At 69.5% G+C, this 57671-nt stretch carries 39 protein-coding genes and 2 pseudogenes (1 of these 41 running past the window's edge); 28 read left to right on the forward strand and 13 right to left on the reverse strand.

The annotated features are described in order from the left end of the window. The first annotated feature begins 735 nt into the window (after positions 1-735). Positions 736-945 (forward strand): hypothetical protein, encoded by a 210-nt coding sequence (locus J2X68_RS33820; protein ID WP_310436427.1) that lies wholly within the window; start codon positions 736-738, stop codon positions 943-945. Positions 946-993: 48 nt separating this feature from the next. Here the strand turns inward: J2X68_RS33820 and J2X68_RS33825 are convergent, their stop codons facing one another. The 6 genes and pseudogenes from J2X68_RS33825 to J2X68_RS33850 all read right to left on the reverse strand — a co-directional run bounded on the left by J2X68_RS33825 (position 994) and on the right by J2X68_RS33850 (position 8640). Further along, positions 994-2001, reverse strand: a complete 1008-nt coding sequence (locus J2X68_RS33825; RefSeq protein ID WP_310436428.1) for a helix-turn-helix transcriptional regulator — start codon at positions 1999-2001, stop codon at positions 994-996. 179 nt (positions 2002-2180) lie between these two features. Beyond that, a complete protein-coding gene (locus J2X68_RS33830; RefSeq protein ID WP_310436429.1) occupies positions 2181-2789 on the reverse strand; it encodes a hypothetical protein in 609 nt (202 codons plus the stop codon). A 1340-nt stretch (positions 2790-4129) separates the two neighbouring features. Next, positions 4130-4475: pseudogene (locus J2X68_RS33835) on the reverse strand (NAD-dependent DNA ligase LigA); the annotation flags it as partial. 912 nt (positions 4476-5387) lie between these two features. After that, positions 5388-6848 (reverse strand): hypothetical protein, encoded by a 1461-nt coding sequence (locus tag J2X68_RS33840; protein ID WP_310436430.1) that lies wholly within the window; start codon positions 6846-6848, stop codon positions 5388-5390. 302 nt (positions 6849-7150) lie between these two features. Beyond that, entirely contained in the window at positions 7151-7546 is a 396-nt protein-coding gene (locus J2X68_RS33845) for a helix-turn-helix transcriptional regulator (protein ID WP_310436431.1), read from the reverse strand. Further along, on the reverse strand, positions 7546-8640 hold the full coding sequence (locus J2X68_RS33850; RefSeq protein WP_310436432.1) for a tyrosine-type recombinase/integrase: 1095 nt from the start codon (positions 8638-8640) through the stop codon (positions 7546-7548). The genes J2X68_RS33845 and J2X68_RS33850 overlap by 1 nt, the downstream gene beginning before the upstream one ends. A gap of 184 nt (positions 8641-8824) precedes the next feature. On the opposite strand from J2X68_RS33850, the gene J2X68_RS33855 reads away from it, so the two are divergent. The 13 genes and pseudogenes from J2X68_RS33855 (at position 8825) to J2X68_RS33915 (ending at position 23238) form a co-directional block, all read left to right on the forward strand. Then, complete coding sequence (locus J2X68_RS33855; RefSeq protein ID WP_310436433.1) at positions 8825-8998, forward strand: hypothetical protein; 174 nt, start codon at positions 8825-8827, stop codon at positions 8996-8998. Positions 8999-9160: 162 nt separating this feature from the next. Beyond that, the gene (locus J2X68_RS33860) at positions 9161-9979 is read left to right on the forward strand and encodes a zinc-dependent metalloprotease (RefSeq protein WP_310436434.1); all 819 of its coding nucleotides are present in this window, start codon (positions 9161-9163) and stop codon (positions 9977-9979) included. A 322-nt stretch (positions 9980-10301) separates the two neighbouring features. Further along, positions 10302-10478, forward strand: a complete 177-nt coding sequence (locus tag J2X68_RS33865; RefSeq protein WP_310436435.1) for an FxLD family lanthipeptide — start codon at positions 10302-10304, stop codon at positions 10476-10478. Positions 10479-10588: 110 nt separating this feature from the next. Further along, positions 10589-13669 (forward strand): lantibiotic dehydratase, encoded by a 3081-nt coding sequence (locus J2X68_RS33870; protein ID WP_310436436.1) that lies wholly within the window; start codon positions 10589-10591, stop codon positions 13667-13669. Then, complete coding sequence (locus tag J2X68_RS33875; protein ID WP_310436437.1) at positions 13666-14931, forward strand: lanthionine synthetase C family protein; 1266 nt, start codon at positions 13666-13668, stop codon at positions 14929-14931. The genes J2X68_RS33870 and J2X68_RS33875 overlap by 4 nt, the downstream gene beginning before the upstream one ends. Positions 14932-14947: 16 nt before the next feature. Then, entirely contained in the window at positions 14948-17026 is a 2079-nt protein-coding gene (gene fxlM, locus J2X68_RS33880; protein ID WP_310436438.1) for a methyltransferase, FxLD system, read from the forward strand. Positions 17027-17106: 80 nt separating this feature from the next. Beyond that, on the forward strand, positions 17107-18246 hold the full coding sequence (locus J2X68_RS33885) for a hypothetical protein (protein WP_310436439.1): 1140 nt from the start codon (positions 17107-17109) through the stop codon (positions 18244-18246). A 143-nt stretch (positions 18247-18389) separates the two neighbouring features. Next, positions 18390-18824: an NUDIX domain-containing protein gene (locus J2X68_RS33890; RefSeq protein ID WP_310436440.1), complete on the forward strand. Its 435-nt coding sequence runs from the start codon at positions 18390-18392 to the stop codon at positions 18822-18824. Continuing rightward, entirely contained in the window at positions 18821-20812 is a 1992-nt protein-coding gene (locus tag J2X68_RS33895; protein WP_310436441.1) for an ABC transporter ATP-binding protein, read from the forward strand. The genes J2X68_RS33890 and J2X68_RS33895 overlap by 4 nt, the downstream gene beginning before the upstream one ends. A gap of 42 nt (positions 20813-20854) precedes the next feature. Next, on the forward strand, positions 20855-21226 hold the full coding sequence (locus tag J2X68_RS33900) for a hypothetical protein (RefSeq protein WP_310436442.1): 372 nt from the start codon (positions 20855-20857) through the stop codon (positions 21224-21226). Positions 21227-21285: 59 nt separating this feature from the next. Further along, entirely contained in the window at positions 21286-21459 is a 174-nt protein-coding gene (locus tag J2X68_RS33905; RefSeq protein ID WP_310436443.1) for a hypothetical protein, read from the forward strand. 39 nt (positions 21460-21498) lie between these two features. Beyond that, positions 21499-22378 (forward strand): annotated as a pseudogene (locus J2X68_RS33910) (IS5 family transposase). A 71-nt stretch (positions 22379-22449) separates the two neighbouring features. Beyond that, positions 22450-23238 carry a hypothetical protein gene (locus J2X68_RS33915; RefSeq protein ID WP_310436444.1) on the forward strand — a complete coding sequence of 263 codons (789 nt, stop codon included), beginning with the start codon at positions 22450-22452 and terminating at the stop codon, positions 23236-23238. A 180-nt stretch (positions 23239-23418) separates the two neighbouring features. On the opposite strand, the gene J2X68_RS33920 is transcribed toward J2X68_RS33915, so the two are convergent. The 4 genes from J2X68_RS33920 to J2X68_RS33935 form a co-directional block, all read right to left on the reverse strand. Then, positions 23419-24261 carry a transposase family protein gene (locus J2X68_RS33920; protein WP_310436445.1) on the reverse strand — a complete coding sequence of 281 codons (843 nt, stop codon included), beginning with the start codon at positions 24259-24261 and terminating at the stop codon, positions 23419-23421. Between the two features lie 378 nt (positions 24262-24639). Continuing rightward, entirely contained in the window at positions 24640-25155 is a 516-nt protein-coding gene (locus J2X68_RS33925) for a hypothetical protein (protein ID WP_310436446.1), read from the reverse strand. Further along, positions 25146-35678, reverse strand: a complete 10533-nt coding sequence (locus J2X68_RS33930; RefSeq protein WP_399041505.1) for a LamG-like jellyroll fold domain-containing protein — start codon at positions 35676-35678, stop codon at positions 25146-25148. The genes J2X68_RS33925 and J2X68_RS33930 overlap by 10 nt, the downstream gene beginning before the upstream one ends. A 330-nt stretch (positions 35679-36008) precedes the next feature. Further along, positions 36009-36230 (reverse strand): hypothetical protein, encoded by a 222-nt coding sequence (locus J2X68_RS33935; RefSeq protein WP_310436448.1) that lies wholly within the window; start codon positions 36228-36230, stop codon positions 36009-36011. Positions 36231-36823: 593 nt separating this feature from the next. Between J2X68_RS33935 and J2X68_RS33940 the strand changes: the two genes are divergently transcribed. Then, positions 36824-37993 carry a hypothetical protein gene (locus J2X68_RS33940; protein WP_310436449.1) on the forward strand — a complete coding sequence of 390 codons (1170 nt, stop codon included), beginning with the start codon at positions 36824-36826 and terminating at the stop codon, positions 37991-37993. Positions 37994-38507: 514 nt separating this feature from the next. After that, the gene (locus J2X68_RS33945; RefSeq protein WP_030933194.1) at positions 38508-38678 is read left to right on the forward strand and encodes a DUF5670 family protein; all 171 of its coding nucleotides are present in this window, start codon (positions 38508-38510) and stop codon (positions 38676-38678) included. A 279-nt stretch (positions 38679-38957) separates the two neighbouring features. Here J2X68_RS33945 and J2X68_RS33950 read toward each other — a convergent pair whose 3' ends face one another. Genes J2X68_RS33950 through J2X68_RS33960 form a run of 3 tightly spaced genes read right to left on the reverse strand, consistent with a single transcriptional unit; the run spans position 38958 to position 41851 of the window. Beyond that, positions 38958-39494, reverse strand: coding sequence for a hypothetical protein (locus tag J2X68_RS33950; RefSeq protein ID WP_310436450.1), 537 nt, complete (start codon positions 39492-39494; stop codon positions 38958-38960). A 45-nt stretch (positions 39495-39539) separates the two neighbouring features. Then, a complete protein-coding gene (locus J2X68_RS33955) occupies positions 39540-40388 on the reverse strand; it encodes a hypothetical protein (RefSeq protein WP_310436451.1) in 849 nt (282 codons plus the stop codon). After that, positions 40385-41851 carry a hypothetical protein gene (locus J2X68_RS33960; RefSeq protein ID WP_310436452.1) on the reverse strand — a complete coding sequence of 489 codons (1467 nt, stop codon included), beginning with the start codon at positions 41849-41851 and terminating at the stop codon, positions 40385-40387. Before J2X68_RS33960 ends, J2X68_RS33955 begins: the two co-directional genes overlap by 4 nt. A 718-nt stretch (positions 41852-42569) precedes the next feature. Between J2X68_RS33960 and J2X68_RS33965 the strand changes: the two genes are divergently transcribed. From J2X68_RS33965 to J2X68_RS34020, 12 genes are all read left to right on the forward strand, one after another. Further along, the gene (locus J2X68_RS33965; RefSeq protein WP_310436453.1) at positions 42570-43499 is read left to right on the forward strand and encodes a conjugal transfer protein; all 930 of its coding nucleotides are present in this window, start codon (positions 42570-42572) and stop codon (positions 43497-43499) included. Next, on the forward strand, positions 43496-43837 hold the full coding sequence (locus tag J2X68_RS33970; RefSeq protein ID WP_310436454.1) for a hypothetical protein: 342 nt from the start codon (positions 43496-43498) through the stop codon (positions 43835-43837). Before J2X68_RS33965 ends, J2X68_RS33970 begins: the two co-directional genes overlap by 4 nt. Continuing rightward, positions 43834-44409: a hypothetical protein gene (locus tag J2X68_RS33975; protein ID WP_310436455.1), complete on the forward strand. Its 576-nt coding sequence runs from the start codon at positions 43834-43836 to the stop codon at positions 44407-44409. The genes J2X68_RS33970 and J2X68_RS33975 overlap by 4 nt, the downstream gene beginning before the upstream one ends. After that, a complete protein-coding gene (locus J2X68_RS33980) occupies positions 44406-47108 on the forward strand; it encodes an ATP-binding protein (RefSeq protein ID WP_310436456.1) in 2703 nt (900 codons plus the stop codon). Before J2X68_RS33975 ends, J2X68_RS33980 begins: the two co-directional genes overlap by 4 nt. A 56-nt stretch (positions 47109-47164) precedes the next feature. Then, positions 47165-47458, forward strand: a complete 294-nt coding sequence (locus tag J2X68_RS33985; RefSeq protein WP_310436457.1) for a hypothetical protein — start codon at positions 47165-47167, stop codon at positions 47456-47458. Between the two features lies 1 nt (position 47459). After that, positions 47460-50225 (forward strand): hypothetical protein, encoded by a 2766-nt coding sequence (locus J2X68_RS33990; RefSeq protein ID WP_310436458.1) that lies wholly within the window; start codon positions 47460-47462, stop codon positions 50223-50225. Positions 50226-50263: 38 nt separating this feature from the next. Then, the gene (locus J2X68_RS33995; RefSeq protein ID WP_310436459.1) at positions 50264-51373 is read left to right on the forward strand and encodes a bifunctional lytic transglycosylase/C40 family peptidase; all 1110 of its coding nucleotides are present in this window, start codon (positions 50264-50266) and stop codon (positions 51371-51373) included. After that, positions 51370-52020: a hypothetical protein gene (locus J2X68_RS34000; protein ID WP_310436460.1), complete on the forward strand. Its 651-nt coding sequence runs from the start codon at positions 51370-51372 to the stop codon at positions 52018-52020. Before J2X68_RS33995 ends, J2X68_RS34000 begins: the two co-directional genes overlap by 4 nt. Further along, complete coding sequence (locus J2X68_RS34005; protein WP_310436461.1) at positions 51996-54614, forward strand: ATP/GTP-binding protein; 2619 nt, start codon at positions 51996-51998, stop codon at positions 54612-54614. Before J2X68_RS34000 ends, J2X68_RS34005 begins: the two co-directional genes overlap by 25 nt. Then, complete coding sequence (locus tag J2X68_RS34010) at positions 54611-55522, forward strand: replication-relaxation family protein (protein ID WP_310436462.1); 912 nt, start codon at positions 54611-54613, stop codon at positions 55520-55522. The genes J2X68_RS34005 and J2X68_RS34010 overlap by 4 nt, the downstream gene beginning before the upstream one ends. Positions 55523-56375: 853 nt before the next feature. After that, positions 56376-56951, forward strand: coding sequence for a hypothetical protein (locus tag J2X68_RS34015; RefSeq protein WP_310436463.1), 576 nt, complete (start codon positions 56376-56378; stop codon positions 56949-56951). Then, a protein-coding gene (locus J2X68_RS34020; protein ID WP_310436464.1) for an ATP/GTP-binding protein crosses the window boundary here: on the forward strand, positions 56897-57671 show its 5' portion. 122 nt of this gene lie beyond the right edge of the window; the window shows 775 of its 897 coding nt (coding positions 1-775); it begins with the start codon at positions 56897-56899; the stop codon falls past the right edge of the window. Before J2X68_RS34015 ends, J2X68_RS34020 begins: the two co-directional genes overlap by 55 nt.

Genomic DNA, 57671 nt, shown 5'->3' on the forward strand with positions numbered 1-57671 from the left:
CCCCGGCAAGCCGGAGCATAGAGCGCGAATTGCGCAAGCGCAATTCGAATTCCCGCGTAAACGCGGGAATGAATTCCGTAAACGGAATTATGAAAGGGTGCCTGTCCGCGCAAGCGCGGACAGGGGGATTCCCGCAAGCGGGAATCCTGGGCGTCCGCTGCGCTCCCGCCCTACCGGCTTCGCCGGGCGGCGAGGAGTGAGGGTGCATCACGTCGTGTGCTGTGTAGGATCTGGGGTTCCAGCACGCTATCCCTGATGTCGAGGTGACGGAGCGTCCGCTCGACAGTGCCGGCCCAGGAGGGGTGAGGGGTTCGCCTGTATAACCTCGCAGAAACCTTGGACGGTCCGCAGGAAACGCCCTCTCCTGATTTGACAGCCCGTCACAATTCCTCGGACCAGGAACCGGTCGAACCACCGACAACAGGTGGCGCAGTATGTATCTTTGGCGCGTAGGGCCCACGTCTCTCTGAGGCATGCATCGAGACTGCATCATCTACTGGGTTGTGTATAGCCTGGAAGTTTGGCCCACCGCCCACGGGTGCCCGAAGGGTGGTTGATATTCCCCTCAGATGCCCTAGCTACTCAAACTCAAATTAATCGAAATGAGCGCGCGCTCAAGCGGGAGCGGCTAGCAATTCTTCCTATTCGCCCTTCGGTGGCCGATCCGAATGCACGCCAATTCCAATCGAGCAGCCGCTGAGCGCTTTCGGCAACGGCGGCACGACCACCTACACCGTGTGGAAGCAGACGAAGTGGGAGCTGACCAAGGGCGAGGACACGTTCGAGGTGCTCGACGACATCTTCGAGCGTGCTCTGGCCGGCGAGATGGGCGCGGTGGCGGAGTTGACCGTCCTGGGTGGCACCGCGACGATCCTCGACAGCTACATCGTCCGGGGGGCGCGGTTCGAAGGAGGGCGCCGGCCGCGGGGCAACGATGTGCAGTAAAGCGCCGAAGGTCCCGGACGGATATCCGGGACCTTCGGCGCTGGCGTCTCAGATCGCTTGCATGATCACCATGATCGTCATGACGATCGCGAGGACGACGTTCGACAGCATCACCAGGCCTCGTGTGGAGGCGGTGAACGAGACGGGCGGCAGTGTGCTGTTTGTGACGGGGCGCTGCGGGGGGGCCGTCGTGGCCACGATCGGCTCGCTGGGATTGCGGTGTCGCACGCTGGCGATCTTGATGCGTGTGACCGTGTAGTGCCAGATCAGGGTGCGCTCGGGGTCGACTCCGCATGCCCGCAGGAAGATGTGGAGCCACTCTGTGGTGGGTAGTTCGTTTCCGTTGAGTACGTGGGCGAAGGTCGTGCCGGAGATCGGGTAGATCGGTTTGCTCCGGCGTTCGAGGTCTCCTATGGTCAGGCCCTTGTTCGCGACCATCTCGCGCATTACGTCCAGTACGTCGCCGGGGGTGGTGCACAGGGCCAGCGCGGTGTGGATGTGGTCGACGGTGAGGCTGCTGACGCGCTGGGCGTCGCCCTGGAACTCGGCGTCCAGCTTCGTGTGGATGTCCACGAACTGCTGGACCAGAGTCATCAGGCCATCCGGCTGTGCCCGGATGATCATTCCGTCGGGCTGGAGAGACGTGGTCTTCTGCTGCTCCTGTTTGCGTCCTCGCCGGCTTCCCTGGTGCTTGTCGGCCTCTTTCTCGGTGTTGTCGGCCTGCTGTACGGGGGCCGGGTCGGTGGGCTGCACGACGGTGTCGCGCACGGCCTGTTCCGTCACGGCGCGGGCGTAGGCCTTCTGGTACAGACGTCGCCAGGTCGGCAGGTCGGCCTGTTTGACACCGCATGCGCGGATGTAGGAGTCGACGACCTCCCACTTCGGCACGGTGTTGCCGGACGCGGCGGCCGACAGAGTGGCCGTGGAGTAGTGGGATTTGGCCGACAGGGACTGATATGTCAGTTTGGCTGAGCGGCGGAGCGCCCGCAGTTCGCGGGCGAGTTCCGCCACCTCCAGCGGCGCCGTGGCCGAGATCTCCTTCTCAGGTCGCGCCATGGCTACCTCCGTGCCGAGTGCTTGTGGTGTTGCCGGATGCCCTGGCCGACAGAGCGGCGGTGGGGTGGTGGGGTCTTGGCCCGGTGCGGGTGTGGAGGGACGGCGGAGCGCCGGAGCTTGCCCGCATGTCGCGGGCGAGCTCCGGCAGTCCCTTCCTGTCCGTCACCGGGATCTTCCGGTCAGGACGCATCACGAGGCTTGTCGGCCTGCTGGCCGCCGGCCCGTTTCTGGAGGCGTCGGACGAACCGCTGCCCCCCGCGGTGCAGGTGGCGGTGGCGCGGGTTTTGGGGCGCCGTCTCGGGCTGCCGGCGTGCCGGGGTGTACGGCTGCCGGGCGCCGGGCTGGTGTTCCTCTCCCTCGGCGCAGCGGGCGTACCCGTGCCCGGCAGTGCCCCGGTGTCGGCGATGGCCGTGCGCGGCGTCGCGGGTACGAAGTTCGTGGGCGTCACCGTCTCGGCCGTCGGCATTACGGCCGTCGAGCTCGAGGTCGAGCCGGCCGTCGTCACGGACTTCGCCTTCGGCTTCTCGGCCGGGGGCGCCGTGGTCATCGGCGAGTTCGGCCTCACCGTCGACGTCGGTGTCGCGCTCGTCATGGGCGACGGCGACCTGGAGCAGGCCGTCGGCGACCGTGCCGGATACGAAGGTGCCCACCAGGAGCGCGATGGTGGGGTCGGAGCAGATGGCCTGGGTGATCGCGCCCGAGACCGCGCCGGCCCCGTTGGCGGTCAGGATCGCGCGGCGCAGGCGCTTGCGGTGTGCGCGGTTGGGGTCGTTGTTGCTGGGAGACATCTCTCTCCTTGTTCCTGGGCCGGGGTGGCCCGATGGAGATCCGGAAAGGGCCGCCCCGTGGGGCGGCCCTTTCCGGTACCCGCCGCGGCAACCCGTGGCGGGTGTGGTGAGCGGCCTGAGTGCTCGGTACGTACCTGTATGAAGTTGTGGGTGGTGCTGCGTGTCTCCACCGGCGAGAGCGCCAACTCCCGTGATCCCGGTACGGCCTGGGTTGCCCGGCCTCCACATGCGTGGGTCCAGTCTGCCCCATGGGGGTGTGGCGGTGATACTGCGTCAGGTACCTCGGACGGGTCCTACGGGCCTGTGGATAACCTCGACACGGCGCCGATGGGCGGGTTGAGTCAAGTCTGAAAAACGAGGATCTGGTATAGCGCTCAGTGCTTCCACAGTTCGCACGTTCGTGCGCATTTGCCCCTTTTGGGGGATGCTTTCAACACGACTGGCTGACGAGTCAACACTTCCCGAACAACCCGAAACGCTGTCATTCCCGCAGCTCAGCAGTATTATTAAGTTGTGTGGGTTGTTCGGCGTAGCACGTCGGACGCTGCACACAGCCTCCACGGCACGCCACCATGGAGGCCGCGGCCAGCGCCAACTGACCGCACACGGAGACATCTCACGGCCTGAGTGCTCCACGGCCCCCCGCCACCGCGGGGGGCCAAAAAAAATCCCGTGGTCGATACAAGTCCTTCGTCCCACTTCGCGACCGTGCGCCGATCTCTGAACAATCGGCTGTTGCCTCTCGCTGCGCCGCGAACGCTTGTGACCGAGATCACCCCTGGTCGGGTGACGCCACAGATCGAACTTGACGGCCTATGGCGGAACATGACGCGGAAACGCTCACATAACGACAAAGCAGGCATGCTCGGCCACGCGGTCACAGGTAGGCGGAAGCCGGCGCCTAGACCAGGACCGCGCTCCGGCCGCGCACAGATAGCGGGCGGACCAGGCAGCTTGGGGTGCCGGAGACCGCGACACCGCCCCGCCCGTCACATGCGAAGCAACCGGCTTCCGGTTCCGCCGCCTGCGGTCCGGTTCCGCCCCGCCTCCCTTCCGCCCTTCTCCTGATGGTCGTGGCAACCGTGGGCGACGCGGAGGGGTGTCTGGCCCTGACCGCAACCAGAAAACGCGTGTTGAGCTGCGGAAACACGGACTAGGACACGGGAGACACAGGATTCATGGGCGGAGATTCCCTCGGGTTGTCAGCATGATCGGCGGCGTCGTTGTCGCTTGGTGACCATGGCCGGCCCCACCCAGTCGGGCTTCTGGCTGTGGCTGACCATTCGCCATGCCCACAGGCGTATCACCGAGATGGCACCTCCCCACCATGGTGGTGCGCCTGAACTCGAACTTCTTCATCGGGAAGTAGACCTCGCCCCGGATCTCCACCAGGGACGGCACTCCGTCGCCGGTGAGACGGTCGGGGATCTCCGCGATGGTGCGCACGTTGGGCGTGATGTCCTCGCCCGTGCGGCCGTCCCCACGGGTCGCCGCGCGCGTGAGCCGGCCGTTCTCGTAGGTGAGGTTGACGGCCAGGCCGTCGACCTTCAGCTCGCACAGGAAGTGGTACGCCGAGCTGCCCACGTCCTTGTGGACGCGCTCGGCCCACGCCGCGAGCTCCAGCGCGTCGAAGGCGTTGTCGAGCGAGAGCATCCGCTCGCGGTGCTGAACGGCCGTGAACTCCGTGGCCTACACGCGCCGCTCCGAGCTCGGAGCGCCAGCCTGTCGGAGTGCCGTGAGGTCCCTCAACGGGTCGGGGCAGGGATCTTCACGAACTGAGGGCCGCCGAAAGAGGATGGCCATCTCGTCGACTCCGAAGCCCGTCTCGACGGCGGCTTTGCCATCACCATCGGTGAACTCCTGGTGGCCGACCCGGCCGGTGTTCCGGATGAAGTTTCGAAAGAGCATGCCCTCACTTGAACAATTCCATTTGAAGGGCACCAATTCACCTGGTAATCGCCTCAGTGTCTGTGGCCCGAAACGAAATCTGTACCCGGTGAATCGTAAATCAATCGGAGAATGCGTCCTCCAAAGGTCAATCTGGCTGGTCGCGTGACCATGACCGCAGGACCGCTCACGATCTGAACCACCCGAGGGCGGGCGGAGCCCCCCGGGTCCACCACCCGAGGGCGGCGGAAGCCCGGTCCACCGCAGCACGCGGATGCCCCGGGCGCCGCGGCACACGGCGCCGGGCACGGGGCTCCTCCTCTGGATCCTGGGCGCGGCGCGGCGCTCCGGGCGCGGGCCGCAGGGCCTCGGGACTTTGGTCGCGGTTCTCAGGGGCCGGATCCGAGGGCGGGTATAGGGCCGGGTGTACAGGGCAGGGTCCCGGGGGCCTGGTGTAGAGCCGAACCCCGGGGGCCGGTCCCAGCGGCCGGGTCTAGAACCGGGTATAGGGCCGGGTCTCACGCGAGTCCGGTCGTCGGGCTGCGCGGGCGCCGGGCGCCACGGGCCCATCCCCCGCACCCGCCCTACCGGTGACCGCTGGCAGGGTAACAGCGTGGCGTCTCGCCGAGCTGTGCTGCGTTGCCCGGCCCACAAGGGCTTGGCCGCACGCCGGCTGCTCTCGTCTGAGGGAGGCACATGGCGGCCTGCGGTTCACCAGCCGCGCTGCCCGAGAGGTGCGGTGTAGCGCTGAGCGGCGCGGGTGCTCAGTCCGAAGAGGTCGATGAGGCGCTTGGTGTCGCCGCCGGTGGCGAGGGCCTCGTGCAGCAGGCGGTCGTTGCGGAGCGCCCGGGCGTTCAGGTGCGGGGCGAGGCGGCGGCGGATCCATTCATGGCTGACGCAGGCGGTGCTGGTGGCGGAGTGGCAGTGGATGAACAGATGGGGGTTGGCGGTGGCCGGCCAGCGCTGGGTGCGATGGTCGAGGTAGGCGGCCAGGCGGTCGCGGGCGGAGCCGGCGAGGACGACGGTGCGGCCCTCGAGGCGCAGGCGCGGGCCGTCGAGGTGGGTGAGCTTGAGGTGCTGTACCTCGTGGGCGCTCAGGCCGTGGAAGGCGAACAGGGCGGTCAGCAGGGCGGTGGCGGGATCGGGTGAGGTGAGGGCATCGCGGATGCGCTGGACGGGGAGCGGCAGGGGGGTGAGGGGGTTGGAGGAGCCGGGCCTGAGCTGGGTGGTGGGGTCGGTGAAGAGCAGGCGGCGGGCTTTGAGGACGCGGAAGATCGAGCGCAGCGCCTGGCACATCTGGCTGCGGGAGGCGCCGGCGGGCGGGAGTGCGGCATCCACATCGGCGGGGGTGATCTCGCGCAGGGTGGTCTTGCCGGCGGCGGCCCAGCCGGTGAGGGCGGGAAGCACCCAGTACAGGTGCAGGCGGATGGTGTTCTCGGCGCGGGGCCGGCGCCGCGGCGGTGTGGTGCTGCCGTCACGCATCACGGCCAGCCAGGCCCTCACCTGCACGGCCATGTCCGTGGGCAGGGGGGCGATGCGCTGTTCGGACCACTGGGTCAGGGCCGGGACACGGTCGTCGTCGAGCAGGCCGGCGGCCTTCAGGATGGTGGTGATCCGCGCGGCGGGGAGGCTGAAGTCCTTCAGGACGGCGACGTCGGTGGCGGTCAGCCGGACGCCGGGGGTGTCGAGGAAGCCGAGGGCGATGCGGGTGCCGGTACGCACCCGCCAGGACAGGTCCCGGTCCCATCCCTCCCGCAGCGCGCGCTCGGTGATGAACCGGTCGGCCCACGCCGCGAGATGAGGATCCGCCCGCCGGGCCAGGCCCTCCGTCCCGCCGCGGTGGCGCAGGCTGCGGGAGACCTCGAGCAGGGCCGGCTGGCGAAACCCCGCCGGCCACACCACCTCCGGACACACCGGCTCCAGGCGAGCCGGGCCGGACCGGGCCGGCTCCGGGCGGGCACCTGGCCGGACCGGCTCGGGGCGGGCCCGACCGGCCGGTGCGGGGGCACCGTGTGCGGGGCTCTTGAAGAGGTCGGCGATGAACAGCTGCTGCCCCTGGCGGCGCACCTGGCTCCAGTCGGTGCGGGTGTGCAGGCTGCGGGTCAGCGCGGCCTGCCTGCGGCACAGCCGGCAGATCCCGCCCCCGTCCAGCACCGCCGTGTGGGCGCACACCGTGCAGGCACCTCGCGTGGTGTGCCGGTAACACCACGCGATACAGCCCTGGCACAGCCGGCGCCGGGGCGCGGCCCCCCAGGCCAGGCAGTTACGGCACGCATCCGGCGGCGCAACAGCCGAGCGGTGACAGCGCCGGCACAGACCCGCCGACCAGTACAGGGCCGACGAGCCGCAGCGCAGACACGGCGGCGGCACCACCGGGCCACCGGGCCAGCAGGAAAAGCAGAACGGCGCCCGGGGAAACGCCCGCGGCCGCTGCCCGCACACCCGGCACATCCCCTTGTCCGACACCGGTTTGCTCATAGCGGCGGCACCCCCCGGCGCACCCCCGCCGCCGGCCCGGTGCACGGCTGCCGGGACGCGGGAAGCGCCCCGCCCGAAGCAGCGGATACGGGCCGCGCCGCCCCGGCCCCCAGCACGCCGGTGCTGCCCGCGCCCGGCAGTCCGGCAGGCGGCCCGGCGGGCCGCCCGCCGGGCGGCGCCGTATCGGCCACCAGCAGCTCCGAGGGCCCGCAGCCCAGCACCGCGCAGATGACCTCCAGGTCATCCAGCCGCACCGAGACCGGCGTACCCGACCACAGATACGACATCTTGCCCGCGCTGACCTGAAGGCCCGCCGCGGCCAGACGACGGCGCACCTCCGCCGACGTGGTGATCCCCCGCATGGCCGCCCGCGCTTTCAGCTCCCACCGCATCAGCGCACCTCCCCGCCGGCCAGCCGGCCCGCCACCCGCGCGTTGGCCCGGTCCCACGCCCGCTCGATGTGCCCGCTCGGCACATGGATGTAGCCCGTCGTGGTCGACAGCCACGCATGGCCCAGGAGGTCCTGGATCGCCTTCAGATCGACGCCGCGCTCATACAACGCCGACGCACACGCGTGGCGCAGCGCATGCGGCGTCAGCCGCCCCGACCAGGACGGCAGATGGCACCGCACCGCATCCGCCAGCGCCGCCCGCGCCGTCTGCGCGCCCGCCCGCGCACGCCGCCCGTCCCGGCCACGGCGCTCGCTGGGAAACATCGGCGCCCGCGGATCACCGCAGTCGTCCCCGAAATACGGGCGGACCTCCGCAAGCCACCAGCCCAGCAGCACATCCACCCCGTCGATGGCCGGCACCAGCCGCTGCCGCGGCCCCCGCCCCTGACTGCCCTTGCCGTAACGGACATGCAGCCGGCCCACCTCGCCCAGCCCCGGATACCAGTCACCGACCTCGAGCATCACCGACTCACCGATCCGCAGCCCCACCCGCCGCCACAGCGACGCCACCACATAGCTGCGCACCGCCGGCAGGTACTTCCGCGCCCCGGGCAGCTCCCGGCGCCACCCCTCGAACAGGGCAGCCACCTCCCGCGCCGACGGCGGCACCCGCACCGCGCACCCGGCAGGCCGGCACGGCCGGTTGAACTCGTCCACCGGCTGCACCACCACACACCCGGTCCGCTCAAACACCGCCCTCTGATAACGGGCCAGCAAGAAGTCGTAGAACCGGGCGATCCTGCCCACCAGGTCGAACACCGTGGAACGCGCCAGCCCCCGCTCCCGGCGCAGATAGACCAGCCACCCGTCCACATCCACCGCCTGGACCGCCCACAGCGGGCACCCCGTGAACGACCGGAACCCCGCCAGCGCCGCCCGGTCCGCCGCCAGCGACCGGTCCGACATCCCCGCCCCCAACCCCGCCAGCACAAACCGGTCCACCAACTCCGCCTCAAACCCCTCCTCCCCACCCCCACCACCACCCGCACCCGCACCGCCGTCACCGGACACCGACCGCACCAGCCTCAACACCACAACCCCTCCCTACCGCCCGCTACCCCTCCCCCTGGATACCGGCCACCCCTCACAAATCCCGACCACACCCACCCCAAACCAACCGACCGAGCGAACCCCACAACCCCAGCCCACACCCCCCGCACACCCCACCAACCCACCCCACGAACCCAACACCCTTCAGGTAGAGCGGGTCTGGCGCGACATGCAGACCACCTACGCCCCCGCCGGAACCGGAGAAGTCCAGCGCATCCGCCTCGCCCAGAACCTCCTCCACGAACACGGCTACCCCGGCGAGGAGACCGACTACGCGCAGTGGTCCGTCCGCCTCGCCCACCTCACCCGGCACGCCCGAGCAGACCCGGCGGTCGCGCTCTAGAGCTCCCGCGCACGGCACCCCCGTGTATCCGCATTGCCGTGCGCGGGCCCCCAGCCCCGCCGCAGACCGCGCGTCCAGGCCAGGCCTGCGGCGGGGCGCACACCCCCACGCCCCTCCCCTCACACACGCCCCTGCCCATACACCCCCTTCTCAGAGGACCGCATGAACATCACCGTCCACCATGACGCAGGCCGCAGATTCGACGACCTGGCCTTACAGCTCGAGGCCGTAGCCGCCGAAACCGCCCCGCTCGTCGAAGCGGTGACAGGGCTGACTCTGCCCGACACGGTGGTCATCCGAACGATGTCCCCGCGCGCCTGGCTGAAGGCGCACCGGCGCCGTGGCGCGCGGTTGCTGCGGGCCGAGGCCCGCGAACTGCGCCCTGCCCGCGGCCTCAGGCGCGCGGCGAAGGTGGAGCACCATGTCCACTGCAACAGCCGTCGCCGCGTCTGGCCGATGATCGGCGCCCAGGTCGTCGACTTCCGCCCGGGCCAGCTTGAGCTGGTGATCCTGCCCCAGGCCATGTGGGAAGCCGGCCGACTGACCGACCAGGATGTGCTCACCAAGGTCATCGGCCACGAGCTGACCCACATCGCCCAGCACGCCACCGACCACGGCGCGATGTGGCAGTTACAGGAAAGCTTCCACCGCGAACTGCGAGGCGTTGCCGACCGCGACTACACCTTCCTCGTCGAAGGCCACGCCTACTGGGCCGACCGGCAGATCACCACCAAACTCCTCGGCCATCCGGTGTCCCTGGACAAGATCAGCCCGCACGCCACGCTCCGCTACCGGGCCCTGGCCGAAACCCCCCAACGCGCCGACACCCTCAAGTACTTCGCCACCGCCGCCGACAGTGTGGAGAAGATCGTCACCACGCACGGCTTGGAAGCCTTCAACCAGGTCTGGCATCGCCCCGACCTCGTCCCCACCCGCGACGAGGCCACCACGCCCACCGGCTGGATACACCGTTTCAGATGACGGAGCCTGCCGGCCCCTGACGTCTCGCACCAAGCCCTCGTTGCCGAGCTGGTTCAGGACACCGGCGCTGGGAACGACGGCCAGGCCTGCCTGCCCTCCATATAAATGCGCCCCGGCCGCTCTCGTGTCAGGGCCCCATCGAGAGATATCCGCGACACAACACGGACAACTCGGTTTCACCCCAGCTTCCCGGAGCGCTCGTCGCGCCGGGTTGGCCAGAACCTGCGCGACGCGGACGGCCGGCCCACTGGCTACGTTCCGCCCGCCAGGTCACTGGCAGCGCCAACACGTCCGCAACATCGACTGATCACCGGGAGTTGTTATGACGCGCAACGTCACCCACGGCACCACCCAGATCCAGGAGCTGGCCGTACCCGAGTCGGACGGGTTCGACCTGAACGTCAGCCTGCTGGAGGTCGCCGACGCCGCCGGGCTGACCAATCTGACCGACGACGGCTGCGGCAGCACCTGCGGCGCCTGCACCACCAACGTCGCCTGACCTGCACCATCTGGCCCTGGCTGGGCCCGGGTGCCGCCGCGCTGTCGGCGGGGCGGCACCCGGGCCTCGCCCAAACCAACCGGCTCAAGGAGGTATCCGTGGCTGAACCAGTGGCGTTCCGGGCCGGTGCGACCGCCCTCGTACGCGCCGTCGCACGGCCGAGCCTGGCCCAGCTCCCCTTCCCCGACTTCGACGACCGCTCCTTCACAGCCGAGGAGCGGGCGGAAATCACCACCAGGCGTCTTGCCTGGGTGCGCTCCGTCTGGGGTGACTCTGCCCTGGCTGAAGCCGTACAGCACGCCAGTCCGGTCCTCGCAGCCCAGACCGAAGCACTGTGCATGTCCGCCGCTCCCGGCGGCCGCGACGTGCGCCGGGTCGGGCTCTCACTGGCTCGCTACCTCCTGCGCGCGGGGCACCGGGCCACTCCTTTCGGCCTCTTCGCAGGCGTCGCCACCGCCGCCTTCGGCACCCCGGCCAAGGCCGTCTGGGGTGGGGCTCATGTGGCCGTCGCACGGGCCAGCGCAGAGTGGCTGTCCCATCTGGTTGAGCAGTTGGAGAAGAGCGGGGAACTGCTGCCGCTCCTGTCCGTCGTTGTCAGCAACACGTCCTTCGAGCGCGATGGACATCTGATCGTCCCGTACCAGGAGGACGGGCCGTCCGGTCGGCAACGGGCTGTCGAGGCGTCCGTCGAACTGACGGCCCCCGTGCGGATAGTTCTCGGCGCGGCTGGTTCGCCGATCCGGGTCGAGGCGCTGGCCGGGAAGCTGACGGCGGAGTTCCCTTCCGTGTTGCCCGAGCGGGTGCACGGGCTGCTGGCGGGACTGATCCGGCGGCGCGTGCTCGTCACGAACCTCCAGGCGCCTGCCACCGAACCGGACGCTCTCGGCCATGTCCTCGCGCAGCTCGATGCGGTGGAGGCTGGCTCCATCGGGCTGCTCGCGCGGACGGTCCGGGAACTACGGGCCGTCCAGGGCGGATTGCAGACCTGTGACTCTGCGCATGCCCGGGAATCGGTGGCGGCCCGGATGCGGGACCTGGTGCCAGGCTTGCGCCGCCATCCTCTCGCGCTCGACCTGCGCCTGGACGCCCACCTGACGCTCCCCGACGAGGTGGCGCGCGAGACCGAGCGCGCCGCAACTGTGCTGACCCGGCTCAGCGCCCGCCCGTACGGCTCCCGCGCCTGGGCCGACTACCACCAGCGGTTCTACGAGCGCTACGGCATCGGCACGATGGTGCCCCTGCTCGATGTTCTCGCCGACAGCGGCATCGGCTACCCCGACGGATACCCCGGCGCCCCGTCGAGCGGCCGCCGACGCGTGTCTGCCCGCGATGACGTACTGGTGCGGCTCGCACAGACCGCCGCACTCGACGGGCACGACGAAGTGGTGCTCACCGACGAGCTGGTCGCGGCCTTGGACAGAGGAAGCGGGGAGCAGCGGGTGCCGCCGCACCTGGAGGTCGGCGTACAGCTGCACACGGCCAGTGCGGAGGAGGCGCAGCGCGGCCGGTTCACGATCGAGGTGACGAGCGTGTCCCGTGGTGTTGGGGTAACCACCGGACGCTTTGCCAGCGTTCTTGGCTGCGGCCCGCGCGAGGCGCTGTGCGCAGAGCTGGCTGAACTGCCCACGGCCGACGCCGGTACTGACCCCGCTCAGCTCTCCTTCCCTCCTCTGCTGCCCGATACCGCGCATGTCGCCCGGACCCCTCGTGTTCTGCCGCTGGTCATCAGCCTGGAAGAGCATCGGGCCGCTTCCGCGGATGTGCTCACCCCGGCGGACCTGGCAGTGGCGTGCGACGGCCGCCGGATGTACCTGTCCGCTCCTGTCATCGGCCGCCGGATCGAGGCTGCGGGGATGCACGCACTGAACCTCACCGAGCACACCCCGCCGATGGCCCGGTTCCTCACCGAGATCGGCCGCTCCCAGTGCGCCCAGGTGACGGTCTTCGACTGGGGCGCCGCCGCGTCGATGCCGTTTCTGCCGAGACTGCGGTACGGCCGCATTGTGCTGGCACCGGCCCGGTGGCGGCTGGACGCCTGCGACCTGCCCGGGCGGGATCGTCCCGGCGCCGAATGGGACATCGCACTGTCCGCGTGGCGCGACCGGCGCAGGTTGCCCCGGCATGTCCGGCTCGCCGAGGACGACCGGCTGCTCCCGCTGGATCTCGACCAGGGTGCCTGCCGGAGCCTTCTGCGCCAGCATCTCGATTGCACCCCTTCGGCGGTGCTCATCGAGGCTGCCCCTGCGCAGTCGTATGGCTGGAGCGGAGGCCGTGCCAACGACATCGTGGTCCCCCTCAAGACGACCCGGCCCTCTGTTTGGCCCGCGTTGCCCCAGCCGTCCGCAGCCCGCACGCTTTCTCAAGCCCAGATACAGCCGCCCGCCTCCTCGTCGGTGCTGCTGGCCGCCCTGTACGCAGACCCGCGCCGCCAGGACGCCGTGCTGACCCGGCACGTACCCGACCTCATCCGCCGGCTCGGCTCCCCGCCGTGGTGGTTCATCCGCTTCCGCGACCCCCACCAGCACCTGCGCCTGCGCATCGCCCTTCCCCATCCGGACGACTTCGCCGACACCGCTCACACGGTGAGCATGTGGGCCGACGAACTGCGCGCCGTCGGGCTGCTGGCAGACCTGCGCTACCCCACCTCCTACCGCGAAATGGGCCGCTGGGGCTCCGGGCCGGCCTGGGACGCCGCCGAAGACGTGTTCCAGGCCGACTCCCGCGCTGTCGTCGCAGAGCTCGCCCAGCCACGACGCCCACAGCGGCGAACCCTCGTGGCCGCGCACACTGTCGCGATCTGCTCCGCGTTCCTCGGCAGTCCTGAGGCAGGCGCGCGCTGGCTGATCGACCACGTGCCGCACGGCCCGACCGGGCCAGTGCCGCGACCGCAGCTCGCGGAGGCCGTACGGCTGTCCGACCCGCGCGATGACTGGGCAGCGCTCCGCACGGCTGCCGCAGGCGAGGCCATCGTGACGGCGTGGGCGGATCGCGCCACTGCGCTCGCCGCGTACCGCCAGCACCTCCCGGGACCGCACACCGAGGGCATTGCCCTGGACGACGTGCTGACCTCTTTGCTGCACACGCACTTCGTGCGGCACGTTGCCGTGAACTTCCCCGAAGAGGAGATCTGCCTTCATCTCGCCCGCGCCGCCGCGCTCGCCTTCACCGCCCGCGCCGGGAGCCAGCAGTGAACGACCATCCGGCGATCACCCTGGCCGCAGGCATCGCGGACCGCCTCGGCCATCCCGACACCGCGCCCCGTGCAGCAACCACCGACGAAGCCCGGCAGCACCTGGCTCTCGGACCGATCGGCATTGCCCTGCTCCACATCGAGCGGGCAGCAGCAGGGCTTGGCCCCTGGCAGCATGCGCACGACTGGCTGGCCGCCGCCACACACCGGCCGTTCACCAGCGGAGCCGACAGCCACCCCTTCTATGGCGCCCCTGCACTCGCTCACGTCCTGGCCTGCGCCGCCGAACACCTCCCCGGGGTCTACCGGCGTGACCTCGACCGACTGGACCGACATGTGGCCGGCGACGTGAAGCGGCGCCTGGATGCCGCGCACCGCAGGATCGACGCCGGCCGCCTCCCGATGCTTGCCGAGTTCGACGCGATCCGGGGACTGACCGGATACGGCAGCTACCTCCTGCGTCGAGATACCACCGGACCGGCCTTGCGAGCGCTCCTCGAATACTGTGTCCGCCTGGTCGAGCCGATCCCCCACGACGACGAGGCGCTCCCGGGATGGTGGGCGCTCACCGGCCCTTCCGGGCGGATGGACGACCGCTTCCCGGGCGGTCACGGCAACAACGGCATGGCCCACGGAATCGGCTCCGTCCTGGCGTTGCTCGCCCTCGGCGCACGCCGCGCTATCACCGTCGACGGCCACCACGAAGCCATGCGCACCGTCCTGGCCTGGCTCGACCGCTGGAAGACAATCCCCGCACGCGGCCCGGTGTGGCCGTATTGGATCACTCGCGCCGAGCAGCGCGCGGGCCTCCTCAAACCCGCCGCAGCGCGGCGCCCTTCCTGGTGCTACGGCACCGCGGGCCTGGCGCGCGCCCAGCAACTCGCCGCGCTCGCCCTCGGCGACACAGAGCGCCGCGCACAGGCGGAAGCGGCCCTTCTGGAGGCGCTCACCGATCCCGCGCAGCTGCGCGCCACGGTGGATGCCGGGCTCTGCCACGGTGTCGCCGGGCTCGCCCATCTCGCCTCCCGCACCGCCGCCGAGGCCTCCCCCGACACCGCCGCCGAGCTGCGCGCCGTCCTCCCCTGCCTGCTCGCCAGGCTCATCCCGCCCGGCGCAGCGCTCGAGGAGGCGGCGACCGCGCTCGTGAACGACCGCGCGGGGCCCGGCTTCCTGGATGGCGCCGCGGGGATAGCGCTGGCAGCTCTTTCCGCCGCCGGTTCCGAGCCGCGCACCGGCTGGGACGCCTGCCTGCTCATCGCGTAATCCCGAGAGGAACTGGATGCCCCCCGACCGCTGGCAGCAGCACAACATCACCTTCACCGACCGGCAGACCGCGCGGCGAGCCGCCGCCGACCGCATCGCACCGGTGCTCCTCGAGGCAGAAGGCCAGCAGCTCACCGGCTGGTGGTTCATGAACAAGCAGCCCTGGCCACTGCGGTACCTCGCCGACCGCCCCGCCCCGGCCGTGGAGGCGATGCTGGACAGCCTGGTCCGCGACAACATCGCGCAGTCCTGGACGACCGGCATCTACGAACCGGAGACAGAAGCGTTCGGCGGCGCCGCCGCGATGACGGCCGCGCACACCCTCTTCCACGAGGACAGCCGCCACCTGCTCGACTACCAGCCAGCGCCACGAAAGTTGGGCCGCCGTGAGACAGCCGTGCTGCTGATGAGCAGCCTGATGCGCGCCGCGAACCTCGACTGGTTCGAGCAAGGAGACGCCTGGGCCAAGGCTGCTGCTCTGCGCCCGGCCCCCGGCGCACCCCTCCCCGAACGGTCCGTCGCTCTGCTGGCGGCCATGCAGACGTTGATGTCCGCCGAAGCCCGCAGCCTGTGCCGGGAAGGCGGCCCGCTCGACGGCCACACCGAGTGGATCGCTGCCTTCGAGCGCGCCGGTACCACGCTGGCCTACCTGGCCGTCCAAGGGGAGCTGACCCGCGGTATGCGCGCCGTCATCGCCCACCACGTGATCTTCCACGCCAACCGTGCAGGTCTGCCCACCGCAGATCAGCACACCCTGTTCCACACGGCACGAGAGGCAGTCATGAGATCAAGTGACAACACCGCGTCCACGGCAGCGACCGGTTCCAAGGCCGCTAGCGTCGGGGCAGTGAACACCGCCACGCTCACCACGTCCGAGGCCGAGGCCACCCGGCTCCGCAACGCCCTGGTAGACAAGATCCAGGCCGACGGCCACGCCCACACCCCAGCGGTCGAAACCGCCCTGCGCACCGTGCCCCGGCACCTGTTCGTCCCGCAGACGCCGCTCAGCGACGCCTACGCCAACGCGCCGGTCAACATCAAGTACGACACCGACGGCACATCGATCTCCTGCGCATCGCAGCCTGACGTCGTCGCCCTCATGCTGGACCAGCTCCAAGCCCAGCCCGGTGAGCGCATCCTCGAACTCGGTGCCGGCACCGGATACAACGCCGCCCTGATCGGCCACATCGTCGGCCCCGACGGACACGTCACGACCATCGACGTCGATGACGACCTGGTCCAGGGCGCCCGCGAGCACCTCGCCGCCACCGGCTTCACCCACGTCGAGGCACTGACCCGCGACGGAGCCCTCGGCCACGCCGAGGGGGCACCGTACGACCGGATCATCGCCACCGTGGGCGCGCACGGCATCCCGCACGCCTGGCTCGAACAACTCGCCCCCGGCGGCCGGCTCGTCACCCCTCAGCGGCTCAAGGGCAGCGTCTCGCGCTCCATCGTCTACGGGGAGCGCGACGGACGGTGGGTGTCGTCCGGCTCGCAGATGAACACCTTCATGCCGCTCAGGCGTGGCATCGCCGACGACAGCAGGCGCGTCGTCCCGCTCGCCGCGGACGGCACCGTACGGCTCCAGGCGCCGGCCGGGCAGCAGATCGACGCCGACGCCCTCACTGGTGTCCTGGACCAGCCGCGCACCGAGGAGTGGACCGGGATGACGGTCCGCGCCATGGAGAGCCCGGAGTGGATGGAGCTGTTCGTCTCCTGCTCCCTGCCCTCCGGGCTGATCCGCATGCTGTTCCCGACGACTGCCAAGGGCACCACGCTGACCGAGGACCCGTACCCGTCCTCCACGGCGGCCGTGGACAAGGGCGCGGTCACCTACCTCGCCCGGCGCCTGTCCGAGGAGAAGACGCCTGAGGGCGGCAAGCTCTGGGAGTTCGGTGTCATCGGCCACGGACCCGGCAGCGAGGAACTGGTAGCGAAGGTCGCCGACGCCATCCGCGCCTGGGACCGCGCATACCGCGGCCGTGAAGCAACGTTCGAGATCCTTCCGCTCGACGGCCCTGCGATCGAGGAGCAGCCCGGTGTCTTCGTCCTGGACACCCCGCTGAACCGCGTCCTCGTCACCTGGCAGTAGCCGATCAGCGTGGGGGGCCCTCCGCCCGCCGGCGGGCACCCCACGCCGTGCTCCTCGCCGTTCACTCCTGGGGAGACCTCATGGACCCGCACGGCCCCGTAGCCCAGCGCTTCCCCCTCATTTCTCGCTTCCGCCCCGCCTGCCTGCCCCTCCCCCAACGCATTCACGCCCTGGTCGAACTCTCCGACAGTGCGGTCGCCAAAGCGGACCCAGGCCTGGCGTCCTCGGTCTACAACCAGGCCGCTCTCCTCGCCTCCGACATCGGGCTTCCCCATCTCGCACGCACGTGGTGCCACCAGCACGCAGCCGCCTACCTTCACGCCGCACCACTCCCGGCAATGACCGCGATCCGGGCGCTCGAACCAGTGGTCAACCTCGCCCGCCTCCAAATCCGTGCGGGCAATACCGAGGACGGCAGGCACCGCCTGCTCACGCTCTACAAGGCCATCAGTGACGGCACAGACGCCCAGTTCGAGGGCATCCACATGCCCGCCAAGCTGACCACCAGCGACACCGACCGCCACGAGGTACGCGCGTGGCTGTGGCGGGTGGTCCTGGCCGACGGCACCCGCACCCTGACCACCGCCGGCCGCTGGGACGATGCCTTGGCCCACATCGAAAAGCACAACGGCATCGGACAGCGCATGCTCGATGGCCGCCAGGTCGCCGTTGTCGGGGCCCTCGGCCACGACCCGGCTGACGCGGCCAACATCGTGGCGCAGACGGCCCCCGGTGAGCCCTGGGAAAACGCCGTCACGTCCTGCCTGGCGGTGATATGCCATCAGCTCGCTCATCACCCCGTCAGCTCCCTGCTCTCCGAACTGGTGGACACCTACATCCAACGCCAGCCCGATCCCGGCACGACCGTGTTCGACACCCGGCTCGGCCTGACCATCCTGGATCTCCACCATCAGCCCAACAGTCTTGCGGTACATCGCATCGCCGAGGAACTGCACCGCCGAGTCACCGTCGCGACCGACGGCTACGCCGCGCGCGAGTGCCTGGCGAACTCTCGTTTCACTGAACTGGTGTCCGCCAAGGAGACTCAGGCAGCCCGCGAACTTGTCCGCGCATGCGCGTTCGGCAGCGGCGACCTGCCCGCCCCGCATCGCGCCCAACTACTTCGAGCCCTACGGCTCAGTGACGAGGTGATCCGCGCGAGCATGGCACCTCCCTCACCCAGCCGAGGAATCGGCCCAAGGCCAAGGCATAACGCCTGACACGGTGGCTACGTCTACACGACAGGTCAGGCAATGCTCCGCCTGGGTGACCGGCCTGCGGGCGTGCGCGGCCGAGCCACTGTCAAGCAACTGATGCAGGAGGGACGGCGTTGAAGAGAGCCTCTCACCCGCTGATCGCGGACGTGGCGCAGATCCTGCTCCGGGCGAACGGCACTGCCCTGTGCGTGCGCCGCAGGCCCGACACGGACCTGGCACCGGGACAGCTCACCGTTATCGGAGGCCATTTGGAGGCAGACGAACCGCTGGACCGCGCGGCACGGCGCGAAGCGAAGGAAGAGACCGGCGTCTGCATCAGCGCCGACCAGCAAGAGTTCGGCGGCCTGGTCCACTACCACGAACCCTTGGGCACGGATCGGATCACCGCCGTGTTCGTGGCGCGGTCCTGGACCGGTGAGCCGTACAACGCCGAGCCGGACAAGCACGATGGTCTGTTCTGGGTGCCGATGGAGAGACCCCCGCCGCACTGCCACCCCTACACCGTCGCCATCTTCCGCATGCTCACCCACGGCCCGTCATACCGAGCACTGAACTGGCCCACCTCGGGAGGCGCACAGTGAAAAGGTTCTTCGGACCGGTCAAGATGGCCGAACCCCAGGTCTCCGACGCCGAACAGGAGCTGTTCGGCGGACCGCTGCGCTACGACCTGGGCTGGTCCCACCACGAACACGCCGGCCTGGACCTCACCATGATGTCCGCACTGCGCTCCATGCCCGCCCTTGTCGGCGCCGCCCTGCGCATGGCGTGGAGCGCCGACCGGCGGGCGCTGCTCGCCGTGGCGGTCAGCGAGATCGGCCAGGGCATCGCCGCCGCCGTCGGCCTGCTCGCCATCAACGCCGTCATGCACGCCCTGCTCGCCAGCAGCGGCGACGCCGCCCAACGACTGCACGCGCTGCTGCCCGGCCTGCTGGCCGCGGCCGCCATTGGCGTGGTCAACTCCGCCCTGGCCGCGTGGTCGACCTCTCGCGCCGGGCGCCTGGAGCCCATGGTCGAGCGGATCGCCACCACCCAGTACCTGGCCGCCGCCGCATGTGTCGAACTGGAAGCCATCGACGACCCCGACTTCCGGCGGCTCGTCGACGTCGCCCAGTACGGTCCGGGCTCCGCCCGCCGCATGATCGGTGTCTGTGTCGCCGCGCTGAACGGCCTCATCTCGCTGATCGCCACCGCTGGCGTCCTGGCCGTCCTCCATCCCGCCCTGCTGCCCATGCTGATCCTCATCGCCGCCCCGCGCGGCTGGGGTGCCATGCGCGTGGCCCAGGAACGGTACGTGTCGGTCATGAGCTGGCTCGAGCACGTGCGGGCCAGCCGGCTCATCGGCAACCTGCTCACCGAGCGCAGCGCCGCCCAGGAAGTCCGCCTGCACGCCGTCGGCGCCTTCCTCCTGAACCGCTACGAGCGCATGGCCGAGAGCGCCGAGGCCGAACAGGAACGCCTCGCCTCCAGCAAAGCCCTCACCGAGTGGGTCGCCTCCGCGCTGTCCGGTCTGGCCATGGCCGCGACATACGGGGCCATGTTCTGGCTGATCATGACCGGCCAGATGAGCCTCGCCATCGCCGGCACCGCTGTGATCGCGGTGCGGACCGGGTCGGCAAGCCTGGGCGCGCTGGTGATGAACATCAACCAGCTGCACGAGGAATCCCTCTACGTCCGCGACCACGGCCGGTTCCTGACCCAGGCAGCGCAGCGCACCATCCCCGAAGGCGGCGATCCAGTCCCCGAACAGGTCAGGGAGATCGTTCTTGATCGCGTCACCTATCGCTACCCCGACCGTGACACGGCTGCCCTGGACCAGGTGTCCCTCAGCCTGCCGATGGGCTCGGTCACGGCGGTGGTGGGTGAGAACGGCTCCGGCAAGAGCACGTTGATGAAGATCCTGTCAGGCATGCTGCTGCCCCAGGCCGGCACCCTGCGCTGGGGCGAGGCGGACATCGGCGACCTCGACCGTGCCCAGGTCTTCGAGCGCGTCTGCCTACTCACCCAGGACTTCCAGCGCTGGCCCGTGACAGCAGCGATGAACATCCGCCTCGGCCGCCCCTCTCATCCGGCCACGCTCCAGGACCTGCAGCCCTCGGTCGACTACGCCGCAGCCGGACCGGTCATCACCAAACTCCCCGACGGCCTTCGCAGCCTGCTGGCCCGCATGTTCCGCGGCGCCATCGAGCTCTCCGGCGGCGAATGGCAGAAAGTAGGGCTGGCCCGCACCCACTGGCGCAGTGCAACCTCGCAGGCGGACAGCGTTCTCATCGTGGACGAACCCACCTCGGCCCTCGACCCCGAAGCCGAAATCGAAGCATTCAACCGCATCCGCCGCCTCGCCGCCCCCAACCGGGCCGTCGTCCTGGTAACCCACCGCATGTCCGGCGTCCGCCACGCCGACCGCATCTACGTCCTCAACGCGGGACACCTCGTCGAACACGGCACCCACGACGAACTCATCACCGCACACGGGCGGTACGCCGCCATGTTCGACGCCCAGGCAGCCCAGTACGCCCCCAACACCAGCATCCCGAAACCCACCTCACCCACCATCACGGATCCCGCATGACCCGATCGACGGACACCCATCGCAACAAAACCTCCACGCCCGGTGGCCAAGCGGATGGACGACCGCTTCCCGGGCGGACACGGCAACAACGGCATAGCCCACGGAGTCGGCTCCATCTTGGCGTTGCTCGCCCTCGGCGCACGCCGCGCGGTCACCGTCGCCGGCCATCACGAGGCCATGCGCACCGTCCTGGCCTGGCTCGCGGATGGCGCCGCGGGGATAGCGCTGGCAGCCGCGGTGCGCAGCCGTCATCGCGGCGGCCCCGCCGAGCGCGTCGGTCTCCGCCAAGGAGCCGTCCATGCTGCCGCGCCGGACATGGACGAGGACCCGGACGGTGTCGTCCTGGTCGCCGATGTCGAGGAACTGACCTCGGGCACCCTGCCCGACTGCGGCGAGGACAACCCGTACAACTGATCCACGCCTCCTGGGTGGGGACTCGCGCGGGTCTCCGCCCCCTCCCGCGGTACCGCACGATGACCTTCTTCTCCTGGAGGTCACCCTTGGCAACGCACCGCCTGGCCGAACTGCCCACCGACGTGCTGAAGATGATCGAAAGCGTCACCGGGCCTGTGCATGACGTCGACATGCTGTCGGCCGGCTACAACAGTGAGATCGCCGCTCGCCTGCACCTAGAGCCTGTCCGATAGGTCAGTGACCGAAGCTTCCGCTCCATCGTTTTGTTCGGCGTGGGGAGGGGTGACCTGTCAGACCGCGAGTGGTCTCGTCTGGAAGGGCATCTACCGAAGGCCGTTGGCAGAGGCGGCCGGTGGAAGGATCACCGGATCGTCATCAACGGGATCCTTTTCAGGCTTCGGACCGGTGTGCCATGGCGTGATCTGCCCTCGCGCTTCGGGAGCTGGAAGACGATCTACGACAGACCTAGGCGCTGGTCGGCGGACGGCACGTGGGACACGGTCTTGCGTGCCGTTCAGGCTGACGCCGACGCCGAGGGGCGCCTCGATTGGTCCATGGTGAGCGTGGACTCCACCGTGTGCCGGGTTCACCAGCACGCGGCCGGTGCCCGCAACCGACCGCCCTGGATCAGCAGCAAGCGCTCTCAGCCTGCCCAGCATCGAGAGGATGAGGCCCTGGGCCACTCCCGCGGTGGCCTGACAACCAAGATCCACCTGGTTGGGAGGGGAGGTGCCGCCCGCTGGCACTGCTGATCACGCCGGGCCAGTGGGGTGGCGCGCCCCAGATGATCCCGGTCCTGGACCGTATTCGCGTACCCCGTCTCAGCGGCGGCCGCCCGCGCACCCGGCCCGACCATCTTGGCGGAGACAGGGCGTACTCGTTCCGCACGATCCGACATACCTGCGCAGGCGCCACATCAAGCACACCATCCCCGCACCGAGGAGCCAGCAAGCCAACCGCCGACGTCGCGGAAGTGCTGGCGGCCAGCCTCCCGCCTTCGACCGCGGACGATATGCCCGCCGGAATGAAGTGGAACGAACCATCCTGGCGCTCAAGGGCTTCCGCGCTGTAGCAACGAGATAGGAGAAGCGGGCGTACGTCTTTCACGGCACTGTCACGGCTGCCGCCATCCGGCTGTGGCTCCGCTCGTGATTCGCGGTCGGAGCAACTGTCACAGTTGACCTATACGCTGCGAGCGATCTACGAGCAGCTGTCCGGAAGGCATGATGACCCACACTCCCAGGCCGACGGTTGAAGCGATACTCGCCGTGCTGCCCGAACTCGCTCCCTACGCGCGCGACGCGGTCATCTTCCATCCCGAGCAGGCAGAGCCGGACTGCAGGACCAGCTCTATCGGCGGACCACTGCTGTGGCCGAGTGACGAACCATGGCCCGAGTGCTCCTTGCCCGACATGAACAGCGCTAATGGCGTGCCTGCCACGGCTATGGTGCCGGTCGCGCAGATCTTCCGTCGCGACGCGCCAGGTCCCTGGTGGCCCGCCGGGACCGACCTCTTGCAAATCCTTTGGTGTCCCAACGAGCACTGGGATCCTCCGGCCCAGCAAGCCGACATCAGCCCTGTGCTTGAGGTGCGATGGCGACGGGCCGCTGACGTGATCAACCAATTGACGACCCCGCCGCCGCCCTCACGGTATGAGGAGGACGGCTACCTGCCGCAGGCTTGCGTCATCACCGCCGAGCACGTTACCGACTTCCCATTCCGTGAGGAGTTGCCAGCAGAACTCCACCCGCGGATTGAGGACCTGGTCCGCCAGACCGGCGGCGGTGATGCCATCACCCGCCTCGCCGGCTGGAAACTCGGCGGCTGGCCAACATGGCACCTGACGCACCCCACAGTCTTTGCCTGCGGTGCCTGTGGCACGGCAATGACACTCCTGTTCACCGTAGCCAGCGACGACGAGACAGGGGTGGTCGTCGGCCGGTGGGGAGACTTGCGCATCTTCACCTGCCCCGCCGATCACCGTCACGCCTTCCAGGCAGACCTGCACTGAGCTCAGGCTCATCACGCGTACCACGACCCATCAGACAGGCCCTAACGACCTCGTGCGCGGTTGGCCGTGTCACGTCGCAGGACGCGGATCCGCCACCCGGTTCTCACACTCGAGAGCCGCTGGGCCGGGTGGCGGTCTGCTGGTGTGAAAGCAATCCGGCGACTGCCTGGACGATGTCGCTCATGTGCTCGCGGCGGCCGTGGTGGCGGGCGAGAGCCCGCCAGTTCTTGAGGTGGGCGATGCCGTGCCGACGTGGATGCGCCGTGAGGAGTGCGCCTTGCGCTGGAGCTCGTGCCGTTCCTCGTACCAGGCGGGAGCGTTCCTCTTGAACTTGCGATGCGGTGGCGTCATCACGCGGCCGCCGGTCTGTGCGCCCATGCCCTGGTAGCCGGCGTCCGCGAGGATCTCCATGAACGGGCCGTCGGCCAGGAGCTGGGCCAGTCCGAGCTGTCGGGCCTGGGTGATGTCGGCGCAGCTGCCCGGCCGGACCGGGCTGCAGAACAGCACGCGCCCCTCGGCGTCGGTGAGGACCATGGTCTTCACAGCGTTCTGCTTGGTCTTGCCAGAGACGAACTTGTCCCGGTCCTTGCGACCTGCGACCGGGCGTCGAACGCGGATCTCCGTGCCGTCGATGATCCCGGTCTGGCCACCGGCCCCCAGGTACTCGATGACCTCGGCGAGAGTGCGCAGCCGGACGTCCGGGGCGACGGTGCAGCCCCGTTGCGCGAGCAGCGGCCGTACCTCGCCGATGGCCCGGGTGATTGTGGAGCGGTCCACACCGAACCAGCAGGCCAGCACGTCATGAGTGGTCCCGTGGCGCAGACTCACCAGCGTGGCCAGCAGCCGGTCGACGAAGACGAACTTGTGCTTCGCCCCGGCCCCTACAGCCCGTCGTCGCGGCCGAGCCGTCAGGCGTGCTTGATGCCGTTCGTGCCACAAAGGCCCCACTTCTGCGATGAGTTCACCGATCACCTGCGGCGACAGCCCGGTGACCCGGTACTCCGCAATGATCAACTCACGCACCCCAACCCCCATCATGCCCAGTTCAACGAACTACCGGGCGCCGGGCCACGGCCAACCGTGCACGAGGTCGTTAGCCAGGGACACGGTCTTCGTCAAAGGCCTGAGCCAGGACCATCCGCGTGTATGGACGCAGCAACGCGAGGCGGCCATCAACCCCCACACGCGCGGTCTCGCACCTGCGCTGCTGTGGCAGATCAAAGAGGGAGGGTGGGACCTGCCGGGCTTCGAAGACCTCGGCGGCCGCTACACCGACTACGCACCTCAGCGTGCCCCGACCTGCTCCCCCTGCATGATCGCCCCGGCGACAAGCCGCTGTGGTTGCCTGACGTGGTACGAAGTGAAGCGGACACCGTCCCGGCATCACCTTCAGAGCCGTTGTCAGCGACTCCCCTCAAACCAGTGAACTGCTGGCCATTCAGGCATCCAATCCACGGCACACTTCCCTTCAAAGACCTTCACCATCCAGTCAATGAGGCCGTCATCGCTCTCGTACCAGTCACCCCAGTTCCTCCGAAATGCAGACACAGTCCACTTCCCCCCTTCTCGACGCTCAAGGAAGAATTTGTCTCCTTCAATCGAGTGCCCCCAATGAAGCATCCCGCCAACTTCAGGGAGCACACCCCTCGGAATAACATCTTCACCATCGCGCACATATTCACTCATCCACACCCCCTTCTCCACCATGAATTTAGGGCCGAATATGAAGATAAAGTCAGAGATCAGCAAATCTCCGTAGACCGAGCCAACTTCTTTCACCTCAACCGGAAGTTCCACCCCCAATTCCCTCTCCACGCCGAGAAAGTCTCCCTCAAGACCTACTGGAGGCGCGCCGAGAATCTCCTTCAAGCGCTCCAGTGACGCCATGAACCCACCATCCTCAAATTTCACCAGCATTTATATGTAGCCTTCTCATTGTTATCGAATTCGCAACGAACCTCCTCCGACCCGAACGAAAGGAACCTCACCTTCGTCGGAATTACGGAATCCGGATCTCCGTACACCGGACTTACTTGAACAACTTGATGCCCACCAGCCTTTATCGAGTCTACTACAACCTTCTCTGCCTTCTTGAACATACGATCATTCGCCGTTTGATACATAGGTATAAAATTCCTGGTGTCATTATTAGACCCACCCATTGCAAATCCAATGAGATGCCCTCGGGCTCGATTGTCCGACGGTAGGCCCCTCAGGCCCGGCAAAGGGAAACTCAGGCTAGGGCGGGGAGGCGGCACATAGTCGGCTTGAGTCAGATTAGCGAAGGCTCCCGTCGCAACGCACTGACCAGCATGCTGCCTGCGTGGCAGGTACACGATGTTGCCGCCAGGGCTGAAGCCTGCCCCTGTGTCGCATCGGCTACTGCGGTCTCGATCAGGCCCCTCTACAGAAGCGCCGTCCCCGCTTTCGGCAAGAAGATCTTGCGCACTCTGCGGTTCCTGCACAGATACGGTGCCTGGGTCAAACGTTTGCGCATCTCCCAGGGTTGCCTCTAGGACCGATTCCAGTACCGCCTGCAGATTCACCTCCATCGCGTGATTCAGAGACTGCCTCTGGATGTGTGACGTGTCCACCTTCGACTTCGGCACAGACCGTTTGGGCGCTGTCTTGGGGCGCGGACCCTTGTTGGGGTTTTGCGGTGGGCGTGGCGTCCTGGGGGTCGTGGTGCCCTTGCCTTGCTTCGTCGTGGGGGTTGAACGCTTGGGAGCGGTGGGCTTTCCGTTCACCGGCCGCCCGCTGGCTTTCCCCTTGACGGGGCCCTTCGGCGGCCGACCGTTGGTCGAACGGGTGGGGCCGCGGTTGGAGCCGAGGTTCATCTCCCTTTGCATTTTGCGGGCTTGTGCGCGGCTCGCGGTTCCTCTTCCCGTGCTACTGCTGCTGGCACGGCTACGTGAGGATGAGGAGCGGCGGGTGGTGAATCGGCTGCTGCCGCGGAAGCCCATGGTTCCCGTGGAGCCCACTCCGCTTCCGATATCGCGTTGCCGTATGTGTCCCGTGGGGTCGGTCCCGTTCAGCGGTCCGCCGTTGACGTAGCCGTACCGGTTGGCTTCTCCGGAGGGTTCCGGGTCCAGTTGCCATGTGTCCCGCGATCCGAAGGACCCCGTCCCCGGCTGATACCAGCGGGCGGCCATGTTGACGTCCCCGCTCGCCGGGTCCGTCCAGCCGGACTGGTAGCCGACTGCCGGGGTGGTGCCGCTGGTTGCCGTCTCCTTGCCGAAGGGGTCGTAGGAGGTCGAGCCGCTGACCGATTTACCGTCCGTGGTCAGGCCGGCGACCAGGTCGGTGTGCTGGTCGGTCAGGGCCCACTGGTCGGTGGTACCGGTGGAGAGGGAGAGGAGGGTGCCGTCCGGTGTGAGGTTGTAGTCGGTCGTGCCGTCGCTGGCGAGGTTGTTGGAGCCTCCGTCGTAGGTGAAGGTCGTTGAGCCTCGGGTCTGGAGGCGGTCCAGGGAGTCGTACGCGTAGGTTGCGCCGTCGTCGGTGATCTTGCGTTCGAAGGCGTCGAAGGTCAGTGCGCGGGCGGATCCGCTGCCGGTGCTGGTCGAGGACAGGGTGCCGCGTGCGGTGTACGTGTAGGTCGTCGTGCCGTCCGTCAGCTGGCGGTTGCGGGCGTCGAAGGTCGCCGTCGTCGTGCCTGCTTTGGTGCGGTTGCCCGCCGCGTCCCACTCGTACGACGTGGTTGCCGTGGCGTCCTTCGTCCAGGACGTCATGCGGTTCGCGTAGTCGTAGGTGTAGGTGTTGGTGCCCGCGCCCGCCGTGCCCGTGGTCTTCTTCGACGTCAGGTTGTCGTCCAGGTCATAGCCGTACGTCGTCGAGGCCACGCTGGTCGTGCCGTCCGCCGACGTGACGGCGTCGGTGTTCAGGCGGCCCAGTTCGTCGTAGCCGTAGGTGCGCTTGGCGGTGACTGTGTACGGCGCGGTGCCTGTCGGGCTGGTGGCGTACTGCTCCAGGCTGGGGCGGCCTGCCGCGTCGAAGTCGTACAGGACGTTGTTGCCGGTGATCGAGTCCCGGACGGTGTCGATGCGGCCGGCGGCGTCGTAGGTGTAATCGGTGGTGCCTGCCGTGGTGGTGCGCTGCGTCATGCTGCCGTCGGCGTTGTAGGCGTACGCGGAGATGCCGCCCGGGCCTGCGGCGGTGAGCAGCGCGCCTTGGTCGTTGTAGGTGTAGGTGTTGCGGGTCAGGCCGTCCGCCGTGCCGATCGAGGTCAGGCGGCCGGTCAGGTCGTAACCGAGGGTGCGGGTCGCTGTCGTTGCCTCCGCGCCCGTGCCTGTCTCTCTCGTCAGGCGGCCGAGGCCGTCATAGGTGCGCTCACGCTTCACTCCGCCCGGCAGGAGCTCGGTCACCGGCTGGCCGGCCTTGTCGTAGACGGTCGTCCAGGTGCGGTCGGCCGTGTTCGGGTGTGCGGTCGTGGACGGCTCGATCGTCGACTCGGGCAGGCCCAGGCTGTTGAAGGTGTAGACGGTCTTGTTGCCGCGGCCGTCCGTCAGCCGGGTGAGGTTGCCTGAGGCGTCGTAGCCGAGTGTCGTCGTGATCGATGTCGTGGCGGTGACCGGTTCGGTCTGGGTCGTCGTGCGGCCCAGTGCGTCGTACGCGTACGTCGAACGGGCTTTGCTCCCTGCGGGGATCGCCGCCGTGCGGTTGCCTTCGACGTCGTATTCGGCGGTCGCTGTGCGCAGGGCGGTCGTGCCGGTGCCGTAGTCGGTGCTGGCCGTGATGTCGCCGAGGGCGTCGTAGGCCGTGGTCATGCGGCGGTTGGTCGCGTCCGTGGTCTCCGTCTGGCGGCCCAGGCCGTCGTAGTCGAACTTGGTGGTGCCGGCCGGGTCGGTCAGCGTTTTCGGCTCGCCGGCCGCGTTGTAGGTGCTCGTCGTGGTGATGCCCGCCGGCGTGGTCGACGCGGTCTGGTTGCCGGCGTCGTTCCAGGTGTAGCGGCTGACCAGGTTGGCGTTGGTCGGGTAGCGCTCGACGGTGGTTGCCGTCAGTTGGCGGCCCAGTTCGTCGTAGGTGGCTTCGGTGCGTGCGCCCATCGGGTCGGTGACCGAGAGCTCGAGGCCGGTGGGGGTCCAGGTGGTGCGGGTGACTCCGCCGCCGTCTGCGCTCTCGGGGTTGAGCAGGTCCGAGTCGGTTTCCGCCGCGACCGCTGTGGCGGCGTCGGCGGCCGGGTCCGTCTGGGCGGTCAGCTGCCCGAGCTGGTCGTAGGCGTAGCGCGTGACGCGGCCCAGGGGGTCCGTCGCCGTCTGCGGCTGGCCGAGCGCCGTGTAGGTGGTGCGTGCAGTCGCTGTCAGGGCGGTCGTGGCGCCCGGCGGGGTGTAGTCGGGCAGGGTGACGGCGGTGGTGCGGCCGAGGCGGTCGACTTCGGTGCGGGTCACCTTGCCGCGGGCGTCTCGTACAGCGGTGGCTTCGCCGAAGGTGTTGTATCCGGTGAGCGTGGTCGGCTTTGCCGTGGTGGCTGCCGCGCCGTTCTCTTCGGTTTGGACGGTGGGGGCGGTCTGCTGCACCGGGCGGCCCAGCGCGTCGTAGCGGTAGGTGGTGGTGTAGGCGGCCGGGTCGGCGCCAGCGGCGTTGCCACGCGGGCTGACCGACGTCAGAGGCAGGCCGCGGTTGTCGTAGGTGCCGGTGGTGATGTGGGTGGTGGTGCCGTCGGTGACGGTCTGCCTGGTGACGTTGCCCGCCGGGTCGTACTCGGAGGTCGTGGTGAGCTTCTTGGTCCCGGCAATCGTCTGGGTCTGTTCCTTGACGCGGTCGTCGCTGTCGTAGGTGTAGGTCGCGGTGCGGTTCAGGCCGGACGGGTCGAGCACACTCGTCTGAGTGCGGCCCAGCGCGTCGACCGTGAAAGTCTGGGTGGTCGTGCCAGCGCCGGTGACCTGCTTGGTGAGATTGCCCGCCGGGTCGTAGGTGTCGGACTCCAGCACGATGTCGTGGCGGGTGCCGTCAGCCTGGGTGACCTGCTTGGCGGTGGTCGTGGCCGCGAGGCCGTCGTCGTAGTAGGTGTAGGCGGTCGTGGCGCCCATCGCGTCCGTGGTGGACGCCAGGCGGCCGGCCGGATCGTAGGCGTTGGAGACCAGCGTCAAGTCTCTGGTGGTACCGGACGGGTCGCCTGTCCAGTCGTCCAGGACCGTGGTGGCGTGCTGGTCCCCGGCCGTGTAGGTGTACGTGACGTGGGTGCCCGCCGGGTCGGTCACGCCGACGGTCCGGCCCAGTTCGTCGTGCTCGTACTGGGTGGCGTTCTGCTCGGCGTCCGTGGCGCTGTCATTGAGACCGTGGGCGTCGTAGTGGTAGGTGACGGCGCGCTCCGGGTCGCCGCCGGTGGTGTCCTTCGTCGACTCCGACAGCAAGTTGCCGTCCTCGTCAAAGGATCGGCTGGTCACGGCCGTGTGGGTGACCTGGGTGATCTCATTCTGTACGCCGGCGCCGGTCTCGGTGACGACGTGCGAGGCCGCGTCGTAGGCGTAGCTGGTGCTCACGCCGGCCGGGAAGGCGTCGGAGACCTGCTTCTCGGCGGTCTTCCTGCCCAGGCCGTCGTAGGTGAAGGACGTCACCAGCCCTGACGGCGAGGTGACTTCGGCCAGGTCGCCGCTCACGTAGTAGCGGTAGGAGGTCTTGGCGCCGCCCGGCGTCGTCTGGGTCAGCACCAGGCCGGCCGGGACCGTGCCGCCACCGACGGCAGCCTCGGTGCCTGCCGTGTAGGTCGTCGTCGCGGCCGAGGAGTCGGGGCGGGTCACCGTCGTAGGCAGGCCCAGCGTGCTGTAGGTGTACTGGGTGCGGTAGCGGGTGTCCTTGTAGTCGCTCGAGCGCTGGTCGCTGAGGGTGAGCGGTTTGTCGTTGCGCGGGTCGAGCGGGTCGCTGGCGTTGAGGTAGTAGGAGGAGAAGCTCGTCCAGCACGAGTCGGCGTCCCGGCAGGTCGTGCTGGAGACGGCGTTGCCGCGTGCGTCGTGGCCGGTGACCGTGGCGTGGCCGTTGGGGTCGGTGACGGTGTGGAGGTTGCCGGCCGTGTCGTAGGCGTAGGAGGTGAGTGCGCCGGTGGCGTCCTTCGCCGCGAGGACGCGCTGGCCGCGCAGGGCGTCGTAGCTGGTGGTGCTGGTGTGCTGCTGCGGGTCGGTGACCTTGACGGTGGAGGTCAGGCCGGAGTCGGCGGCCTCGGCTTGGGCGCGGTAGTGGGCGGAGACCTGCTCGGCGGTCAGTGTGCCGCGGTAGAGGGCGGCTTCGTCGAGTTGGCCGTTGAAGTAGTAGGTGGCGGCGGGCAGGTCCATCCAGCCGCCGTTGGCGTAGCCGGCGCCGAGGTAGGCGTAGGTGCGGCTCTGGTCGGCGACCGCGCCAGTGATCGAGCCGAGCTGCACGCCGTCCAGGTAGAGGCTCTGGGTGGTGCTGGCCGCTGTCAGGACGACGTGGTGCCATGCGCCGTCGGTGACCGCGGCGGGTGAGGTGATGGGTACGGCGGACACCCCACCGGTCAGGTAGAACCGTCCGCGCAGCTTGCCTGCGGCGTCGACGTTGAGGACGGGAAGGGCGGAGGTGGGTGTCTGGCCGGCTGCCGCGTTCTGGAAGGCGAGCAGGACCCCGGAGGCGGTGGTGGTGCGGAACCACAGCTCTGCGGACATGTCCGCGGTGCCCGCCAGGGTCGACGCGGGCAGTTGCACGGCACCTCCGCCGCTGAGCTTTACGGCTCGGTCGTCGCCCGCGCCGAACACGCCGCTCTGGTCGAGCTGTGAGGCGGTGCCGGCGTCCGGGCGGAAGGTGGCGTACATTCCGGGGCCGCCGACCTCGCTGCCCAGGGCGGTGCCTTCGTCTTCGCCCAGGCGCCAGTAGGCGGCTGGGGCATCGGCGAGCGCGACGCCGTCGTACTGATCGCCGCGCCCGGCGACCAGGCTGCGGCGGGCCTGGATGTGCTGGTTGGGGGCGTCCGTCTGGCCCGCTGCCACGGGGACGTACTTCCACACGCCCGAGGTCTGGGTGAAGGTCACCAGCGGCTTGTCGTAGAAGGCGACTTCGTCGATCTGGCCGGTGAAGTTGCGGTAGCCCGAGGCCTGGCCGTCCCAGCCGCTCGAGGAGTAGCCGCCGCCGACGAAGACGTGGGCGTAGCGGTCGGCTGGTACGCCGGTGGCTGTGGTGCTCTGGAGGGCGCCGTCCACGAACAGGGCCTGCATGCCGGCGTTGCCGGTGAGCAGGACGTGGTGCCAGGTGTCGTCGGTGAGGGTCTCCTTCGACAGCAGGCTGGTTCCGGTGCCCGAGAGACGGCCGCGGAGCTTGCCTGCGGAGTCGATCAGCAGCATGGGCCGCCAGCCGGCGGGGGTGTCGCCGAGGTCGGCGTCCTGGTTGCTGACCAGCACTCCGGGGCCGGCTGTCTTGAACCACAGCTCGAGCGACATGGCGGTGTTGGTGCCCAGCGACTCCGCCGGCATCTCGACCGCGCCGTCGCCGGTGAAGCTCGCTGCGGTGTCGTCGCCGTCGGCAAAGATGCCCGCGCTGCCGAGGTGTGTCCCGTCCAGGTAGCTGCCGGCGAGGTCCTCGCCCAGGGGGCTGGCGGCTTCGGCACCGCCGCGCTCGCCCAGGCGCCAGTAGCCGGTCGGGGTGCTGCGCTGGATGGTGTCCGCGTAGGTGGAGGAGGAGGTCGAGTAGGTGGGCGCGGACACCTTCCAGGTGCCGCCGTTGTCGTCGGTGTGCTCGGTGAGCCGGCCGCTGACGGTGTCGTAGGTCGCGGTGGCGTGCTGTCGGCCGGACGGGAGCGTGACCTTCGTCAGCTGCCCCACGAAGGCGCGTGCGGCATAGTGCTCGGCGACGGTCGCGGGGTCCAGGGTGTGGTCGTAGAAGGCGACTTCGTCCATCTGGCCCGTGAACGGGTACCAGGCGGCGGCCATGTCCATCCAACCGCCGTTGGCGTAGCCGGCGCCGAGGAAGGCGTACTCGCGGGACTGTTCGGCGATGACGCCGCTGATCGAGCCGAGTTTCACGCCGTCCAGGTAGAGGCTCTGGGTGTTGGCGGCGGCCGTCAGCACCGCGTGGTGCCAGGCGCCGTCGGTGACCGCCTGCGGGGAGGTGATGGGGACCGCGGAGACGCCACCGGAGAGGTAGAAGCGTCCGCGCAGCTTGCCCGCGCCGTCGACGTTCAGAACGGGCAGCGCGGTGGTGGGCTTCTCCCCCACGTCGGCGTTCTGGAAGCTGACGAGCACGCCGGCCGCCGTGGTGGTCTTGAACCACACCTCGATGGTCGGGAAGGCGGACGTCTTCAGCGTGTCCGCGGGCAGTTCGACGACCGAGTCGGCGCCGTCGAAGCCTGCGGAGGTGTCCGCTGTGCCTTCGATCGCCGAGCTTGCGCCGAGCTGGGTGTCGCGGTGCACGGCGTCGTTGAGGCCGGTGCGTGAGACGGCCTCGCTGGCGGCCACGGAGCCCTCGGCCTCGCCGAGCCGCCAGTAGGACGTGGGAGCGGAGTCCAGCACGCCACTGCGGTAGACCGAGCCGGTGGCGTACTCGTACATCGTGCACTTGGTCGTCGACGTCGGCGGGCACACCTTGGTGAGCTGATCGCTGGTGTAGGTGTACGACCAGGTCAAGCCCGGTGTGTTGGCGTCGATGGCGCTGGTGGTGACGGTGGTGACGTGCTGGCCGGTCCAGCCGAACGACAGGGAGCGGCCCGACAGGTCGTCCGTCACCTTCTTCACCGGGCCGCCGGTGGCGTTCTCGTGCGTGATGCTCTGGCTGCGGCCCGCGACGTCGCTGATCTTGGTGAGGACGCCGCTCGCCAGGAAGCGGTAGGTGGCGCCGGAGCGTTCCCGCAGGATCCAGTCCGTGGACTGGCGGGCCAGGGTGAGTGAGCCGCCGGACGGTCCTGTGTAGGTGCCGTCGGCGTTCTTGCCGAACCTGGCCTGCGAGCCGTCGGACAGGGTGATGAGGACCGACGCGGTGGCCGTTTCCTCGCGCAGCTGCATGTCCCAGCGGGTGGACCAGCCGGTGCCGAACGCTCCGCCGGTGCGCGGGTCCAGGGAGTTGTAGGTGCGGGTCAGCGACAGTTCGGGGCCCACGGTGGTCAGTGCGGCGTCGGTGGCGGCCGTGACGTAGTTGCCGTCACGGGTGCCGATCTCCTTGCCTTCGTCGGCGCCGCCGAGATGGCTGGTCACGGCGGGCTGCGGGACCTGTGTGGTCAGCAGTGCTGCGCCGGGGCGGGTGGAGGTGGCGGAGCCGTCGTAGGCGTACCCGTACCAGGCGTACGTCTTGTCCCAGGACAGCCAGCCGGAGGGCACCGCCCACTGCTGTCCGTCGCCGCGCGTGCCGGTCTTGCAGTTCTTGCGCAGGTTGCTGCCCTCGACCTCGCAGACCTCGAAGGAGTACTGCAGGGCCGCCTTCGGGTAGCGGTCCGCGTCGGTGGCCTTGGCCCACAGGGTCGGGGTGAGGGTGTTGACGGTGATGCCGCTGCCGGGCGATTCCGCCGTGAGCTGCGGTGGGATGTTCACTGCGGAGAGCCTGACCGCCGCTCCCGGTACGCCGGCGGCGGTGAAGCGGCTGACGCCGACTTCCTCCATCGTCCACTGCACGGTGTAGGTGGCGGGGGTCAGCGGGGCGACCTTCGCGTCCAGCGTGATGGACTCACCGGGCGAGATGGCCTGCGGCATCGCCGTCCAGCGGATCTTGGCGCTGTCGGTGATCTCCTTACCCGCGGCGTCGAACAGGTTATAGCGCAGCTTGTAGTTGCCGTTCGCGGGCCAGGTCGCCTGTCCCTGGTTGGTGACGGTGACCTTCTCGACGCCTTCGGTGGTGGCGGTGACCGGGGCGGTGAAGTCGCCGAGCGAGTAGGCGGCGCCGTACTTGGTCCAGGTGACGTCCAGGCTCGGCTTGCCGCCCGGGTAGTCGTCGGAGCCGAACTGCTTCCAGCTCTTGGAGTCGGTGGCCGACGCCTTCACGGCCAGCCCGTAATTGTTCTTACGGGCGTGCGTCCAGTCGTCGACCAGCTTGCGGCCGGCGGCACCGAGCTTGATGGTCTCCCACGCGGCACCGCAGGACCAGGTCTCCGCGCCCGAGGGCCGCCAGCCGTGCGCAAAGCTCTTCGACGCAAGCGAGGCACCTGTCGAGGGCCCGGGCCACTTCGACGTGGTGGACTCAGCCCAGTTCGAGGTGATCGGGTGCACAGTCACCGGCCGTGCGGTGCACGACTGCGACCATGTGTTGTACAGCGCGAGGTTGGCGCTGACCACCCAGGCGTTCTTCAGGGTGGTCTCGAGCCCCGCGAAGCGCAGGAATGCCGACGCCTTGTGGCTGCCTGCGTCGTACGTGCCCACCTTTAGGACCGTGTCCGAGGCGAAGTTGGTGGTGTACGGGTACTCCACGTACGTGCCCGAGGTGGCGGCCACACTCTGCACCGACGGGTCGACACGTACGGGGAAGACCCGCTCAGGCGCGGACAGCCAGTTCTTGTCGAGCGTGACGACCAGAACCTGCCGACCATTCTCCACGGCCAGGCTGTAGGTGACGCCGGAGGAGATCACGCCCTCGTTGGAGTCGGGGGTAAGGTTCGAGTCCTGCATCCAGCCGGCGGGAGTCCAGGCGCGAACAGCGCCCTCAGCGTCGAAAAACACCACATTGCCGTGGGCGTCGAGCTGCGCGGTAAGGCCTTCCAGCTCCAGCGGGAAGCGCCACTCGGTGGGCGCGCCGGCGTCCTTGAGGACCAGGGTCTCCTTGACCGAGTCGCTGCCGGCGATGAACTCCACGTCCGAGGCGGTGCGCGCGTTCTCGTAGGTGAGAGTGCTGGCCTCGGCCTGCCCGGCCACAGGGTGCGCGTCGTCCAGTCCGTAGCCGACGGAGACCCCCTCGTCGACCTGCATCCGCACCACCGGGTCGGCGTCGGCCGTTCCACCAAACTCGATCTGCGCCTCGGTCGAACCGGTCTCCCAGCCCTCCTCCCCCGCGCTCATCGTGCTGGGCCCCGACGATTCCTGGGGTACGAGAGTCGTGTCGATGGGCTTCCAGCTGCCGTCCTTGGCAAGGAAGTTGACCGGCTCCGTGTAGAAGCGGGTGGTGTAAGTGCCGTCCGGGTTGAAATAGGTGCGCTCTCGCTCTGAACGCTCCCCCACCACCTCCTTGCTGCGCTTGGCGTCGAAGCCCTGCGAAGTGACAGTTCCGAGCGCCTCGACCTCAACGGCTTGTCCGGGCTTGGGTGTCCGGGCGGTGCTGGGCAGACGCGTAACGCCGTCGGCCTGCTCAACCGGCAGCTCACCCCGCCCGGTAAGCGCCCCGTCGCGCCCGCCCTTCGCGGAGGCGTCCGTCGCCTGCGCGGAGGCGGTGTGACCGCGCCCCGCAGCGGAACCCCACCGCTGGTCGGGGGCTTCCTCGGAACCGACACCCGCGGACTGACCTACAGCGAAAGCTACTTGCTCCGTCCCGGCCAACACCGCCAGGACGAAGACAACAGCAAGAACCAGCGGACGTGCCGGACGCACGGAATCCCCCCACCCAAAAGATCACGAGTGGGCAATTCCTAAAGGATCTCCAAACAAATCACAAGACATCCACAAGATTTCACAAGGCTAAGTGAACATGATCACGCCACATTGCACGCAAAACACGCTGGTCAGAGACCTGTTGGTGCCGCCATCCAGTTCGACACCTCCCGCGGGGCGCGGTACTGACCTGAGCCGTTTCACCAAGATCCCCGTTCAGCCGCAGCCGCAGATCGTTCGGCTTTGGATGTCGGCCCTCGCTGACCACCACAAAGTTGCCGTCGTACGCGTGGGGGTCTTGAGCTGATCATCAGCGGCACCGCCACGGACTCATTCCTTCAGATGCGGCGAGGCCGCTCCGGCTTCCGCGTACAGGTCCCGGACGCCGTCGGCGAGGCCGGCGTGGTCATGGAGATCGATGTCGAGGGCGTGGCCGACGAGGCCGAACAGGCCGCACACGAGCCGGTCGTACATCACAGGCAAGAGCAGCCCGCGCGGCGGCCGGGCATCCTCGCCGAGGGTGGCCTGCGGGCGGGCACAGTAGCCGGCCAAGGCAGCTTGGTGGGTGCGGTAGGCGCCCACTGCAGCGTGCAGACGGTCTGGCCAGGGCATGCGGACCGGTGGCGGAGTGGGCCACCCGTGGACAGTGCCGACCACACTGAGGCAGGACGGGCCAGAATCCGACTGCGGCCGCGGCCAGCTCATCCGACTGGTGAGCTCGCATGTTGAGGTGTCGCGTATTCCAGCTCAGAGCGCCCCGATCGGTCACTTTGGGTCATGCGGGCGGTGTCCAGGGTCCGGCCCGGAGTGAGTATGTTCGTCCGATGGCGCGTTCGAAGCGCTTCGGGAGGAAAGAATGCCGGTGGACGTCGTCGCGATTATGGAAGCACTGGCTGAACAGGGCGTAACGGTGCTGTTCAAGGCCGACGCTGAGCGGATGGCAGAGGGGCAAGCGGACCTTCGTCGCCAGTGGAGCGCCGTTGCGCGAGGACGTCCTTGTGCGAACCGATGCCGCGTCTGTAGAGCAATGCCTCACAGTGTGCTTGCCCCGCCTGCGTGAGCTGGGCTTTTCGTTCCCTGTGTGAGAGAGCAGGTGTGACCGAACCGCCGCCCTGGATGTCAGTGCCGGCTGCTTACATGAGCCCATGGACACCGTGCACACGACCGCCGCCCTCCTCCCGGACCCCGCCGAGTTCCGCGCGTACCTGCGTGCGCTGGCCGTGCTGGACCAGGCGATCTGCCGCGACCCGCGGTTCTCCCGCTACTCCTTCTCCACCACCTGGGGGCCTGGGACGGAGGCGGCCCTGATGGACAACGGCTCGGGTGACGACTTCTCCGTCCTCTTCACCCCGGCCGGTGTGCTCGTCCGCGGCTTCGACCACGAGTCGGAGATGAGCCCGTACGCCACGGACGACGAACAGGTCTGGCCCGGTGTCATCGACGAGGTGCCCGCCGCGCTGCGCCCGCTCCTGGACGACCCGGCCTTCGTCGACGAGGGCCTCGGCGCCCCGCGGGTCACCGCCTGCCTGTGGTGGGAGACCGGCGGCAGCGCCTGGCGCACCGGCTCGGGCATCGAGTTCCCCTCGGGCAGCCCGGACCCGGACGGCTCCGGGCACCTCTTCCGCCTCCTCACCGACCGCTCCCCCGAGGCCGTCCAGGCGCACTTCGAGGAGGACTACGGGCGGCCCGTCCCCCTCGACACCGTCCGCCACGTCCTCGCGGGCCACCCCCTGACCCCCGAAGCCGCCCGCGGCCTCAACCCGGCCGCCCTCTCCGACGAGGCCCTGCTCCGCCGGATCGCCGCCGACCCCGAGGTCGAGGCGTACCTCGCCTGCGACGGTGAGTTCGACCTCACGCGGACCGACCCCATCGAGTCGATCGCCCTGCCGGCCGGTCTCCCGGTGGAGCCCGTGGCCGGCTGCAACGCGGGAGGCACCCACTACCTCTGCGGCCCAGCCGGCTCCGACCGCGTCCGCCCCGTCCTCTACACCGATTCCGAGGGCCAGGCTTCCCTCATCGCGGAGTCCCTCGCCGAGGCCCTGACCCTGGCCATCGTCCTCCCCTCCTGGCACGACGCCCTGGCCGGCTTCCGTCCCCCCGCGCTCAACGCCGACTACCTTGAGGACAACCCGGACCACCCCGAGGTCCGCGACCGCCTCCTCGCCGCCCTCCGCCTCCCCCCGGCCACCGAGCCCGAGGTCCTGGCCCGCCTCCTCACCACGGCCGCCCGCACCGTCCCGGACGGCTTCCTCCCTTCGGTCGAGGGCGAGGAGGACGCGGCCTTCGAACCGATGCTCCGTCTGCCGGCCGAGTAGGACAGCCCCGCCGCGCGCCGCCTTCCGGACCCGACGCACCGCTACGGCGAAGCCATGACCGCACTGCCCGACTGGATGCGCCCGCCCCACGCGGAGGGCTGTTCGCGGAGGACGTGGACCGCCTCCCCGAGGTTCGGCCCGGCGCATGCCGGATCTTCGGCAGGAGACTTTGGGGTGATCGACCTCAAGGACGTGGAGGGATGGGTCGTCACCGGGCAACACAACGACGTCCTTGTATGCTTCCCTTCCCTCAGCGCGCGACCGCCGAGTTGGGCCCCGGAGCCGGGAAACCACCTCCACCGCCCGCGCGGTGATCTCCGGCAGGTGGTGTCCGTGGGCCGGGGGTCCGCTCGGCGGAACCGGGTGCGGCCGTGCCTCAGGCTCTGGCGTTTGATCTGGTGAACGCCGGTGGAGAATCCGGGTTCGGTGCCCGCAAGAGTGGTGAAGAAACCAGGTGAATCAGCCGTGTGCTCTTCGATTCGCCGGGCACCAGGAGCAACGGAGGTTGATAACTATGGTTCCCCTGCTTCTCGTTCTTCTGCTTGCTCTGATCCTCTTCGGCGCGGGCTTCGCGCTCAAGGCACTGTGGTGGATCGCCGTCATCGTGCTGGTTGTCTGGCTGCTGGGCTTCGTCATGCGCAGCGCGGACACCGGTGGCCGCAAGGGCCGCTGGTATCGCTGGTAAGCCAGCCAACAGCAGCCGGCCTGGCGGCCCCCGGGGACACCCGGGGGCCCACAGGCATGTCTCACTTCAGGACGTCCCTTCCGACAAACCGTGTAACCACCACCTTCCCGGGCACCAGACCCCATAGCTGGGGCCCGGTGAAGCAGCGGAACCTGCCCTCCAACCACCGGACCCCAGCCACATCCGCACCTCGCACGGCTGGTGCCTTCGCTCCTCACGAGGCGCGCCGGAAGACGGAAAGATCCAGTACACATTGGACATGTTCAAGATCAGCGCGCATCAGGGCGATGACCGTGGTGACGATGCCCGGCCGCCCGTCCGCAGGACGTAGCCGGCTTCCGCCCAGGCCAGCTGCCGACCGACCTCGACCAGGACGTCGATGCGTTCGGCAGGCCCGTAGGCCTGATACCGCCCGGCCGCCGGGTCGTAGACCCGTACCTCGCTGTACGGGCCGGAGCAGACCAGGGCCCGGGCGATATGGGGCAGGCGCAGGCTGAGGGCATCGCATTCACGGTCTCGGATGAGCTGGAGCAGATCCGCGGTGACCGCTTCCCAGTCGCCGACCTCCGGCCAGCGCGTACCGCCCTCCAGTTCGTGGGTGAGCGTGGCAAGCGGCACGATCTCGCCTGGCTGGCGGCCGCGGGTGAGGCGGTCGTAGATGCGGGCGCCGTCGGGCTGCCGGACACGGGGGTGCAGCAGGGAGGCTGCGGGTACGAGCGAGGTGTTGATCTCCTGGGCGGCGGCCAGGTGGTAGGCCTCGTGGGCGAAGAGCAGGTACACGTCGCCGGTGGGCTGCTCGGAACCTTCGTGGGGCATGTTCGTTTCCTCCTTCGTCGGCTGGACGGGGGTCGTGTGGTCGGCTCAGGGCTGGGGCCATCGGCGGGGCCCGGGCGGATAGGGACCCAGAGGCGGCTGCCCGCCGAACCGGTCGTTGCGGACAGCAGCCAGGTCGCCCTGCGTGGGCGGGGCAATCTGGCGGGTCTGGACGGCGAGCCGCAGCATCAGCCGCTCCCGTGCGATGAGCTCGCTGGAGGCCGAGCGGGTGTCGTGGCGCTGGAGCAGGTCTGCGGTGTCGAACAGCTGGTGGTGGCCGATCTCGACGGCGCGCCGCACCTCGTGACGGTCGCTGCTGACGGCGGCCTGGACGACGCCGGTGTGCAGAGCGGCGAGGCGCTGAAGGTAGCGGCAGGCTGCTTCCGTCTCGACGATCCGGGCGCTCTCGCCGGCGCGGGCATCGAGCCGGTCAGGCAGGTGCTCCGCGAGCAGCGGGGCCAAGGCGGCCGCCGGCAGCACGATGCTGAGGGGTACGCCGTTCATGAGCGCAAGGGCGACCGCCATCAGGATGAAGGCCGTAACGACGATGGTGGCCGACCGTACGGTCACCGTGCCGAGACCAATCCAGTGTGCCGGTCGCCGGGCGAGCCAGCGCAGGGCCAGGCGCTGGGGCCGAGTCGCGACCGGGGTGAACACGGCGACCCGGTGCGGGTGTTCGGGCAGGCTGCCATCGGCCGGGACCGTCCAGTCGATCCATCCCCATCCCGTCCGCTCACGGAGCAGGACGGGTTCGCAGTTGGCCGCGCAATCGGAGCCGCAGCAGACGTGGCCGCCGCGCACGGCGCGGGAGCGTTTCCTCTCCCACCGCTTGGGCTGCTGCCCGAATGGGCTCAGCTGCTGAGCGATCCCGGTCGTCGGTGGTGTGTAGATGGTCATGGGGTGCTTCCTTTCAGCAGGTGGGTCGATGCGGTGGCGCAGATGGTGCAGCGGCCATCGCCCTGCGGGTGGGCTCGCCGGGGCGTCGGTCCGGGGCAGGTTCGGCACGACGGCCAGCCCAGGCAGGCCGGGCAGAGGTCTTCGCCGGGGGCGGTTGCGGGAACGCCGCAGCCGGCGCATTCGACGAGCGCCCGGTAGGTCAGGGCCTCGGTCACCGTGTGTGCGGCAGAGGCGATGGGGGTCCGCTCGGCCGTCGGCCACCTGTGTGGTTCGTCTTCCCTCACGTCGCCGTGGTGGTGACGGCTGTCCAGCGTGGCGGGCGGCGGGTAGGCCTGAGCGGCCCGCAGGCGGGCGGCGATGATCGCGCCGACCGTGGTGCGCACCGGGTGCGGCAGCGGCCGGTCGGTGATGACGTGGCGCAGCTGTTCGGCTCTCCAGCCGGCCTCCAGCATCACCGTGGCTACGCGGCCCTGATCGGTCAGCGCCTTCCCGGTCAGCAGGAGCTCCGGACGGCTCGCTCCGATCTCGAGCAGCAGCTGGATCCCCGGAGGCATCTCCTCCGCCGGGAGGGCAGATGGCGGGGACGCTGGTGCGTCGAGCTGGTCTGTCCCTTCGGGGGTGGGCGCGACGTTGCTCCGGTCGCGCGGAGGGACGGTGCTGGTCTTCTGCTTGTTGGTGTTCTTTCTGTTGGTGTTCTTAGTGGGGCGATTAGCCGATGTCGGGTTATCCACCGGTGGAAAACCCGACATCGGTTGCGACCTGCTGTTTTGCAGGCTGGGCAGGTCGGTGATGAAGTACGAGGCCGCGCCGAGGGTGCCGTCGGGGCGGCGCTCGCGTTCCCGTAGCAGGAAGCCGTGCATCTCCAGCTCCCTGAGGCCGCTTTTGACGGCCGCCTCACCGTCGCGGCTGTCGCGCGCCAGGTCCGTGACGCTCATCCGCCAACCGTCCCGATGTGTGCTGATGAGCCCGAAGATTCCCTGGGCTTTGAAGGAGAGCCTCGGGTCGCGGAACAGGTCGTTGGCGATCTGAGTGAAACGGTCCGCCGCCATCACCCCACGCCGGATCCCCGCCCCGAAGCCGGGCAGCACCTCACCCGCCGGCGCGGGGGCGAACGCCGGACCAGCCGCCGCGGCAACGTCGGCGTCGACGGGAGCGGGACGGTCCGTAATCGCGTACACGATTTCACCGAGCGTCCCGTCGTCGCCCCTCAGCTGTTCGCGGATGAGGTAGCCGTGCAGCTGCAGTTCTCTCAGGCCGCCGCGCACGGCGTCGCGTCCGTCGGGTCCGGCGCGCACGAGGTCGGCGACCGTCACGTGCCAGCCGGCGCGGTGGGTGCTGATGTGCCCGAAGATTCCCTTCGCCTTGAAGGAGATCTTCGGGTCGCGGAACAGGCCGTTGGCGATCTGGGTGAACTGGTCCGCCGCCATCGCCCCACGGCGGATCCCCGTCCCGAAGCGGCTCATCGAGCTTCCTCGCGCGCCATGTGCGCGCGGCTGCCGATGCTCTGGAGCGGGCGGGCGGGAGCGTGGTGGCCGGGCCCGCTGTGTGAGGTGACATGGGCGAGATCCATTCGGTCAGCTCACCCGGCGCCCCCGACCACGCTGACGGCCACAGCCCCCGACCATCGGTCACGTTCTGGCAACATGCGCACCGCGCTGGTGTGGTCGGGCTCATGGTCGGGCCGACCACGCCCTGTCCCTGGTGCCGGCCGAGGGATGCGCAGTGGCGGTTGCCGCAGCGGCAGCGGGGCTCCTTGCGCAGGCGGCTGCGCAACGGTTTGCGGTTCCTGCGCATTCGGCATGTGCAGCGGACTGCGCAACAGCGGACAGGGGCCGTCGAGTTGGTCTGCGCACTCGGCCAAGTCGTACGCAACCGCCTTGCGCAGCCTGCTTCCTGGAGCCGGCGCGGGCTCGGTCCTTCGGCGGCCTTTCCCTCTGGGTCTGCTGGGCTCAAGGGGCCAGTTCCCCGCCCCGGCCGTCTTCACGGCGATGTTCGGTTCAGGCGTGCCCGAGCACTGTCTGGGGCCATGGTCGGGGCTGTGGTCGGGCCGACCATGACCCCGACCGAGGGCTCTGTGTCCCCATCGTGACCGTGGTCGGGGGTTCATGGTCGGTGGTCGGGTCGGGGTCGGCGGGTTTTCTCAAGGTCGGCAAGTACACGTTCTGACCTGGGAGTTTGACCATGTCCCCTGGCAAGCAGGCCGCGGAGAGCGACGCAGCTGCCCCGATGGCCGCAGGCGCCCGGCTGGAGAAGATGAGGCGGCGCGTGCGCCTGTCGCGCCTGGCCCTGTTCACCGCGATCGCGGCCGGCCCCGTCGCCCTGGGCGTCGCGGTCGTGTCCGGCCCGACCACCGTCGCGGCCACCCCCTCGGACAAGCCGACCCCCGTGCGCACCGCGGCCGCCGCGGCCGACCCGGCGGGCTATGCGCAGGTGTTCGTCGACGTGTGGTTGCGTAGCAGTGCCGATGCGGACAGTGCGCAAGCGCGGCTTGCGCAGTCCCTCGCTCCGGACGTCGATCTGCCGGACCCGGTCGCCGGGGCGCAGCCGAAGCCGGCAACCGTGACCGCTGTGCGCAGTGCGCAGCAAGGGGGCGGCGAGTGGGCGGTGACCGTGGCTGCGCAATACGTTGACGGACGCCTGCGCTACTTCGTCGTCCCCGTGAGTGCCGACGCGAGCGGCGCCTCGTTCACCGTGCGCGGCGCCCCCGCGGTAGTGGCCGGCCCGTCGCGCGCCGCAGTGGGCGAGTCGCCGTACGGCGTGAGCGTGGCGCCGGACGGCGATCTGTCCTTGGCCCTCGGCGAGTTCTTCGGCGCGTACCTGACGGGGGCAGGACAGGTGGACCGCTACCTCGCACCCGGGGTGACTCTGGCCGCGGTCTCCCCCGCCCCCTACGTCGCGGTCTCCGTCCAGCAGGTGTCCGCCGTCGAAGAGGCTGCGGCCGCCGAGCAGGTGCCGGCCGACGGCGCGAAGGTGCGTGTCCTTGTCCAGGTGGAGGCCCGGGATGCCGACGGCCGGTGGCCGCTCGCCTACGAGCTCGCGCTGATGGCCCGCTCGGGCCGGTGGGAAGTCGCGGGCCTGGAGTCCGGGACTGCTCAGGGCGGTGCGCGGTGAACGCGGTGCACAGCCTGATGCTCGCCGGGCAGCTGGACGACCTCGGCAACTCGTGGATCACCATGTTCAAGAACTGGGCGGCCAAGGGGCTTCAGGCCGGTCTGCTGGTCCTCGTCGTCGTCACCATGATCCAGAAATTCTCGCTGAAGGCGGGGATCGGCGCCCTGCTGCTCATGGTGATCGCGCTGGGTCTGTACAACTCGCGCGACAGCCTCGCGGACATGTTCGAGGATGAGGTCAAGAACCCCTCCCAGGGCGCACCCGCCGTCCCGGGCATCGTCCAGTCCGAGCTCCCGGCCTCGCGCATACACTCGCCCGGCGCCGGGGGCTGGCTGTGACCGCGGCCGCCGGCCGGGTGGGCCGCTTCTACACCTCCGCGCGTCGCCATCCCTGGGTGCTGGGGAAAGTTGCCGACTGGAAGATCCCGCTCGGCCCGTACACCCCCGTACAGATCGGGGTCGCCGTCGTCGGCGGTTTCCTGCTCATCAAGACCATCTGCTGGTGGTCGTGGATGGGGCCGGTCCCGCCCGTGGCCTGGCTGCTGACGATCTGGGCGGTGCGCCGGCCGAAGATCGGGGGGCGTGCCCCGCTGCAGGCGGCCCTGGGCTGGGTGCTGCTTACCTGGCAGCCCCGCGGAGGGCGGATCGGCGGGCGGGCCGCCCGCGACCGCCGGTCTCGTCTCCTGCTCGGCGCTTTCACGATCGAGGACACGCCCGCGCTCGCCGCGGCGGCCACACCATCCCGTGCGGCTGTGCAGCGTGTGCCCCGGGCACCGCACCCGAGCCCGGCCCGGAGCCGGGTATTCACGCGCCACCGCACGCAGCCGGCGGCTCCCGCAGCGCCGTTGCGTGCGGTGTCGGGTGTGCAGCAGCTGCTCGCGCTGGCCGGGCAGGCCGGGGGTGCGCGGTGAGGGTTCCGGTCCGTCACATCGCCGGGCACCTGGTGTGGTCAACGCAGGGCAGCGTGTGGGCGCTCTACCGACTGCACCCCGGCCCGGACGCGCAGGGACGGCGTGAGGAGACCGTCCAGGGCACCTACGTCCCAGGCCCTGTTCGTGACGAACAGCTCGCCAGGACCACCCACCTGGTGCGGTCGTTGTCCGGTGCGCCGCGCCTGTTCGGGCTGTGCGCGCAGGTCGACCCGGGCGAGATCGCTCTGCGCATGATCGAGGGCATCGAGCCGGCCGAGCAGGCACCAGGTGCGGGCCGGCACCCGTGGGTGGAGAACGTCGAAGCCGCCCTCAATCTGCTGGACGACCAGGAGATGCACCGCCGCACCCTGTGGCTGGCGGTGCCGCTGCACACCGAGAGCGCCGGCCTCCAGGTATCGGCGTCCCTCGGCGCGGCGTGGGCCGAACTGTCCCCGATGCTGGGCATGCGTCCGGCGCCCGTGGCACGGCGCGAGGTGAGTGCCTACCGCGAGCAGGCCTCCCGGGTGGAGGCCGCCCTCGCCGGCGGCATCGCATTCCGCCCCGCCCGCCCGGCGGAGATCGTGTGGATGATCCAGCACGCCCTGCACCGCGGCCTGGCAGAGCCGCTGCTGGCCGAGGCCGAGAGCAGCGAGCTGTACGGCGGGAGCATCCGGAACGGTGTGCTGCGCTCCCCCAGTTACGCCGACCTCGGCCAGGTCCGCCTTGAGGAGGGTGGTGTCGGCCCCGAACTCGACGACGTCGACGAGCTCACCAACGCGGGCCAGCTCACGCGGTCGGGGCGCAAGGCGCGGTGGCGGCTGAGCACGGGCTCGCCGCTGGGGAGGCGCTGGCTGCAGATCGAGACGGACGCCGGAGTGGGCTACCAGGCGCAGTTGGCGCTGGCCGAGTGCCCGCCCGCCGTCAGCCAGGATGGCGCGGATCTGTTCGCCCAGCTGGAGCTGCTCGACTTCCCCGTCGACTACACCGTCGACCTCACACTCGTGCCCGCGGAGAAGGCCCGCGCCCAGGTGCGGCGAAAGAAGAACGAACTCATCGACCAAGCGGACCAGTACGACGCCCGCCCCACCGGTATGCCCGCCTCCCTGACCGACGCCGCCCGCGACCTGGGCGAGCTGGACGCCCGCCTGTCCCGCACCAGCGTGGAGGTCGAGGTCCAGTCGGTGACGGTCCTGACCGTGTGGGGGCCGACCGCAGCCGTGTGCGACAACCGTGCCCGGGCCCTGGCCGCGCTGCTCGGCGGCGCCGACTACCGGGCCGTGCGTCCCGCCGGGCTGCAAGAGGCCCTGTTCACCCTCGGGCTGCCCGCTACCGCGCGGCCCGGTGTGGTGCGGGAGTTCACTCAGCACCAGATCAGTGAGGACTGGGCGTTGGGTGGGGCCTTCACCGCCGCAGAGGTCGGCGACCCGAATGGGATGTTCCTCGGCATCGACCTGGACAGCGGCACCACCCGCCCCGTGATGATCAATGTCGCAGACGCGCCCAAGGTGGACGCGTCGGCCTCGATGGGCATCGTCGGTGATCTCGGGGCGGGCAAGAGCGTGTTGCAGAAGCTGATCGCGGAGGCGGTGTGGGCGCGCGGTGGTTGCGCGATCTGCATCGACCGCACCCCCGTTCGCGAGTGGGCCACCTTCGCCCGGACCGCGGCGAAGGGCCGCGTCCAGATCATCGACGCCGCCCGGGCTGAGGTGTCCATAGACCCGCTGCGGATGTTCGACGGGCCCGAGGGACGCCACTACGCCCTGTCTTATCTCACTCTGCAGCTCGGCATCGGACCGATGAGTACCAACGGCGAGGTCCTGCACCACGCCGTGGAGCAGGCTGCCGTCGGCCCGGAGCCGTCCATGCACCGCGTCTCTCAGGTCCTCGAGGAGATGGCCACGCGCGAGACGGGCAAGCGGCAGGACGCCGCCGCCACCCTCGCCGGCCTCATCCGCGTCGTCGCCACCAACTCCCTGGCTCGGATGGTCTTCGACCCGACGCTGGCGCCGGTACGGCTGGACGCCTCCAGCAGCACCGACATGATCGTGATCACGACGACCGGTCTGAAATTGCCGCCGAAGGCCGCGTTCGCCAATCCGGAGGTCCTGCACCAGCAGCCGCTGGAGGCGCTGATCGGCCGCGCGGTCCTCTACCTGATCGCGGCGATCGCCCGTCAGACCGCGTTCGAGGAACCCGAGCGGTTCACCGCCGTGGTCCTGGACGAGTTGTACTGGCTGACGTCTTCGGCCGAGGGCACCGCCTTGGTCCACGAGATCCTCCACGACGGTCGCAAGCACGGCGCCGGTCTGATCGCCGGGTCGCACGACGCCGAGGAACTCGGCCCCGACCGCGGGCTGATGGCCTACCGCGCGCTCGCCCGCACCGCGGACCGCGAACGCGCCTGCCGGGGACTTCAGTTCCTCGGTCTCGACCCGAACGACGGCGAGCTGCTGCGGCTGGTGGCCACCGGCCTGTCCCCCGTGGGACAACGCGGCCGCGAAGGCGAGTTCCTCATCGCGTGCCCGCGGCAGAACACCGGCCGCATCAAGGTCGTCATCCCCCGCATCGAGCGGATCTCCTCCTCCATCACCACCACACCGGGACGCCGCACCACCACACCGGGCCCCCGCACCGCCGCGCCCGGGTCCGCGCCGCTCGCCGGCGCAGCCACAGGCGACCGTCCAAAGGACCTCCCATGACCTCTTATCCACCCAGCCGTTCTCGGCGCCCCGTCGCAACCGCGAGCGCTCTCACGGTGATCACCGTCGCTATCGGCGTACTCGTCTGGGCGCTCGGGGCGAGGCTGTCGGAGCCCTGGTGGCCGCGCACCGGACAGGCCTTTGCCTCCGACGCCGCCGAGGTGCCCGCGGACTCGTGCGATCGGATAGCGGGTCCGGCCAAGGCGTACTGCGAGCGCGGCCGCCACACCACGAGCGCCCAGGACGGCGGTGACACCGCCGCCGCATGGAAGCTGCTGCCGGCCGCGACGGCGGTTGGCGCGCTCGTGCTCTGGCGGCGCAGGATGCCTACGAGGCAAGGGCGGGCTTGAGATGTTCCCTCCAGACCGCGGCACGCTGCGCTCGGCCGGCACTGTCGTGCTGCTCACCGGTGTCTTCGTCATGGTGAACAGCCAGGTCGTATACGCGGCCGCCAGCAGTGAGACCGGAGACCTGCTCGCCCCTTTGAACATCTACTCGTCCGAGGGTGTACCGATCGACGGGTACGACCTGAACGCTTCAGGCGGTTCCATCGTCGCCTTCAAGACGCAGGCCCTCGCCTTCGCTCTGTCCGGGCTGTTCACCCTGATCCGGCTGCTGGTCGGCCTGGCCGGGTGGGCGATCGAGGTCGCCTTCCGCTTCCCGCTGCTGAAGATCCTCACCCGCCCGGCGCAGAAGGTCGCCGACACCTACGACCGTCTGGTCGTCGACACCCTCGGGCTGAAGGGTCTGCTGCTCGCGTGGGCGTTCGTCTTCGCCGGGTTCATGATCGTGCGCGGGCGGGTCGCGCGTGGTCTGGGCGAAATCTTCCTCACCCTGCTCATCGGGGCATTCGCCGCCTCGGCTCTCATCCGCCCCGACACCCTGCTCTCCCAGGACGGGCCGCTGGGACAGTCCCAGCAGGTGGCCGCCGAGGTCGCCCAGCGATCCGTCAACTCCTACAACTGGGGCGGCAAACTCGCCAGCTACGACCCCTGCGCGGGCATGGCCGGCAACGCCGAGATCAAGTGCCAGGAACAGGAGAGCAAGGGGCCGGTCTCCTCAACCGAAGTGGCCCGTCCCATCCAGGACTCGATCACCAACGCCCTGATCGTCAAGCCGTACATGCTCCTGCAGTACGGACGCATCCTCGACCCGGCCAAGCCCGCCGACCGCAAGGCCTACGCCATTCACCTGAAATGGATCACCGGCGGATACAAGGTAGGCAGCGCCAAGGTCACCGACAAGGGCAAGAAGGCGTGCAGCAAGATTCACGGCCCGGCCAGGCACTACTGCGAGCGGGACTACATCGAGGGCGTCACGAACGCTGACGGCAGCGGCGACGGCCTGCCGGCTTTGACTCCCGGCGGTGAGCTGCTGGACACCACCAACGCGCTCGTCACCGACGAAGACCGCGAATTCGACGCCTTCCTCGCGGACATGAAACGAGCCGGCGAGGTCGGCAAGTCCTGCGCCGCCTACGCCGAGAAACCCACCTGGTGGCGGGTCGGCGGAGCTGGGCTGCTGCTGATCGCCGCGCTGTTCATCTGCGGCATGCTGCTCTCCTCGGCGATCGTGCTGCTCGGCACCCAGGGCATCTGCGCCGCCGCAGCGGCCGTCGGCGGCGTCACCTTCATCGCGGGCATGCTGCCCGGACCCGCGCGCCAGAGCGTGTGGAAGTGGCTGTCCCTGTGGGGCATCGCGGTCCTGGCCGTCGTCGGGATCTGCGCGTTCATCCCGTTTTTCGGCATCGCCATCGACGCGACCATCACCGATGGGCCGGACCTGATGGTGGAGCGGATCCTGCTCATCGACGTCCTCGCCATCGCCGGCGCGGCCGGGCACCGCCGCCTGCTGACCGGGATCACCTCCTTCGGCCGGCGCATGGCCATGCGCATGCGCTACGCCAAGGTCGGCGGCACCCACCTGCCCGGCGACACCTCCGAGCTCGGCGCCGCGCTCGCCATGAACTCCCCTACCGCACTGGGCGGTTACGGCGGAGGCTTGCGCGCCGTCACCGGCGGCGGTGGCGGCCGGTTCGGGCTGCTCGGCACCCGCCATCGCCTGATGGGCGCACTGACGCCGCTGTTCGACGGGGCGGGCATGCCGGTCGATACCGGTCGCGTCCTGGCCGACGCAGGCGCCGAAGCACGGCGTGGGCTCGCCCCGCTCACCGCAGCGGCCGCCGTGGGCGCAGCAGGTGTGCAGTTCGGGGCGAAGGGCTCCCACTGGCTGCTCATCGGCCGACGGCCGGACAACGAGCAGTTGGCCAAGTGGCGCAAGCCCACAGCTGACGGCGACCCGAAGGAAGGCGGCCCGACCGACAGCTCAGGCGGCGGTGGTTCGGGAGGCGGAGGCCCACTGCGCCCTGGCGGACCGCCCGACCGCTACCGCGACGAGGACGGCCAGGTCATCGACCACCGTACGGGACAGGTACTGCACGACCAGAACACCGACCGCACGCTGCTGTCGACGCGCGCCCACAACCGTCTGGTGCGCTTTCGCGGATACCGCATCCTCAACCGGGGCGGCCGCACCACGTACGGGGCGACGGTCGGTCTCCCGGCCACGGTCCGCCGGGCCCGCGCGGGAGGCTCGCGCTACTCCCAGGACGCCCGCCAGCAGCTGCGGGTGTGGGGCAACACCGTCCGCGAGGACGCCCACGCCTGGGCCGACGCGGGCCGGCAGGCCGCCCGTTCAGGCCCCTTCCGCAGCCGCCGCCTCCCGGCAGCACCGACGGCAGCCCCCTCCCCGCGGCCGAACCCGGTCCAGCCGACGGCACGCACCGGCAGCCCCGCCGGCCGTCCCGGGCCAGCCTCCGCTCGGCCGACCGCGCCGACATCTGCGGCCGGAGGCAACGCAACGCCGACGGGCACGCCAACGTCCCCGAACCGGCTCGCGGGCGGCAGCGCCACGCGCCCGGCGAGCCCTGCGCCGAACAGGACGGGCCCGGCCCTTCCCGGCGCAGGAAGTTCCCGCCACACACCGCGCGAGGAGGCGCGGGCCCGGATGCGGGACCTGCTGCGGCACAACGGGCCCGCGGAAGAACCGCAACGCCAGGCAGATCGGCTGCGCGAGATGCGGGCGCAGTGGCAGGCCGAGGACAGTGAGGACCAGTGAGGGCGCCTGGGCGCCGCCTGGGGCGGTGGGGATGCGTGATGGTGCTGCTGCTGTTCACCGCCGTGTGCTGCGCGGCTCCTGTCTCGAACGCGATCAGCGCGTACGTCGCACTGCAGACCGGGCTCCAGGACAACGGCGGGATCGCCGACGGCGGCACCGCAGCAGACATCCCCGCGCGGATGCTGACCGCCTACAAGAAGGCAGCCGCGCAGGTCGGGAAGTACCGGCCCGAGTGCCGGGGCATGCGCTGGCCGGTCCTGGCCGCGATCGCCAAGGTCGAGTCGAACCACGCCTTCGGCCGCAACGTCGCCGCAGGCGGAGACATCCGTCCGAAGATCTACGGGGTGCTCCTCAACGGCTCCGGTGCCGGCCAGAACACCGCTGTCTTCCCGGACACCGACGGCGGCAAGTGGGACGCCACCGCCAGCGGGGAGCGCGCGGTCGGCCCTTTCCAGTTCCTGCCGTCCACCTGGGAGGGCGTCGGCGAGGACGCGAACGGGGACAAGGCGGCCGACCCGCACAACGCCGACGACGCAGCCCTCGGCGCCGCTATCTACCTGTGCGGCAACGGAAGGGACTTGACCAAGCGAGCCCAGCTCGAGGCCGCGATCCTCCAGTACAACCACTCAGGTGAGTACGCGGCGAACGTGCTGGGCTGGATCGACCAGTACACGGCGGCCGCGAAGGACCCGGACCTGAAGAACGTGCCGGGAAAGGTCCGCACAGTGCTCAAGGCGGCGCTCGCCCAGCGCGGTGTGCCCTACTCGTGGGGCGGCGGCAACGCCGGCGGCACGTCGTACGGCATCTGCTGCTCACCCAGCGGCAAAAGCGGCGCGAGTATCAAGGGCTTCGACTGCTCGGGGCTGACCGTGTACGCCTACGCGCAGGCCGGCATCCGCCTGCCGCGCACCGCAGCCGCGCAGGCCGGTGTCGGCCGGCGCATCCCCGCCGGCCTCGGCACTGGCGCGCTCAAGGCCGGTGACCTCGTCTTCTACGCCGACGCTCCGGGCCGGGACGCGACGATCTATCACGTCGGGATCTACCTCGGCAGCGGGCAGATGATCAACGCCCCCAGGCCGGGTGCCGTGGTCCGCCTGAACGCGGTCAGCGCGATGCCGGGATACGCGGGAGGGGCCCGGCTGCTATGACCCGCTCCCCGGCGCGTTCGCCGCGCCTGCTGCTGATCGCCACCATGGTCCTGGCCGGTGCCGGGGGGATCCTGCTGACGGTGCCGCAGACGCCGAGAACCCCGGCAATCACAGCACCACCGCGCGCGCCCGCCCCTACGACGCACCCCACGGCCACCGCTCCAAGCAACCGCACTGCGCAGGCCGGCACACCCGCGCAGGCCACGGCCTCCACCGCATCGTCGACGCAGTCGGCCAGTGCGTCCGCGCTGCCGCCGCACGGTGAGGGCGTGGCCGGCGATGCCGCCATCCAGAAGTCGTTGGAGGATGCGTGGCCCGCCGACCTTGCCGCCGACGACGAGCACACACTCCTCGCGGCCGGCCGTGGCCTGCTGCGGGCGGACGCCACAGGGGTCGGCCGCGCCGAATGGCCCGCACTCTTCGGCGACCCGGACCAGGCGATCGCACCGGCGTTCTCCACCACCCGCTTCCGTATCCAGGCCGCCATCGCCCGCCGCGACGGCAGCCCGAACCAGGCGGTGGTGCACCTGGTGTGGGCAGGCACGGACCGCGGCGGCACCTCCACCGACCGACGCATCACCGACTGGCACTTCACCCGCACTTCAACGAAAGGAACGTCCCCGTGGACGCCTCAGCCCCGCACCTGACCGACCGGACGGATGACACGGCGGCCAGTCAGGTCCTCGGTCTGCTGGCCAGCCTGGCCAACGCTGCCGACTGGGTAATCACCTACTGGTACGTGCCCATGGCAGCCGCCCTCGTCGTCTGGGGGATTGGCGAGATGGTGGTGCGCCGTCTGGCACGGAAGGCCTCGGCCGAGCGGATGGCACTGGAACTCGTGCCGACGAGGCACTTCGACCCCGGCCTCGAGGAGATCTTCCGCCGTGGGGTACAGCTTGCCCGGGCCTCGACGAGCATGCCGTGGTGGGCGCCGCGAAGGACAAAGGCGGTGCAGATCCGGCTGCGCGCCGACGGCTCGAGCCCGTTGCGCTACCGGATCGAAGGCCCAGCCGGCGGCGAACGCCTCCTGTCGATCACGCCCTTCGGGCCGGCCGTCACCGTGAAACGGGCCCGTCCCCTCGCCGACAAGCCGCGCAAGCATGTGGTGCGGGCGGAGTTCATCCTGCGCGGCAAGCCCACAGCTCCCCTGCGTGACGTGCCACTGGACCCGGACCCGTTGCAGCCGCTGATCGATGCCGTCTGCGACCTGCGCGCGGAGCTGGGCGACCTGGCCGAAGTGCGGCTCGACATCCAGCGCGCCCCCAAGTGGACGCTGCGGGCGCGCCGTGTGCAGCTGATGGCGGACGCCCGGCGCCGGGAGCGGCGTGAAGCACAGCGGGCCGCCAGATGGATACGCCGCGATGCAGGCGGCGTCGAGGACTCGCTGGCCTGGCATGTGCAGCAGCTGGTCGGCGGCAAGCAGAACGGGGGCGGGCGCCGTCTGGTCATGCCGCCCGTCCCCCGCCGCGTCGACCCCCAGGAGGCGCTCGGCAAGCTCGCCGAGGACGATCACCTGGTCCGCGTGCAACTGCTCGTGATGTGTGCCTCGAACACCGAAGGGCGAGCCGAGGCCCGGCTCGGCCAGCTCCAGGCCGCCTTCGACGTTTTCGGCGGCGGATCACGGTGGGCGATGCGCGGCTGGCTCGTAGGCCCGTGGCGGTTCGGATCCGACCGCTGGCCCAGCCGGCGCGCCTTCGAGCGCCGCTGGAATCTCAGGCACTGCCAGCCGCCCCGCCCGAACTGGGTGCGCCTGGAAGAGCTCACCGGCCTGCTCAAGCCGCCCACGGTGCACTGCCGGCTGCCGCTGCTCCCCGCAGACCTGCCGACCTTCGAGTTCGGCAACCCCGAGCTGCTTCTGCAAGGCATCTACCGGGCCCCCGGCGGCCGCCGGCGCCTGGTCGCCACCTACGCCACAGAGACGCTGTTCGAAGTCGGGGTGGGCAAAGCAGGCGGCGGCAAGACCGAACGCGCGCTGGCCCAGGCGATCGGCTGGGCCCATGCCGGAGGCGGGCTGATGTTCGTCGACCCGCACCGCGACTCCTGGCCCCGCGCCCTGCCGTTCCTGGCCCATGACACGCTGATGCAGCGGATCGCGCTCATCGACCTGAACGCCCACGGGCCGGCGCCACAGCTGAGTTCATGGAACCCGCTCGGCATGCACCAGGACCAGGTGGCGCACGAGGTCGCCGAGGCCACCGCAGACGCCTTCGCCTCCGCGCTCGGCTGGGACGACGCCAGCGCACCGCGCGCGCTGACCATCCTCACCGCGGCCCTGGCGGTGCTGGTGGCCATCAACGAGACAGCGTGCCGGGCCGGACGGCCCGAGGACCAAAGCACCGTCTTCCACGTGCGGGCGCTGCTCACCGACCCCGCCTTCCGCACTGCGGCGCTCGCCGCGGTGGAGGGGCGCCTCGACGAAGAGACCCGTTCCTGGTGGCAGACGATGTTCCCGGTCCTGCCCGCCGACTCCTTCGCCGTGGTCCTCAACCCGCTCGCCCGCCTCGCCGCCAACCCCGTCACCCGCGCCTTCCTCGGCCAGCCGGCCGGCGTCTACAACATCCGCGCCGCGATGGACTCGAAGATGATCGTGTGGGTGTGCCCGGGCGGCAACGGACCCACCGACCGGCTGATCACCGCGCTCCTCGCCCGCGACCTGCTGCGTGCCGTGCGCTCCCGCCGCGACACCCCCGAAGCCCAACGAGCGCCGTTCCGCCCCTACTTCGACGAGCTCATCACCCTCACCGGCGCAGCCCCGGAAACGATCGCCGCCATGTTCGAAGACTTCCGCAAATATCGCGTACACGTCCACGGCATGACCCAGCTCCTGGCCCGTCTGCCCGCCCCCGTGCGCCTGTCCCTGGTGCAGAACGCCTCCACCCTCGCCTCGACCGCCGGCTCTCAGTCCGCCATCGCCGCGATCACCGCCGAATGGGGCGAGCACCCCAGCCCCGCCCTCGTCGCCGCCCTCGACCGCTACGAGCACTACATCTCGCTGACCGTCAACGGCCGACGCACCGGCCCAGTCCAGATCACCGGCCCTCACCTCGATGAGGTCTTCGCCGACTACGCCCGCCCCCGCCAGACGGCAGCCCTGGAACGCGCGGCCCAGGCCAAAGCCGGCGCCGCCCCGCTGCACCAACTCACAGCCCAGGCAGCCGGCCAACTCGCCCGCGTGAGCGGCTTCCTCGCCCAGCACATCCCCGCCAACCCCGCCGCCCGGACACAGAAGGGATACCAGTGACCACTCCCGCCACACCTGCACGCGCCCGGCACACCCCCAGCCCCGCAGAACCGCTCCCCCACCAGCTCCTGACCGCACTCGCCCAACACCGCATGGCCACCACCAGCCAGCTCCACACCCTGCTGCGCCCGCACGCCAGCCGCCAGGCCATCTCCCGCCCCCTCAACACACTGCGCCGCCACCACCTGCTCGGATACACCGTGCTGCCCCAGTCCAACGGAGCCCGCGCCTGGTACCTCACCGGCGAAGGCGCCCGCCTCATACGCGACTTCCCCGCGCTGCGCGGCCGCCCCCCGTACCCGATCACCACCGCCACGGCCGCCTCACTGAAAACACCCCACACGCTGACCGTTGTCCGCGCACACCTGGCCTTCGTCACCGACGCCCGCCGTCGCGGCGACGAACACGGCCCTCTCGACTGGACCCCCGAGGTCTCCCACCCGCTCGGCGACGGCGACCGCGTCATCGCCGACGCGGTCCTGCACTACACCCTCACTGGCGACGGCCACCGCACGAAGCTGCGGGCGTTCGCCGAGATCGACCGGACCACCATGGGCAGCGAACGCCTCGCCTCCAAACTGATCGAGTACGCACGCCTGTGGTCGTACCAGTCCCAGCCCGCCGGCCGCCGCCCCAGACCGCAGACGGCCACCGGCCCGGCATGGCTGCGCTGGTACCCCGTCTTCCCCCGCGTGCTGTTCATCCTGACCGGAGCCTCCCAGCGCGTCCTGAACAACCGCATCAGCGACCTGCAGGCCATGACCGCCCAACACCCACTCGTCAACGCCCTCGCCCGGCAGGTACCGCTGGGCGCGGCAGTCCTGGACGACCTCGAACTCCAGGGTCCCACCAGCGATGTGTGGATGCCCTTAACCGGCGGCACATCGCGGCCATGGACCCAGCTGTGACGCCAGTGGGTTGGTGCAGCCGAATGTCGCAGCCCTGCAACGACCCACCAAACCACTCGACATTCACATAAGCGAACAAGTAATTTACTTGTGCACATCACTAGGGGCCTTCAACTCGCCCTACGCAAAAGCAGACTGGAGGCGCGCACGAGATGGAGTCGACAGACAACTCGATTCACCAGAGCGAAGATCCATGGAACTACACACCCTCCACTCCGACCCGGTCCGCCAGTCGCATCGGGGACGCCTGGGTGATGCAGGGAGTCGAGAACTACGAACTGGAAGACCTCAACGCACTCCGTCGCAGGTTCCCCTACCGGCGCGTCACCCTCGACGGAGACGTGATCACCGTGTGGCCATCCTTCACAGGACTCGAGCTCGAGCCGGGCCCGATACACCACCAGCCACACATGGAACAGGGGCGGCCGGTCCGTTTTCCGCATCCCATTCCGGCCACATCGCGCCAGGCGCCCCAACAACCCCACGAGTCCCAGCATGTCCCAGCCAGTCGCCCGACCTAGAAAGCCGCCAACCAGGGACCGCCTGAGCACCACATGAAATCACCTCAAACCGGCTCGCGACACAGAGACACCGAGCAAGGACGGACCTCCGCCGCAACGCATCGGGCACCTCAACTTCACAGCCAAAAACACAACTCACCAAGCAGACTGACGAACAAACACTCGAAACCGGCCGCAGGCATATGCGTAACTTGCCACCACGCAACGCACCACTGCGCCCGACCCGGCCGCCGACCTGGACTGCCTGTGCGTAGGCGCCCGAAGCAGCGGTCGTACCGCACCGCGTCGTACGGGGAGACAACGTGACTGCAACACAACCGCGCTCTTCACGAATGAGCACTACCGCTGTTCGCACCCGAAAGCACGCAACTGCCTTGCTTCTGGCAGGCAGTCTGGTGACGCTGGCCGGTTGTAGCGACAGCAGCAGCGATTCGGATGTGTCACCGTCTAAAAGTCCCACTCGAACGGCTGGTGCGCCTTCTCCCAGTTCCACCACTAGCGCCGAGGACGCCGCTGTCATAACGGCATACACCCGCTCGTGGGAAGCGAAGACCGAGGCCTATCAGAAGGCATCTTCGGCGGGCACCGACGTGAAGAAATACACGACTTTCAAAGCTCTGGCGGACATCGAGCGCAACTTGGCGGCTCTGAAGAAGGCCGGTCAGGTGACCACCGGGAAGCCGGTACTCCACCCGGAGGTCCTCCAGGTGACCACCGCAGAGATCCCCAAGGCCACGGTCGCGGACTGTGTGGACACCACGAACTGGACGCTGGTCGACGAGGCCACGAAGAAGAAGGTCCCGCTGCCGTCGGAGCGGCTCATCAAATACGTCAGCACCGCAACGCTGGAAAAGTGGGGGACGAAATGGATGGTCACCGAGTTAACAGCTCAAGATCAAGCCTGCTGACCCGGCGCATCACCGTCCTCACTGGCTCCCTGGTCCTGGCCACGGCGGGCACCGCCTACGCCGACGACCCGGACGTCGATGCCGGAAAGTGCCACGTCGTCGAGTTCTGTGTAGGCGTCGGCGTCGATGACGGCTCCAACGGCAGCGGTGGGCAGGCGGGCGGCTCCCAGGGTGGCGGCGACAGCAGTGCAAGCGGTCTGAACTGCACCTATACCAAGATCGAGCCGAAGCCGCCGGCAGAGCACCCGGCGTGGAATGGCAAAGACCCCGAGAAGTACGACATGTATTTCATGTCATGTTCGGACGGCGGTGTGGACAACCCTGCCAGCTTCGTCGTCGTGCCGGAGGGCCAGCCTCCTGTGCCGCAGGTGGACCCCCGGGAGTTGGCCCAGCGTGCGGTCGATTCCATGACGCTGCTCGGCCCGGACATCGCCAGCCCGCGCGCGGCCGGGAAGTACACCGTGGGTGTCCCCATGTGGATGTGGGTCAACCAGGGCGCCACGACCTACGGACCGAACACCGCATCGGCGTCGGCCGGCGGGGTGACCGTCACCGCAACGGCCAAGGTGTCGAAGATCGTCTGGCACATGGGTGACGGTGCCTCCGTGACATGCAGCGGCCCAGGCACGTCCTACCAGGCATCCGCGGGCATGACTCAGTCGCCGACCTGCGGACACGTGTATTCCAAGACCTCATCCACCGCCCAGACCGGCAAGTACC

The sequence above is a fragment of the Streptomyces sp. 3330 genome (genome assembly GCF_031456635.1).
Taxonomy (GTDB): Bacteria; Actinomycetota; Actinomycetes; order Streptomycetales; family Streptomycetaceae; genus Streptomyces.

Coding starts and splice junctions, on each gene's coding strand:
- J2X68_RS33955 (WP_310436451.1), bottom strand. CDS start 40,388: ATGACCATCTACACACCACCGACGACCGGGATCGCTCAGCAGCTGAGC.
- J2X68_RS33855 (WP_310436433.1), top strand. CDS start 8,825: ATGCAGACCACCTACGCCCCCGCCGGAACCGGAGAAGTCCAGCGCATC.
- J2X68_RS33940 (WP_310436449.1), top strand. CDS start 36,824: ATGGACACCGTGCACACGACCGCCGCCCTCCTCCCGGACCCCGCCGAG.
- J2X68_RS33945 (WP_030933194.1), top strand. CDS start 38,508: ATGGTTCCCCTGCTTCTCGTTCTTCTGCTTGCTCTGATCCTCTTCGGC.
- J2X68_RS33915 (WP_310436444.1), top strand. CDS start 22,450: ATGATGACCCACACTCCCAGGCCGACGGTTGAAGCGATACTCGCCGTG.
- J2X68_RS33965 (WP_310436453.1), top strand. CDS start 42,570: ATGTCCCCTGGCAAGCAGGCCGCGGAGAGCGACGCAGCTGCCCCGATG.
- J2X68_RS33925 (WP_310436446.1), bottom strand. CDS start 25,155: ATGCTGGTGAAATTTGAGGATGGTGGGTTCATGGCGTCACTGGAGCGC.
- J2X68_RS33860 (WP_310436434.1), top strand. CDS start 9,161: ATGAACATCACCGTCCACCATGACGCAGGCCGCAGATTCGACGACCTG.
- J2X68_RS33995 (WP_310436459.1), top strand. CDS start 50,264: ATGGTGCTGCTGCTGTTCACCGCCGTGTGCTGCGCGGCTCCTGTCTCG.
- J2X68_RS33825 (WP_310436428.1), bottom strand. CDS start 2,001: ATGGCGCGACCTGAGAAGGAGATCTCGGCCACGGCGCCGCTGGAGGTG.
- fxlM (WP_310436438.1), top strand. CDS start 14,948: ATGCCCCCCGACCGCTGGCAGCAGCACAACATCACCTTCACCGACCGG.
- J2X68_RS33960 (WP_310436452.1), bottom strand. CDS start 41,851: ATGAGCCGCTTCGGGACGGGGATCCGCCGTGGGGCGATGGCGGCGGAC.
- J2X68_RS33885 (WP_310436439.1), top strand. CDS start 17,107: ATGGACCCGCACGGCCCCGTAGCCCAGCGCTTCCCCCTCATTTCTCGC.
- J2X68_RS34000 (WP_310436460.1), top strand. CDS start 51,370: ATGACCCGCTCCCCGGCGCGTTCGCCGCGCCTGCTGCTGATCGCCACC.
- J2X68_RS34015 (WP_310436463.1), top strand. CDS start 56,376: ATGAGCACTACCGCTGTTCGCACCCGAAAGCACGCAACTGCCTTGCTT.
- J2X68_RS33905 (WP_310436443.1), top strand. CDS start 21,286: ATGACCTTCTTCTCCTGGAGGTCACCCTTGGCAACGCACCGCCTGGCC.
- J2X68_RS33950 (WP_310436450.1), bottom strand. CDS start 39,494: ATGCCCCACGAAGGTTCCGAGCAGCCCACCGGCGACGTGTACCTGCTC.
- J2X68_RS33990 (WP_310436458.1), top strand. CDS start 47,460: ATGTTCCCTCCAGACCGCGGCACGCTGCGCTCGGCCGGCACTGTCGTG.
- J2X68_RS33845 (WP_310436431.1), bottom strand. CDS start 7,546: ATGCGGTGGGAGCTGAAAGCGCGGGCGGCCATGCGGGGGATCACCACG.
- J2X68_RS33865 (WP_310436435.1), top strand. CDS start 10,302: ATGACGCGCAACGTCACCCACGGCACCACCCAGATCCAGGAGCTGGCC.
- J2X68_RS33830 (WP_310436429.1), bottom strand. CDS start 2,789: ATGTCTCCCAGCAACAACGACCCCAACCGCGCACACCGCAAGCGCCTG.